Genomic DNA, 55,397 nt, shown 5'->3' on the forward strand with positions numbered 1-55,397 from the left:
TGGGCGGGGCAGCCCTGGCACCCGGGAATATCACCCCGGTGGCCGAGGCCAATATCTTCAACGACCCCGAGGCCGCCGCCCTGGTGCTGGCCGCCGACTGGGATGTGACCCTGGTGCCGTTGGACGTGACCATGGTGTCCGTCCTTGAGGAGCCGCACCGGCAGTCGCTGCTGGCGTCCTCTTCGCCCGTGGCACAGGCGCTGGGGGAGATGCTGGGCTATTACTTCCGGTTCTACGAGGACATCTACGGCCGGCCCTGCTCTGCCATGCACGATCCGCTGGCGGCGGCGCTCGCTGTTGGTGCTGTTCAGGCCGCTGTTGCGCCCGTGGTGCGTGCCGCCGTCGACACCTCCAACGGGCCCGGCCGCGGCCAGACCATCTGCGACCTCCGGGGGCTGTACGCGGGCTACCCTCCAGTGGCGGGGGCGCGCTGCCGCGTGGTGCTTTCGATCGAGGAGGACTTCGCGCCGCACCTGGTGGAAACGCTGCTTGGCTACTTCTCGGTGGTTGAGCCCGTCGAAACCACGACGGCGGCACTCGCCCCAGCGGGGTCGGTCGCCTGACGCAGTGACCGGTTGTTGACCCTGACACAAACGCCCGGCGGGACTTTCCCGCCGGGCGTTTGCTGCAACCGTTGAGGCGTGGGCCGCAGTGCCGCTAGCGGCGCTGTGCGACCAGCACGAAGGCGCACGATGCCAGCACGCCCGTGAGGGCGAAGATGAGCATCCCGGTGAACGATCCTCCGCCGGACTGGATCAGGGCGCCGCTGACAATCGGGCCGATGGAGAAGCCGGTGCCGATCATCAGGTTGGTGGTGTTCATGAGGTGTCCACCGCTGGAAAGGGAGGACAGCGTGGACAGCAGGTACGGCAGGATAAAGGTCCAGGCGAACTTGAAGATCACGGCGGCGATGGCGAAGCGGATCAATGCCGGTGCGCCGAAGAGCAGCGCGATGCTGAGAGCCATGCCTGCGTAGCCGGCCACCAGGTAGAGCTTTCGGCGGGGCGTCTCACCGAGGGCAGTTGCAACGAGGGCGGACAGGATCCCGGCAACAGTTGCCACGGAAAGGACAAGGCTGGTGGCGGAAAGATCGATCCCGGAACCGGCCGGAATCTGGGCGATGAATGACCAGACTCCACTGAGCGCGACGTAGAAGAGCAGTACAGCGGCCAGGCCTGCGGCAGCTTTGAGGACCGGAACGCGTTCAGGTGCCCCTGCCCGGGCGGAAACGGGGGTTGCGGTCCGCAGGGCTTCCCCGTCGATGCGGTTGACCACCAGGAGGCACAGCACGGCGAGTCCGGCAAGGGTCCAGTAGATCGCTGCAACTCCGGCTGACGCGAACAGTGCGGGGAAGACCGCCAAGATCAGGGCACCCATGGCCAACTGGAAAACGACGAATATTCCGAACGCGCGGCTGGGGTTGGAGGTCTTGCCGCTCAGCGTCAGGATGATAACGGTGATGGAACCGGCCGCCAGGCTGGTCACCACCCGGGCGATCATCAGGAGGCCGAAGTCGTCCAGGAATCCCGAGACCACGTTGCCGGCAATGACCACGGCCGTGAAGATGTAGCTCGCAGTTCTCAGGTTCATGCGGCGGAGCCACAGGTAGGCCGGAACCGTTGCCAGGCTGAAGGCCCCCAGCTCCAACGAAAAGAGCGTTCCCACCTGGACGGGGGTCAGGGCGAATTGCTCAATGAGTTTGCCCGCGATGACGGGAGCAATCAGCAGGACGGTATAGAGGACGGCACTAAAGACAGCGATGTACGTGTAGGTGCCCTTGTCCGAGGCGACGCTTGCCGGGGCGGTTTGTGCTGTGGTTGTCATGTCATGTCTTTCGGGCAGGACGAAGCGGCGTAGGCCGCCGTCGGCGGAAAAATGGTGATGGTGGGTGCGGGCCTTGTGGGTCCCGCGCGAATCGGCGCCTGTCAGGCGTGCAGCGTTGCGCTTCCCCTCGGACCGCTGGCGGCGTCTGCCGAAGCCTCGGCGTCGAAGACCTTGCGTCCCGCGAACCAGGTCTGGCGGGTTGTGATGTGCGGGATTTTCTCCCGGTCGATCTCATGCGGGTTGTCGCTCAGGACGATGAAATCTGCGGATTTTCCCGGTGCCAGAGAGCCGGTGACGTCGTCCAGGCCCATGGCCTGGGCAGAGCTGGTGGTGTAGATGCTGATGGCTTCTGCCAGGGTGATGGCCTGTTCGGGCCAGAGGGTGCCGGGGAACTGTCCCGTCGGGTCCTTCCGGGTGACGAGGCCGTAGATTCCTTCCCAGGCGTTGGGTGAAACGCTGACCGGCCAGTCCGAACCTCCTGCGATGCGGGCGCCCGCGTCCAGCAGGGAGCGGTTGGGCTGCATTTTCGACGCCCTTTCCGCTGGGAGGACTGTGGCGATTGCGTCCGGGATGACGCCGGGGAACCACAGCGCGGGTGAGATGTCGGCGGTGACGTCCAGTTGGGTGAACCGGGGAATGTCCTGTTCATGGACGAACTGGCCGTGGGCGATGTGGTACTTCGGCTCTTTGTAGCCCGCTGCACGGACCTTGGCGACAGTGTCGAGGACGAGCCGGACCGAAAAATCACCGGTGCAATGGATTTTCGCGGAAATTCCACGTTCAGCCGTGCTCATGAGCCAGTGCTCAAGTTCCGCAGCAGGCATGGTGGTGCCCCCGCAGTGGCACTCCGGGAAGCCGACGCCGGACAGGTACGGTTCGATGAACGCTGCCGTTCCGGCGGGCGGCACGCCGTCGAGGAAGATTTTGATGAAGTCCGGCCGGTGGTGTTCGGACCGTGACTCGTCGCGGTGGGCGATGATGCCCTCACCCAGTGGAGTGGTGCCGAAGATAAAGTCATTCGCCTGCATGGAGGTGACCACCCATGCGAGCAGTCCGCCGGAGTCGTCGAGCGCTTTCAGTGCCTGCAGCAGCTGGAGGGATGCCGCGGCGTCCTGGAATCCGGTGATGCCGTAGGAGTGCAGGATTTCGATTCCCCGCGCTGCGGCCCGGCCCAGGTCCTGCGTGGAAAGGGGCTGAAGCCGCGCCACGGTCTGCTCCACCAGGACGCCTCCGGCCTCGATGAGGACACCGGTGGCGCGCCCCGAGGCGTCCCTCATGATCTGGCCGCCCTCAGGATCGGGCGTGCCGTCGTCGATGCCGGCCAGTTCCAGGGCGCGGGAGTTTGCCCACCTGTTGTGTTTGCTGTCGTCTTTGAGGAGGGCAGGCCGCCCGCCGGTTGCCGCATCAAACCGGGCCAGGGCCTCCGAGGAATTAAGCTCGGACAATAGACCCGAACCCCAGCTGCCCCCGACAATCCACTGCTCCGGGGCCAGCTGTTCTGCATACTCACTGACGGCGCTGAGGAGCTCATCCAGCGACTTGGTGGGGGCTTCGTTCAGCTCAAACAGGTCCATTTGCCCGGCGAGCATGTGGTGGTTGTGGACATCCAGCAGTCCTGGCATGACATAGGCGCCGTCGAGGTCGATGGTGGTAGTTCCCGGGCCGGCTGCAGCTTCGGCACGCGGACCGAATGAGTGCACCTTCCCGGCTCTGACGGCGAGCGACGTGACGCGCGGATGTTCCTGGTGCAGTGTGTCGATGACACCGTTGATCAGAAGCAGGTCAACTTGGTTGTTCATATCCTCGGCCCCTCAAGGTGTGGTGGATCACAACACTAGGGCGGAGGGCATCTTGCTGTATTGATTTTCCGTGCACTGCTCTTGGAAATCCCGGCAGGGCAGGGGACGCCGGCTTCGGCGCAAGTACCCGGCCTCCTGTCCGACGTGAGCCCTGCCGAAGCCCGGCCCGCCTCAAGCTGCGGCAGGTTCTTCTGCCCGTTCCCAATGCCGCCGGAGCTCCTCAGCTAGGCGCTCAGGCTCCACCCGGTGCGGCGGATCAAGGTGGTGGCGCCGTGGGAACACCTCCAGGTGGAAATCGGGAAAGAAGACCCTGGCCAGCCGGGCCGCAATATCTCCGTAGGCATCCGGGTGGCTCAGGCCGCCTAGGGCGAAGAACACTGGCCGGCTGAAGGCGGCCAACCGCGGCCTGTCCAGGTCATAGGTACGGAAGGCCTCCAAGAACGCGCGGATCCCCGCCGGCCGTTTGGCCATCCACGAGGGCTGGGGTCCCGGTGGTGGAGGAGGAAGGACGACGCCCGGCCTCACCTGCAGCTGCATGAAGGCCGGCATGAGCTGCTCGGCAGGAAGCGCACGCAGCTGCTCGTATTCTTTTTGGTGTTGCCGGTATCCCGGGCTCCAGTCCCAGGTGCCGGCCCACGCCGGCTCCAGCAGGGCCAGGCTCTGCAGCCGCTCCGGATATTTGGCGGTGAACGCGAGTGCAGCGGCGCCGCCACCGGAATAGCCAACCAGGTGGAACGTGTCCCAGTGGCGGGAGTCTGCCTCGCGCAGGACACCGTCCACTTCCGTGTCCAGGTTCCAGCCTGGAGGTGGACTGTCCTCGGCGTACAGCTCCAGGTCTTTGGCGACGGCGTCCACGCTGGACCCTAGAACCTCCAGCAGCTTGCCGTATGCGGCGTCAGCAGGCAGGACACCGCCCGGAAGCAGGATGACTCGATATGGCGCCATAAAGATACGTTTCCTTGTTGTAGCCCAGAGCGCAGTGAGTGAATACTAGCGATCGTGTATTGCTCCGTCTACCAGTTTGCGTTGCTGTGCGAACTACAGCGTCTCGGGAATCGGCCGCCCCGGGAAGAGCGTGGAATACTGTTTGCGGTACATCCTGCGCCCGATGAGCCGGTAGGCAAGGCGGACCGGCGCCGGGATCTCCTTGAACAGTTCCTTCCTGTCCGCTGGCGGGTTCGTGGCCAGCACCATCCCGAGGTAGCCGACGAGGAACTTGTTGCTGACCTGGCTGCTCCCGTGTTCCGCGGCTGCCTTCAGTTCCTCCTGGGTCATCACCCGGTCCACGGCGGGCATCACCTCGGTGACCTCCCGCCGCAGATGTTCGTTGAGGACGGAGGACAGGTCCTCGTACCGCCGAGCAAGGTCCTCTCCGGTCTCCGCGTCCGCCGTTTCCATCCAGCGCAGGCGGATGGGCTCGATGTCCTCCAGCCGTTGGGTGACCTGGCGGTGCTGCTCAAGCATCTGCGCCACGTGCAGGGCGCACGCCGGTGCCCTTTGGGCCAGTTGCGGGTACATGAGCTCGTCCTCGCCCTCATGGTGGATGTGGAGCAGCTTGTCGAAGTTCCCCAGCACTTCGCCCACATAGGCGGCGCGGGCGGAGTCGCCGGCAGCGGCCGAACGGACCAGGCCGGGCGCCTCGCTGTATGCCCACAGGAAGACGCGGTGGATACGCCTCATGGACGCCGAGCCGGTGCACAAGACGGGCCCTGGCGGCACGGGGGCGGCGGCCTCGCCGGGCCGCATGGTGAAGAAGTCGGTCATTTCAATGGCCCCTTTACGCTCGTCATCGCTGACCAGGACCTCTCCCCGCCAGCATCGTAACGACTGCCCTTGTGCCGCACAATGCCATGCCCCTCCCTCCGGTGGGATTAGGTAGGGGAGTTTGCCGGATACCCCTATCCAGCCGGCGCAGGTTGGGAGCAATATGACCCCCATGAAAAAGATCGTTATGGCTGGCTTCGCAGCGGCAATGTTGGTATTCGGGGCAATCAACTCGGCCGTTGTGGGTAACGCCGCGCCTGATCCGTCCCACGTCCAAGGGCAGATCATGGTTAAGTTTCGGGACAAGGCTGGCGCAACCGGTGCACTGCGCCAGCATGGCCTCAATGAGGGGCCTGCTATCGGGGACACCGGCGCGCACCTCATTAAAGTGCCCGAAGGCAAGGAGCTTCAGCTCGTCCAGGCGTTGAGCCGCAACCCCGTGGTCGAGTACGCCGAGCTGGACCTGGTGGTCACTGCCGCTACCGCTGACCAGTACTTTGGCAGCCAGTACGCCCTGCAAAATACCGGGCAGGGATTCACCAACACCAAGGGCGACATCAAAATAACCGCTGGGACAGTGGACGCCGATGTAGATGCCGTAGAAGCGTGGACCTCCACCAAGGGCAGTGGCATCAAAGTTGCTGTCCTCGACTCCGGTGTGGCAACCGACAACCCTGACATCAACCCGAAAGTTGTTGACAGGGCCAATTTCAGCGGTTCCGCCACACGGGGCAAGGACCAGGTCGCAGAGGACTATTACGGCCACGGCACGCACGTGGCAGGTATTGTTGCCGCTACCGCTGATAACGGTATTGGCGTTGCCGGTGTATGCCCGGGGTGCACGATTTTGGCTGGCAAAGTGCTCAGCGACACTGGGATAGGGTCCACTTCAGCACTTGCAAACGGAATCAACTGGGCGGCCAGCAGGGGCGCGAAGGTGATCAACATAAGCCTTGTAGTAGGGCCCTCAGTAACCCTCGAAACCGCCGTAAACAATGCCTGGAACGCCGGTGTGGTGCTTGTTGCAGCCGCAGGAAACGGCGGCAACGAAAACATCTTCTACCCCGCTGCCTATCCCAACGTCATCGCCGTCGGCGCCACAGACAACAACGACGTTAAAGCACTGTTCTCAACTTACGGAGCCAGCTGGGTGGACGTGGCAGCACCCGGGGTCAACGTTTACTCGACGTTCCCGAACCACAGGTTTGCCCTTGCGAGCACTTACAACCGCTCTCAGGGGTACGACGTTGGCAACGGCACGTCAATGTCTGCACCCATCGTTGCTGCCACCGCCGCACTCGTCTGGAGCATCGATCCTGCTGCAAGCCCGCAGTTGGTGCGAGAAAAGGTCGAATTAACCTCCGAGAAGAAGCCCGGCCAAGAGACCGACTGGAAATATGGCAGGGTCAATGCCTGCGACGCGGTTGGTTGTCCACGACCCTAGGACTGCAGCGACTGCATCACCGATAGGTGGCCGGCCCTGGCGGCGATCAGGCACTTGGCCAGATAGAAGGGCTGGTTGCTGTACCTGACGTACTGGGTGAGCACCAGCACGGGATCGGACGGGCGCAGGTCCAGCAGCTTCGCGCGGCTGGGCCCCACCTGGCTGAGGCTGATCTGGCACTCGCCCGGCCCGGGCAGCCGGCCCAGCTGATTGTTGAGCGCGGCAAGCAAGGTGGCGCCGCCGTCGTCCTTTATGGCCAGGGGCCCGGCGGCATCCTTGCCGAGGCTGACGGGCTGGGCGGAGATGTTTTCCTGCAGGTGGGCGATGGCCTCGCCGTCGCGGATCAGGACCGATTCCCAGAGCCAGCAGTCGGTGCCCGGCTCGACGCCGACGCCGGGGGCGGCGAACTCGGACGCGGGCTGGCGCACCACCTGGATGCGCTTGACTTCGAGCTGCTGGCCGGGGCTGCCGAGGACTTCCTCGAAGGGGCGGATGCGTTCGATGCCGATGCGGGGGAGTGTGTCCGAGACGAAACGTCCGACGCCGCGCCTCGCCCTGATGAGCCCGTCCTCCTCGAGCAGCATGAGGGCTTCGCGGACCACGGTGCGGCTGACTTTCATGTCGGCGCCAAGTTCGGTTTCGGTGGGGATCATGGAGCCGGGCGTGAGGAGGCCGTTGCGGATGGCCTCGGCGATCCGGGAGTACACCGCGACGCGGAGGGGTGAGCCGGGCTGGGCGGCCACCGGCTGGGACAGGAACCGGGCGGCGTCCTGGTGCACGTTATGCCTCGCTTTGTGGGTCTTGGGATTTCCAGCCTACCGGTGTGACGGGTTTGTTGGACAACAGTCAGGCTGCTGCGTCCGGGCGGCGCCTATGTTTGACGTACCAGAGGATCCAGATGACGAGGAAGGCGATAACCAGAGCGTAGCCGCCGCCTTCTGTGATGATCCCCGTGCCTGCCTCAAGGACGTGTGCCCACCCTGAAGCGCCAGCAACGCCAGACGTCAGCTGAAAGGATCCGACGGCGAAGGCGGCACCCACCGCAATTGCCGTTACCACCGTGTTGTAGCTGTTCCTTCTGGCCGGCGGCCACGACGCCGAACTGTAGGCGGCGCTCATGAAGCAGCCGTTGAGGGAATCGAGCAGGACCATGCCGGCAGCGAAAAGAACCGGCAGCAGCACGGCGGCGTAGGGGTTCGCCATCAGCAGGCCTCCCGCCGCAATCACCAGGAAGGCGACCTCAAGGGTGGTGTCCAGGCCCAAGCCAAAGAGCGTGCCCACAACAAACATTCCGCGGGGCCTCTCCACAAGCCGCGATGTTCTCGCCAGCACGAGGCTAATGGGTGTTCTGATTGCTGGTGCTGCTGCTCCGTCCTGGCCGGCACCGCCCTGCGTCAGGCCGCGCTTCCTGAAGGCAGCAATCAGCACATTCAGGTTGGCGAAGCCGATGGCGTAGAGGAGAAGCCCTGCCACAAGGGCGCCGGTCGGCCCAAACACCTGAAGGGCCACCGATTCCCCGCCTGGTGCCGCGACGAAGCTGTGTAATCCCAGCATCATCAGCGCGGACAACACAAAAACCAATGAGCAGTGGCCGAGCGAGAACCAGAAACCGGCGGATGCCGAGGGGCGGCCCTGTGCAACGAGTTTTCGCGTCACCCCGTCGATCGCCGCGATGTGGTCCACGTCGAAGGCGTGGCGCAGTCCGAGCAGGTAGGCCGTGAGTCCGAGCCCTGCCAAGGTGAGTCCTTCACCTGGCACACCGGGCAGTGGGGAGGGAGCGAACAGGATGATGCCGCCCCATCCAACCACGTGCAGAGACATAATGACGGCCGCCTTTCCGGGGAAGGAAAGCTGGCCTGGCACTGCAATTTGTAAAGGCAGCCCACGCCTCGCCTGAAGCCGATGATTCAGCGCCGCCTGCACCAGCATCGCCCGGCTCCTCTACCGGGGCGGGGTGAGGTTGTAGCGGGAAATGATGCCGGGCAGCCAGGGGGCCTCGGCGAACTGGAGGCCGAAGTCAGCGGCCAGCTTTTCGATGAGTTCGGGATCTGGGGGACCGGCTTCGAGGTGGTCGGCGAGGCCCCAGAAAAAGTGTTCAAAACCGGCAGGGCTGATGATCTCGATCATGCGGGCCGGTACTTTGCCGGCATTCCACATGGTGTGCAGCTCATTACGGGGTTTGGTGATGTAGCCGCCTGCGCCCAAAACGGCCTGCCGCTCACCGGACCGGAATCCAATTTCGCCTTCGAGGACTATGGAGTACTCATCCTCGCGTGTGTGGATGTGGGGAGGCACCAAAGCCCCCACGGGGAAGGGGTGCTCCACAATGGAAAGCTGTTCGTGCGTGTCTGCACCGAAGAGTTTAAATACAACGCCGATGGTTCCCAGCGGTGCTTCGCGTCCCTGCCCGGGCTCCACGACAGTCAGCCGTGGAGCCTCAACTTGTTCCATGACGGTTCCTTCCATAGTTGACGGTTCCAGTTTCGATATACACTGGTGTATATCGAATTATCCGCAGGGCAAAGGACAGAGTCAATACTTTGAGTGAACACGAGCGTTCAGCCAAAGGTCGGCAGTATCAGATGCGGAAGCGCGCGGACCAGATGGACGGCACGCGCCAGCGCATTGTCGAGGCGACCTCGCACCTCCATGCCACCGTCGGCCCCGCACGAACCACCATTGCCGGCATCGCCGAGAAGGCGGGAGTGACCCGGCTAACCGTTTACAAGCACTTCCCGGATGAAGTTGACCTCTACAACGCCTGCTCGGCCCATTGGCGGTCCAACCAACAGCTTCCGGACCCGGCGGCATGGTCGAAGGTCAGCGATCCCTACGAACGCCTACGCCTCGGCCTGTCGGATACCTATCGTTTCTATCGGGACGGCGCAGACATGCTCGAGCGGCTCTACCGGGACAAGGACGTCCTGCCGGAAGGCCTGCAGCAGAGTCTCCAGGAACGCGACGGCTACTTCAGGGGCGTGCTTCTAGAGCCGTTTTCCGACCGCCGGGACGACCAGACCCTGCGGGCCCTTATCGGCCACGCTGTCTCTTTCTGGACCTGGCACTCTCTATGCAGCCAAAACGGCCTTGCGGAGGATGCGGCAGTGGAAGCGATGGTAGCGCTCGCAGCGGCGGCTCCCGTGGGATAGCGGCAACCGCTGTTGTACGCGGCAAGGTGGCGCCGCCGTCGTACGGATCTTAGGTACCCCCCAATATCTGCGCAGGGTGTAGACCGCTGCCCGGCCATGGCGTACGTTACCGACATCCCCGCGGCCAGGTGGGTCCGAGGGACAGATGGACTGTTCACGCTCGAGGAGTGCCCGGAATGATCACTTTTGATGGTTCCATCTACATTCATAGGCCGGTGCGCACCGTTTTCGATGTGGTGGGCACGCGCCTTTTTGAGACGCAGCCCATTTGGGAAGACGGCATTATGGCCATCCATCCGCTGACGGAAGGTCCAATCCGAGTGGGCACCAAGGCTGTGATGGAACGGCTGGACTTGGGCGTGTGGCGACGCAGGACAAACTATCAGTGCGTCGCATTCGAACAAGACCGGCTCCTTGTCTTTCATAACGACAGTCCCGGCATCCATGTCGAGTTCCGGCTGTCCGTGGCACCTGCCGGGGAGCAGGGCACGCTGCTTCGGTTCGTGGTGCTGGCCACGTTCTCGGGTGTCATGAGGCTCCTTGAGCCCCTGGCCGCAGTGATGCTCGGACCGGAGCGCCGGAAGACCTTGCGGGATATCAAGGCCTATGTGGAGTCAAACTCAACAGCGGACACGAGGTCCCGGCCCGGCGTAGGCAGTCAGAAGGTCCTTCACCTGGACCCGGAAAGGACAAGGATGAAGGTTTTGGCTTCAGTCTCGCTGGTACAGCTGATTGTTCAGCTCCTGGCGGCTCGCAAGGCCATCCGGGACCGGATCCCTTATGACATCCCCTTTGCCCACGGAGAGCCCCAGAATGTCGAACGCGATATGTGGACCAAAGGCAGCGGGCTGGCGGCTCCCTGGCCTATGTTGGCCGCACATGCGGCGGTGACCACCCTGCTCTTTGCAAGGCCGCGGCCGTGGCTGCGGCGAACGGCCCGAGTCGTGGGCGCCGCATACATCCTTGGCATTCTGTGGGAGCGCGTCGGCCGGGAGTCGTTGCGTCGCCCGGATACCGATGCTACGCCGCTGGTGGCCGCTGGCCTTGCCTTGTCTGTAGCGATGGCCCGGCTCGGTCTGGCTGGACTATCTCAGCGGCGATAAACAGGTGGCAGCCCCTTGGGACTGCACTAATAGGCTCATTGAACTTTCATTGCTTTATTGGAACCTAATAAAGCGTCCTAAACTTTGTAATTTTGCTTGCGCGCTTTGACCGCTTCATGCTTCGAGCGGTACCGGACCTGGATGCTCCTCATGCTCAGAAGCGACGTTCGAGGGCCAAGACCTAAGAGACCCAGAAAAGCAGCCGATCCAGCGCCCAGTCCCAACGGATCAGCTCCTGTTCAAGGCGAACGTTGATCCCATACGCATTGCTGCCCAGCGCTTCATAGAGCTTGTGCTCCTCGGGAGTCAGCCGCGCCAGTCGGCCCTTGGACGGCGACGATTCCTGACCCCAGGCATCCCGGTGCTCCAGCAGCGTCTCCTCATCCATCAAGACGCTCACCACGTGCGGGTGGACAGCCCGAAGCTGATCTAGGATGCGAAAACCGTGAGTGTCCAGATCGCCCCAGTACAGGACATCGCGGTCGTGAAGCCAAGTGGCGTCCCGCAGCGAGGAGAACCCGTACCCGCCGCCGTAGACAGCCACCGCTCCCGGCCGTTCCGGCAACGCCAGGAAGTTCACCAGGTTCTCGGTTATCAGTACAGCCTCCACCGGAAGATTCAGTGTACAAAAGGCCTCCGCGGTGACCGTCAGATCACGCGCGTCGCCCAGCAGCGGCACGTCAGGGTCGAGCATCCTAAACCTCACGAGCTCCGGTGGATGCACGAAGCCATGCCTCGCGGCGAAGCGGGCGGCAGGTGTCCGGGTCATCGGCTGCCCGAGCAAGGAACCTGGTTCCGCCGGGGTCTCTGCAACGCTGTCATCAGCGGACTCATCGACGGCGAGCTCCGCTGGCCGCAATGCCTCCAGCAGCTCATCCACCACCTTCCGATGATTCTCGATGAACTTGGTGTGCACTCCCGGCAGACTCAACTGCCGGACGTAAACACCGGGTTGGGGATTGTCGCGGAGCCACAGCCCTACGCGAGCGGCCTTTAACGCATTGGTCCCAAGCTCCCGCAGCTTGAGCGGCCGCCGCAGCGCCCAGGCAGTGAAGGCAGGGTCCAAGGCGGCCAGACCGGAGGCAAGTTCAACCCATTTTGCGGCGTCCTTGGCTTTCCCAACAAAACCAATTTCGTCATCGGCGGATGCGAACACGGCGGCAGACGGCAACTGGTTGGAACCGACTGTGGTGCGGCCCACCTCCGTTGTCTCCAAGGTGAAGGGGCCGACGGCGGTATTCAGCTCCGCCGCCCATGCACGCGCCGCCGCGTAATCACGGAGAAGGCCCGCCGCCGTCGGGCGCCTTAGAGTACGACGGCGGGGGTACAGTCCGCTGGGTTCCAGCAGCTCACGCAGCAGTGCGCCGCTGCTCCAAGCCTTCAGCGACTGCGCCCGCAGGTCTGCCAGCGTGGTCCAGCCTTGGGCTTTGCCCGCTGAGCCCTCAACCGGCACGGCGGTCCCGCTCGTCCCGGTACTCCTGGATGGTCATGTTCCGCAGCTGGGAATCGTTGCCGTTGGTGTTGGCCACGAAGCCCACGTGTGCCACAAACGGTTCGATCACGTGGATCTTCTGCAGCGGCGTGACGATCAGGAGCTGGAGCTTCATCCGCTGGAACAGCTCCAGGCCGTACCGCGCCGACTCGTCGGAGCCACGGCCGAACGCCTCGTCGATCACCACAAACCGGAAGCTGCGGCCCTTGCCGGATGCCTTTCCCAGGCTGGCGCCTGTGCCCTGCCCCGCTCCCAGCCCGAACTGGAACGCCAGCGCCGCCGCCAGGATGGTGTACGCCAGCTTCTCCTTCTGCCCGCCGGACTTGCCGCCGGAATCCGTGAAGTGCTCGAACTCCTCGCCTGTCTCCGTCCACTTCTCAGACGCGGAGAACGTGAACCAGTTCCGCACGTCTGTGACCTTGGCCGTCCACCGCTCGTCCAAATTGGTGAAACCGTCCCGCCCGCGGAACCGCTCGATCAGCCGCTCCACCTGCAGGTACTTCTGCTCCGAGTATTGGTCCTCGTCGCCGATGGTGCCTTCCGAACAGGCCCGCAGGTCCGTCCCGAACTGCCGCACATCAAGGTCCGAGCTGTTCTGGTGCTCCAGCTGGATGTGCCGGCCGCGGTTGTATTCGATGGTGGCAAGGGACCGGTTGATCTCGGCGATCCGGTTGATGATGTCCTGCCGGCGGCTGTCCAGGAACGCGTTGAAGGCCACCACCTCGTGGATGGTGTTCTGGTTCAGGGACTCCTTAAAATGGGCCTCGAACTTGGGCAGGTCGTTCTTCTCCAGCTGGTCCAGCAACCGTTCGTAGTCGGCGGCGGCGTCCAGGGACGCGTCGATGTCCGTGGTCTCGGTGGGGTACTTGTTCCGGAAATCGGCCATCAGCCGGACCGTGCCCGCCTCGGCCGTGGCCAGCCGTTTTGACAGCGCGTCGATGGTGGCGGTGAGACCGGACCGGACCGTGCTTTCGACCGCCGCCGTGTTCTTATAGGTGAGCACCTTCTCCTCCGACGTTGCGGCGGTGAGCCCAGCGACGGACGCCAGCAGCCCGACGTCGTCCGTCAATGGCTGATCCTGCAGCAGGTCACGGCATTCAGCGATGGCCTCCGCGATGTCCCTAGCGTCCTTCTCGTTCGCGCCCAGCCGCTGCTGCAGCTTTCCGGACCGCTCTTCGAGGCGCTGCAGGTCTTTTTTCAGCGCAGCTTCCTTGGCCGCCAGGTCCTGCAGGACGTTGCTGGTGGATTCCAGGGCACGGCGCTCGTCTTTGAGCTCCTCGATCCGCCGGACGGTGTCCTGCCAGTTGAGTTCAGCGAATCCGGACACGGACCGCACGGTCCCGAGTTGGATGCGCTTCCTCCCGATGTCATCCAGCTGCCCGTCGACCTTGCCCAGCTGCGTCTCCGCCACCCGAAGCTGGCCCTTGACCTCGTCCAGCTCGGCCAGGAAGCCGTTGATCTTGTCCTGGTTGTCCCAGCCCAGGACGTAGTTCCGCCGGTCCCGGAGGTCCTTGCGGTCGTCCTTCTCGTGCCGGCCGCGGCCGCCCTTCAGCTGTCCGTTGGCGGTCAGCGCCTTGGGATGGCGGCGGAAATCCGCCAGAGTTTCGCAGCAGACGTAGTCGAACCTGCTGGCGAGCTCGTCCATCAGGAAATCGCGGAACGGGGTGCCCTGCTTGATGGCGATCTTGGCGGCCAGCGTCCCCGGGTCTGCGGGCCTGGGGGAGTGCGAGTCGCCGATCCGAAGGTAGACCAGCCTGCCGTTGAGATTGTTGGAATCCACCCAGCTGCTGACGGCGGCGTAGTGCTCCGACGGCACCAGCAGGGACAACGCGAAGCCATGCAGCGTGCGCTCGGCGGCGCCTTCCCAGGCGGCTTCGCCGTCGCGGACCTTCAGCAGCTCGCCGGCGAACGGCAGTTCCTTCTCCGGGACCCCGGTTCCCTCGCACAGCCGACGGCGGATCTCCAGCTGATGCAGCGGCAGCAGGTTCCGCCGGGACTGAAGGCTGGTGAGTTCGGTTTTGAGGTCGGTGGAGCGTCCGGTGAGGACGGTGCGCGTCATGGTCAGTTCGGTGCGGTCCTCCTGGAGCCCGCTGTACTGCTCGGCCAGCCCCGATTCGACGGCGGCCATCCGGTCCCGGTTCGCGTCGAACAGCACCCTGTCCTCCGGCGGGCGCAGGCCCAGCTCCGCGGCGGCTGCTGCATAGGTCTGGTAGCGGGCACGTTGCGCGCCGGCCTCGGTGGTCAGTCTGGCCACCTCGGCCTCGATGGCGGCAAGCCGCCCGCCGCCGTTGCTGCGGATGTCGTCCACCACGGCGCTGATCTGGTGCCGGAGATCCTCGGTGCGGGCAGTGAGGGAAGCCGCTTCTTCGTTCAGCCGTTTGCCGGTGCTCTCCAGCTCGGCCGCGTGTTCCAGGCTCAGGACCAGGCGCTGGTTGGTGAACCAGGGATGCAGCTGGTCGCGCTGGGCCCGGGCCAGCTCGTCCTCGGCCGTTAGCGTGGCATGCCTGGCGGCGCCCTCGCGGATGGGCGCCAGCAGGCTGATCTGGTCCTTCGCGCGCAGCACGGCGCCGTGGGCCTTCTTGAGGTCGTCGAAGTGGCTGATCAGCTTGCTGATGCGGGCTTCGACGTCGTCCTCGTCCAGCATGTTGGTGCGCACAAAGGAGGTGATGTTCTCCACCTGCTTCATGGACACGGTGCGGTGGAACAGCTCCATTGCCTGGTTTCCGCTGATGCCGAACTGCCGCTTGAAGGCGGCCGCGTAGGGTTCGAAGGTGTCGTGCACCGCCGCTCCGCCCGCCTTCAGCTTTTTCTTCAGCTTGTAGGGGTCCTGGCCGAAGTTGGAGAAGTCCTCCGCGATGGACTGGTCCGTCTCCGCCAGGGAGTAGAAGCGGTTGGGCTGGCCGGCCTCCTGCACTGCCCAGAGCGTGATGGCCAGCGTGACGGACTTGTTGAGGACGGCGTTGTGGAACACGCCCAGGACCACGGTTAACGCGCCCGTCCCGCGGAGCGATACCGGCTTGGAGTTCTCCCCGCCGGTGCTGCGCGTGCTCTTGTGGTACCCCCGCACGTAAGACATGAGGGAGCGCTCTTTCTTCTGCGCGCCCGCTGCCTTGTTGTACTCGATCTTGTTGGCCGGCAGCAGGAGCGTGGTGATGGCATCCACCACCGTGGACTTGCCCGAGCCGATGTCGCCCGTGAGGAGGCTGTTGGCACCGTCGAGCCGGAACGTGCGCACCCCCTGGTGGAAGGTGCCCCAGTTGAGCAGCTCCAAACGGTGCAGCCGGTACCCCGGGGGAGTGCCGGCGTCGTCCGCTGTTTCCTGCGCCTGCCCAGGCGCTTCTTCCAGGCTGAACAGGCTGTCCTGCAGGTCTGCGGTCACGGGAGGTCCCCTTCGCTGGTGCGGGCGGCGGCATCCGGCTGCGGCGTTCCGGCGAGGGACGCGCGGTAGTCAGCCAGCCGCGCGTCGAACTCCTCCAGCCACTGCGCGTCCACGTACGCCTTCAGGATCCGCGCCACTTCATACGTGTCCGCCTGGCCGCGCAGTTTGCGGAGGAACCCCAGCTCCACCACCTTCTTGATGTTCCCGGCCAGACGGTCCAGGATCCGCGCCTGGTTGCTGGACTCCGGGAGGAACACAGCCACCATGTCGGTGATCTCCTGCTCCGTCATGATGAGGCGGAGTTCGCTGCTGTTGGTATCGAATTCGAGCATGCGCTTTCGCAGCAGGGCCAGCAGGAGGCTGACATCGAAGGTCAGCCTTCGCCGTTGAACGAGGCGGGGGAGGTTGCCCTCCGGGTCCTCCCGCGACCGCAGGAACGCGTACCCCTCCGACTCGTCCAGGATCAGGTCCAGGCCCAGCACGGCAACGTAGTCGCGGGTTTGCGATTCCAGGCCCAGGAGGGACTGCCACACCTTCTCGTCCGACTCGGCGTATACCACGCCGCGGAACAGCCGGGTGACGACGCCGGGGAGTTCCTCGGGCGTCCGGCTTGCCGTTTCTTCCATGGTGTCCGTCATGCTGGCCTCACAAAGATGATCTGGTCGATGGTTGCTTCACGGATGCTGCCGTCGGGGAGCTGCCATTGCAGCTGCTGGGGGAGTTTGTCATCGATGCTGGCCCACTCCGATTCGCTGGCCAGCTGGTAGTACGCCACGATCTCGGCAAGGCCCTGCTGCAGCGGGTGGGCCTGCGTGATCTCCGCGAGGGTTGCCTGTTCTGCCTCCGCGAGCACGCTGTCCACATTGGCTTTCAGGCGTTCCTTGTCCACGTGGAACTGGCTGAACAGGGCATCTGCGTCCACGTCCGCATCATCGGCGGCGACAACGTCGTCGTCCACCGTCACCTTCTGGCTGGGTTCATACAGCGGCCGCTCGAAGGGCAGCGCCACGTCCACGGACTGTGCGGCAATGTCCATAAAATCGCCCGACGGCGGCGCCTCCCGGGTGCCCAGCGCGCCGGATTCGATGCTGCGGATCAGCCGCATAATGCGCTTGTTTTCGAGGAAGACTTTGTCGTCGAGGAGCCTTCGCATCTGCTCGGAGAGCTGCCGGACAGTTGCCTGGGTCTGATCGACGGCGGGCAGCCAGTCCTGGTGCAGCGTCGTCACGGCCTGCAGGTCCTCGACACCTGAGAGCGCTTCGATCTGGGTGGCCCGCTGGAGGAGGTCCTGCAGTTCCAGGCGCAGCTGCGGAGACATCAGGTAGTCCCAGAACCCTTGGAACGTCCGGCCCTGAAGGGAGCTGCTGATGCCCTGCTGGTTGGCGAAGATGGTCTCCAGGAGTTCGCCCTGGCTGCCTTCCCACGTGGCGATCTGTTCGCGGACCTGCCGGTCCAGCCTCCGGAAGTTCTGCTCGACCTCGCGGAAGTCCGCCAGGAGGTCCTTGGCCAGCGTGGTCAGCTGCTGGAAGTGATCCAGTGCTTCGGGGGCGGTCATGACCTTGATGTTGCCGTCGCGGATGCGCTGCATCTCGGCGTCGATCCCGTCCCGCTGGCGCTGGAGCTCGGCCAGCCGGACCTCGGGATCGGTCTCGGACTGCTGCACCAGTGCTTTGAGGACCGCGAAGATGCTGGTCAGGCGCGACTGCGTTGCTACAAAATCCCGGCCGCGAAGGGTCTCCACCCAGCGCACCACGTCCTCAGCCGCCGGCGTGAGGTCGTAGTGCGGCTCGTCGTGGCCCGGGACGTAGTACTTTCGGAGCCACGCCCGTTCCGGTGCGGCCCAGTCGTCAAGGTACTCACCCGCCGGCCGGGGGAATTTGTCCTCGCCGTAAACGTCGCGCAGGCCGAACAGGACGTCGTCCAGGTGATCGACGAGTTCCTGCCGGCCGATGTCCCGTTGATTGGGGGCGGTGAAAGCCTTGATGAAGAAGGAGATGGCCAGCGGGGCGTTCTGTGCGCGGAGCAGGGACCAGCCTGGGTGGTTCTCACGCAGTTGGTTGATGGCGTAGAAATCCATGGAAGTCCTCGGGGCGGCGAACTGATAGCCCTAAGCTACACGGGGCTGCCGACAATGCGAGTCTGCGCCTTCTCCTGCACCAGCAGTTTCAGCACAAAGGACGTGTCGACATGAACGATCAACGGTCGTCGCGGAGGTCGTTAAGGATTTCAGCGGTACTGACCGCTGATGCAACCCGCGGCAACGTCCGGAAGTCAACAGGGCCCGGTACTGCGGGATGCACCTGGCCGGCCTGGAGCAGACGTTCGAACGGCGAAGCCGAGGGCGGAATCAAAGTAGCCGCGATTTCCCCGTTGTTGGTGACGTGGATGGTTTCCCCGTTTTTTACGCGCTCAAGAACCTTGCTGCTCTGGTTGCGCAGTTTGCGATGCGGGATTGTCGTCACGGTAGCCTCCGTAGCAAGTTTAGCGAGCAGGCCGGAGCAGGAAGTAGCGTGCGCCCTGAAAGCCAACGGCAGCCGTACCTCATTCCCCGTCAGGCAGGAGGTTGGCAGCGAGTGTCCTGGCGATGAACCGGCCGAAACGTTCGTCGCTCCAGCCGCGCTTGAGCACGAGGTTCTCAAACAACTCGGCGGAGGTGCAGGTGAACATTACGTCGGCCACCTCCTCTTCTGTTATGTCTGTCCGCAGGAAGCCCCTGCCGAGCACCTGCCGCGCATTGTGCAGCATCCGGCGGTACCGCACGTCATCCACGTCGCGCAGGAGTGCTGCCATGTCCTGGTCCCCGCTCGCGGCGGCGTCCCGGATCAACAGGAAAACCGGGGCCGCCAACGGGCTGACCTCGGCTGCGAGCCGGCCCAGCTGGTCCATGAGTTCCCCCGCGTACATGACCGACACCTGCGCATGATCGGACCGTTCCTCAGCGGCGGGGCCGCCTGAACCAAGCAGGCCCTGTTCGTAGATCGCTCGCACCAGCCCAGGCTTTCCGCCGAAGCCCTTGTAGATGGACTCCGGGGAGACGCCGGCGGCCCGGGCAATCGAGGCAATGGTGGTCCGGCCATATCCGCCCGACAGGAAGAGCCGGCGGGACTGCGCGAGCACCTCTTTCCTCGACGCCTCGGCGGCGTCGCGGCGGCGCCGGGCATCGTAGGGGCGGCGGCGCGGAGCCCGGCGGTGCAATTCATTGACCTCAGGTTCCACCGGGCATAAGCTCCTTACATCAGTTCATTCCAGTGAACTGTATCGAATTTAGCGTACCAGCCTCTCCGCCTTCCACGACGGATAAAACAAGGAGCAGATCATGGACGCAGCAGGAGCAGGAATCCTTCCCGAGGGCCCGGTGAGGCGCGTTGTAGCCGCCGCAAACCGTCACGACCTGGACGGTGTCGTCGCGCAGTTCGCGGCGGACTACGAGAACACCACCCCCGTTCACCCCGCCCGGAGCTTCAAGGGCTCGGCCCAAGTGCGCAAGAACTGGGCAGCACTCTTCGCCGGGTTGCCTGACCTCCGCCTCACGGTCCACGACGCAACGATAGGCGCCGACGGCAAACTGTGGATGGAGTGGAGCAACCGCGGGACTCGGCCCGATGGAACGGTGTCAGCCTCTGCGGGGGTCGCCATCTTTACCGTCCGCAACGACGTCATCACCGCGGCGCACTTCTACCTGGAGCCGGTCGAGCATGAGTCTGGGGACGTCAATGCCGCGGTCCGAATGGCCGTCCATGGGGCAGCAGCGGGGGAGACGGAGGGGTCATGATTCTTGTTGTCGGCGGCACCGGCCGCCTCGGCCGCGCCCTGGTACCCATGCTGGCAGGCGCCGGCCACCGCGTCCGCATCATGGCACGCGGCGTTTCCTCGTCGTTCCCGCAGGTAGCGGGCGACGGCGTCGAGCATCTGCGCGGGGACCTCGCCTCTGAGGCGGACTGCGGGAAAGCAGTGGCGGGCTGCACCGCGGCCGTGTTTGCGGCGTCGGGATTCGGCCTCAAGGACTCCGACCCCCGCGCGGTGGACCGCGACGGCGCCATCAGGCTTATCCACGCGGCGGCCGCTGCCGGAGTCCAGCACATGGTCATGATGTCCATGCACGGTGCCGCCCCCGATGGGCCCATCGAATTTCTGCGCTGCAAGGCTGCGGCGGAGGACTCCCTGCGCAGCTCCGGTGTGGAGTGGACCGTCATCCGGATTGGCCTGCTACTGGAACAGCGCCTTGCAAACGTCACTGCCCCGCTGGAATCCAAAGGCAAGGTGCTGGTGTTCGGATCCGGCTCTGCGCCGGCTACCTTTACAACTGTCCAGGACGCCGCGGCCCTCGCCGTCCGTGCCCTGTCCGACCCGGCGCTGCGGAACCGGATCATCGAATGGGGCTCGGAGACGACTACGGGCATGGAGTTGGCTGAGGCCATCGTAGAACGGGCCGGTCACGGATCTGTCCAGCGAATTCCGCTCGCGGCCGAGCGATTCCTGTCCGTCGCGGCCAGGCCGTTCTCACCCTTCCTTGCGCGCGTTGCCGGGGCCGGCGTCTGGGAGGAATCCGGAGCCGCGGCCTTCGACCCGGAGCCGATGCGTGCAGAGTTCCCGGACATTCCGGTCACCGGCCTGCGGCATGCCCTGTTGGCGATGCCGGTCGTGGGGGAGCGATAGCAGCGGTCCCAGGCCAACTTCGGATCAAGGCAGCGGCTGCCGTTCCCCGACGCTGACTGAAGCCTCCTGCATTATGTAGTCCCGGCGTCGTCGTTCCAGCCGTGCCTGCCGGCCCGGCGTCGAGCAGGCTGTTTCCACGGGCCGGATCACGGACGGCCCCCAGCGGGGGATGGAAGTGCTTCTGGTGATGTCTTCCAGCGGACGCCGTCCTGATACATTCGGTTCAACCACCCGTACGTTCCCGGATGAAGGCCATGAAGTGCGGGGCCACCGACACCCAAGGGGAGCTCTGCACGTGACAACAACGCCGAGGCTTCCGGGCCCGAAACAAGCCAGGTGCAGGCGTGCCGGACGATAGCCTGCAGGGCACTGGCCCGGTGGAGACTGCCCTCCGCGACGCCACCGCGCTCGCCTTCGCGGTGCGCACGGGTGAAACCTCCGCCGAGAGCGTTCTGGCGGAGGCGCGGTCGCGGGCCGGTGCAGCACCCGCTCTTTGTGCCTTTATCCAGGAGGACTGGGACGGGGCTGCCCTTGCCGCGAGGGAGGTGGACCGCCGACGGGCCCGCGGGGAGGATCCGGGGCCGTTGGCCGGTGTTCCACTGAGCGTCAAGGATGTCATCGCTGTGGCAGGTCTGCAGCTGACCGGCGGCAGTGCCGCATACGCCGGAAACATCGCCTCATTCACTGCCACTGCTGTGCGGCGCCTGCAGGAGGCGGGAGCCGTGGTGATTGGCAAAACCAATTGCCCCGAGTTTGCGTTCGGTGCCATCACCGAGAGTGCCGTCGGTGGCCGGACGCTCAACCCCAGGTTTCCCGGTGCGACGGCGGGTGGCTCGAGCGGTGGAGAGGCTGCCGCCGTCGCTGCCGGCATTTCGGCACTCGGCCTGGGCACCGACTACGGCGGATCACTGCGGTGGCCCGCGCAATGCGTGGGGATCACCGCCCTGCGGCCCACCCCGCGTTCAGTTCCTGACCTGGGAATAGTTCCGGGAGCGGGCGGCTGGTATGGGGGCTCCAACCCGTCCCCGCCGGGTGCCCGCCTTCAAGCCGCCACTCAGGTCATTGGCCCGCTCGCACGATCAGTCCGGGACCTGCGGACGGCGCTCGCAGTGCTGACGGATCTACGCCCCGGGGTTCGGACTTCACTCGCCGGGGCCGTCCCCGGCAATATTGCGGTTGCATGGAGTGATGGTTCTGTCTTGGGGCCGGTACGCCGCGAAGTGTCGGAGAAGATCGCCTTATTGGCGGAGCGGATCGCGCCGGAGGTCCGGACACTCACGCACGTACCGGATCTTTTCGCGGGGTCGCTGGCAGCTTATAACCGGCTCCGCCCTGTTGATCCGATGATTGATCATGCCGCGGCTGTCGCCGGCCACGAGCACCTGATTCTCCCTGCGAACCTCGACGTCATCCAGCGCTCCTTGCAAACAGACGCAGGGGAACTCGAAGCGGCTGTTGCCGAATCCGGGCAGGCAAGAAGACGTGATTTGGCGGTCTTCGATACCGCTGACATCGTCCTCCTGCCGGTGGCCGGTGGACCTGCCTGCGACGTGTCCGGAAAGCTGGACATTGACGGGCAGTCCATTTTTGGCTGGGACATCATGGGGCAATGCAGGGCTGTGACCATGGTTGGCGCCCCTGTTGTTTCGCTGCCCGTCGCGTTCTCGTCCGAGGGCCTGCCGCTGTCCGTCCAGGTTGTTGCACGGCCGGGGGCAGATGCGCTGGCGGTGGACTTTGCCGAATGGCTTGAGGGCTTCGCACGGTTTGATCTGCCGGCTTCACGTCAGTAGGTGGTCTGGGGCACCGACGGAGGACGACGGCGGGAGGCAAGTCCCGCCGTCGTCGTTCCTGCTGCCCCGGTGGACCTACCTAATGTCCATCAGGGGTGCCGTTGCCCTGTCTGGGCTCAGCAGACGGTGCCAGACTTTAAAGTCCAGGCGTGGGCAAAGAAGGTCGGCGATGACGACGGACAAACACCGGGTGCGCGGGTGGGCGGCCCGGCACGAAATCGTGCTTTACCTCGTCCTGGCCTACGCGGTCTCTTGGTGTATCTGGCCGTTGGTCCTGCTGAACCCGGGCAGTAGTCCACTGGTGCCGTTCGGGCCCGGGCTGGCCGCGGTCCTGGTGGCATTCTTGGCAGGTGGCCGCCGGGAGTTGATCAATTTCCTCCGCCAGCTTTGGCGATGGCGGGTCAACTTTGGCTGGTACGCAGTGGCATTGGGTGTGCCGTTCGCCGTTCCGGGTCTTGCCCGTCTTGCAGCGGTGATGGCCGGAGCTCCGGCCCTGAGCTGGGAGCCATCTGACGCGTTGCAGGTTGCCAGTTCGATTGCGGTCACGATCGTCATCGTGGGCATCTTTGAGGAGCTGGGCTGGAGGGGTTTTCTTCTTCCACGGCTGCAGGTCACGCGGAACGCACTGGCGTCCGCATTGATGGTGGCGTTGGTGTGGTTGCCCTGGCACCTTCCGGAACTGGTGTCCGATCCGGGCCAGCGCCCCTTGGTGCCGTTCGCAGTCTACATCGGGGCGCTGTCTGTAATCCTTGCCTGGCTCTATAACTGCACGCGGGGCAGCCTGCCGGTGGTGATCTTGTTCCATGCCGCCTTCAACAGCTTCACGCAGTTCTTTCTCGCCGAACTGCAGGGCGGGGACCAGTATCTGGTGGCGTGGTGGACCCTTGCCGGCTTGGGCGCCCTCCTGGCCGTGGCCATCACGGTCTATCCCGGTCACCACAGCCTGGTCACGGTGGATGAGCGGGGCGGCGTGACCGGCTCCACAGCCGGCCCGCCGCCGTCGTAATACGTTTACAAACCGCGCAGGAATGCCAGGCCGCTGGCAGCCAGCTCATCCTGGCTGGGGGCCAGCGGCCGCCAGATGGACGCCGCAACGGCAATCGCCGCATTGTCCACGGTGAAACTTTCAATGTTCAGCGGTCCGCTGTAGCCCACTTCTTCCAGGGCCTGCAGGAAGCCTTCCCAGTCGGTCTGGTCCCCGCCGGGTGCGCCGCGGTCGTTCCCGCACACCTGCACATGGACCACGAGTTCGCCGGCCGCCCGGACCGCGGCGGCCAGCGAGCGCTCCTCGATGTGCAGGTGGTAGCTGTCCAGGGCAATGCCGACGCCGTTGCCCAGCAACGGCCCCAGCGCCTCGAGCGCCTGGTCCACGGTGTTGATCAGCGACGTTTCATACCGGTTCAGCGGTTCAATGCCCAGCACCACGCCCGCTTCCCGGGCCCGGGCGGCTACCGGCTCCAGGTTCCGGCGCAGCTCGGTGTAGGCCTCCCGCCGCTGCTCCGGCGACATCCGCCAGACCCGGCCGGTCTGGGCGTAGAACGGGCCGCACACAGTGGGCGAACCGATACTTGCGGCCATGCTGATGCAGTCCAAAAGGTAGGCCTGCGTCCCTTCCACGGACGCCGGGGCCGCGGACACGAGGTCCCGCCCCGGCGCCATGGCACCGACTAGGAACGGAGTCAGCCCCGTGGACTCCAGGGCTTCGCGCGCCGCGAGGGCGGTGAAGTCGCCGGCGTTTTCCAGCGGGAGTTCGACGGCGTCAAACCCCAACGCGGCGATCCTCGCCAGGTGTCCGCCCAGGTTGGCATCGGTCAGGGGAGACTCCCAGACCCATGTGCTGATCCCGATGGGACGCTTCACGCCGCTCCCTCCAACGCCGCCCTAAGCGCAGGGTTAGGGGATCTGCCGCTGCTGCCAGACCTGCGGGTAGCCGGGAAGGTCTTCTCCGCCGAACTTGGCGTAGTGGCCGCCGGGCATCCCCTGGTTGCGCTCCAGCCAGGAATCCAGCTCGTCCGCGAGGATGGGCTTCTGCGGGAGAATCCATTCGGCCGGGACTTGCTCACCCTTGAAGATCTTTTCCACGGCCAGCAGCGGGGTCCGCCACTGGAAGTTGGAGTAGACAGGGGCCATGGCATCGATGCCGGTTTCCTTCCACTTGGTCAGGAAGCTCATCTCATCCTCGCCGGTCATTACCGGAAGGTCCTTGCCGGCATCCTCGAAGGCTTCGAGGGCAGCCACCGCACCGTCGCCGGCGTCCATCCACACACCCTTGACGTCGCCCGTGGCCAGTTCATCGGAGATGATTTTCTTGATCTCGGTGGGGTCTGCCCCGGTGAAGTAGTCCTTGGCCTCGATGCCCTTCTCCTCGAAGATCTTCTTCGCCGCCGCCCAGCGGTGTTCCAGCACGTCCACGCCCGGAAGGATGCGGAGGGCCACCACCTTGTCGCCGGACTGCAGCTTGTCGGTCAGGAACGTGGCGGTGTCGATGCCCCAGGCGAAGCCGCCGATCGGGTGGATGAACGTGGTGGCGCAGTCGGTTTCCACGCCGCGGTCAAAGACCACCACCGGCTTGCCGGTCTCGCAGGCGCGTTCCACGGCCTGCGTCAGGGCCGCCGTCGAGTTGGGCGAGATGACGAACGCATCGCAGTTTCCCTCGTCGATGAAGTAGTCAATGTCCGCGATCTGAGTGTTGTCGTTGTCCTTGGCATCCCGGGTTTCCATCTCCGAAATGGCCCCCGAGTCCTGCAGGACCTTGAGCTGCTGGTTCATGGTGATCCAGCCGGTCTGGCGCCACGGGTTCGAGATGGAGGCATTGGCGAAGCAGACCTTCTTCGCCCCGGAGGAGGCGAACTTCGCCGTGTCCGTCATGTCACCGGCAATGTACTGCAGGTAAGGCTGCTCCGCGTTCCCTTCAAAGGACGCCGAGCGTTGCTCAAACTGGTCATCGTACAGCTTCTGGTCAAACCAGTCCTGGCTGGCCGGAGTGGTTGCCGCCGGTGAGCCGGTGCCCGGTGCGGTCGTTTCGGTAACCGACGGATCCGTGGTGGTACAGGCAGTCAGCACCACCAGCGGCAACGCCGCCCCAAGCGCGACAGCGCGGATAGAGTGTTTGCGCATCAGACTCGATCTCCTCCTTGTTCGGTGCCCTCGCGGGGCATGGGTGCTGCGCTTAGCTGGTGCCGTTCGTCATGGGCAGCGGATGTGGCTCCCTTGCGTTTTCGCTGCCATGACTTGGACGCTGCTGCCACAGCGATAATGATGATGACCCCCTGGACGGTGTCCCGCCACGTGGCCTGGACCCCCATGAAGTTCAGGAGGGTGAACAGCGCCTCGAGGGCGAACGCGCCGGCCGCCGCGGACAGCACCCAGCCGCGTCCGCCTCCCAGCACCACGCCACCGAGCACGACGGCGGTAATCGCCGTGAACTCGTAGCCCCGCCCCACGGACGGGTGGACTCCGGCATAGCCCACGAGCAGGATGCCGGCCACGGTGGCCGACAGTGACGAGATGACGAACGCCCGCGTCCGCACCCACCAGACGCGGGAACCGGACAGTTCAGCAGCCCTCGGGTTGTCCCCGACGGCGATGAGCATGCGGCCAAAGGGGCGGCGCATCAGGACCACCGCCAGGATGGCCACCGCCGCCAGGATGATGACGGGGTACGGAATGATGTCCAGGACCGGGACGTCCTGGATCCCGCCGCGCCCGATCTGGCGGAAGCTGTCCGCCGGGTTTCCCTGGGCCGCGCCGCCGGTCCAGTAGAGGACCAGCCCGAGCAGGGCCAGCATCATGCCCAGCGTCACAATGAAGCTGGGTACCTTCAGGAGTGTTGTGATCAGCCCGTTCACCAGTCCGATGAAGGCCCCGAGCACAAACATGAGGATCAGGACCGGGATCACCCTCGAGTCGTCCTGCCGGATGAGGTTGCCGGCAACGATGACCTGCATGGTCACCACTGATCCCATGGACAAGTCGAACTCGCCGCCGACAATAACGAAGTACTGGCCGATGGCGGCGATGGCAATCGGCGCTGTCCTGCCGATGAACCGGATGAAGGAGCCCGGCTCCCCGAAGGAGGGGTTCAGCGCGATGATGGCCGCCAGGAGCCCGATCAACAGGATGAAAACGGCACCCCCGGGCGTACGCAAAGCCCGCAGGAGCCGCTGGGATCTGCTGGCGCGGTTTTGCCGGAGGACCGCACTGCGGTCCGAGGGCAGTACGGTGCTCATGGTCCCTCCGCCGGTGAAGCCGATGCAGGCTGTGCGGCAGGCGCTTCCGCCGGGCCCTTCGAACTGAACCGCTCAGGTCTGTTGACGATCCTGCGGCGGGCGTACACGGCGACGGCGACGACGATCACCACGCCCCTGACCACGTCCTTGAGGAAGGGGTTGATCTGCATGACGGACATGATGTTGTCCAGCATGGCGAAGATGAGGACGCCGCCCAGGGTACCGGTGATGGTCCCTTTGCCGCCGGCCAGCAGGGTGCCGCCGAGGACCACAGCGGCGATGGAAAGCAGGTCGTAACCGCCCTGGGAACCCACCGTCGGGCTGCCCACACCCAGCCGGCTGGCGAGGAGCAGGCCCGCCATTCCTGCCAGCAGCGAACAGATCACATGGGCCGTGATCACCGGCAGGTCGATGCGGATTCCAGAGGTCCGGGCCACGGAAATGTCACCGCCGACGGCGTAGAGGTGGTGGCCCATCCGGGTGCGGTGGAGCAGCAGCATGGCCAGGCCCGCGCAGGCCAGCATAATGATGGTCGAGATGGGAACTGGTCCCAGGCCGGTCGCCCCGATCAGCCGGAACGAGAGCGGGGTCTGTCCGAAGCTGCCCTTGAAATTGGTCGCAAGGTAGCCGCTGATGATCAGGCCCATGCCCAGCGTGGCGATGAACCCGTGCACGTTGAGGCGGGCCACGATCAGCCCGTTGGCCAGGCCGATGATGGCCGCGGCGCCCAGCGTGAGCAGGACCCCGGGCAGGACGTTGCCCGGGTTGTTGGCCATCACCCCGGCGGCAATAAGGCTGGCCAGGCTGGCAACATAGGGGACCGAGAGGTCCAGGCTGCCGGCCAGGATGACCAGCGTCTGTCCGATCGCGATGAAACCGAGGACGCTGGTTCCGGTCAGGATGCTGGAGATGTTGCCCTGGCTGAAGAAATTCCGACCCACCGTGCTGACGAGAACGGCGCCCACGATCAGGGTCAGCAGCGCCACCAGGTAGACGATCTGTGTGGAGGACAGGCGGTCGAAGAAGCTGCCCCGTTGTTTCATGTTCCTCCTCCAGATGCTGTCCTGGCGCCCGTTCCCAGCTGCAGGACGGCTTCCTCGGACGTTCCGGCCGGAAGCTCGCCCGCGAGGCGCCCGTCGCGCATCACCAGGATCCGGTCCGACATCCCGATGACCTCAGGCAACTCGCTGGATACCATCAGGATGGCTTTGCCCTCGGCTGCCAGCTTGCGCATCAGCCGGTACACCGCCACTTTGGCTCCCACGTCAATGCCGCGGGTCGGTTCGTCCAGCAGGACCAGGCGGGGGCGGATGGCCAGCCACTTGGCAAGGACCACTTTCTGCTGGTTCCCGCCGGAGAGGTACTGCACCTCCTGGTCCAGGTCGCGGGCCACAACTTCCAGGGAGGAAAACACGCCGGGGATCTCGGTTCGGGCCGCCCCGGTGCGGCGCGGGAAAACCGATCTGATGACGGTCAGCGCGTTGTTCAGGATGGACTGGTTCAGGCTCAGGCCCTCAGCCTTGCGGTCTTCCGTGATGAGGGCCATCCGTGCACGGACCCCCTCCCGCGGCGATTTGGGTGCCACTTCACGGCCTTCCACCTTCATGGTGCCGCGGGTAAGGGGCGCGGCACCGAAAATGGCGTGCAGCAGCTCAGTCCGGCCGGAGCCCTGCAGTCCGGCCACCCCCACAATCTCACCCGGCTGGACGCTGAAGCTGATCCCGTCCAGCTGGCCGTTTCCGGCATCGTGCAGTTCGAGGATCGGCTGTGCGGGGACGTCGGCGCCGCTGTCCTCAGGGGGCAGTTTGTCCGGGAAGAAGGCTGAAATGGGCCGGCCCACCATCAGCCGGACCAGCCTTGTATCGTCGAGTTCGGAGGCGGGACCGGTGCTGACCACGCGGCCGTCCTTCAGGACGGTGATGACGTCACACAGGTCAAAGAGCTCCCGAAGCCGGTGGGAGACATAGAGGATGGCCGTTCCACGTTCCCGGAGGCGGGACACGATCTGGTAGAGGAGCTCAACTTCGGCGCCGGCCAGTGCGGCGGTGGGCTCGTCCATGGAAACGATCCGGGCGTCGTAGCTGACAGCCTTCGCAATCTCCACTACCTGCTGCTCAGCAACGGTCAGGGTCCGCACCTGCGCGGTGGGCCGGATGGCGGTGATCCCGAGCGACTCCAGCAGTTCCGCCGTTTTCGCGTTCATCAGCGCCTTGTTCACCAGGACTCCGCGGCGGGGCTCCCGGCCCAGGTAGATGTTCTCGGCCACCGTCCGGTCGGGAAGCAGGTTGAACTCCTGGAATACCGACGAGAGGCCGGCTTCGTGGGCCTTTGTAGGGTGGCTGAAACTGACTTCCCGGCCGTCCAGAAGCACCGTTCCCGCGTCCGGCTGGTAGACGCCCGCGAGCACTTTCATCAGCGTGGATTTCCCGGCGCCGTTTTCACCCACGAGCCCGTGGACCTGGCCCCGGTGAAGGGTAAGGTGGGCGTCTTCCAGAACGGGAATCCCGAAGAAACTCTTGGTCAGTCCACGGACTTCCAGGAGTGGCGGGGGATCAGCTGAACCTTGAGGGCGCCCGCCGGGGATTGACGCCTCGCCCGTCCGTCCGGGGTTCTCCATCGATCCGCCCACGCCTAACTGTTACAGGGCGGGTTCAGTTCCGTCAAGGGATAAGCGATGGCTTACTACCAGACCTCCTTGGCTGCGTTTTGCGGGTATCTCGCCACGTCAGACGCGGGTAGGGCGGCCAGCGAGGATCGCTGACCGCCCCACAGCCTTCCGGTCGCGCCGCTACTGCAGTCCGGGCACCCCGTCCTGGATCCTGAACGAGGCCTTCGTGGAAACCGGAGCGCCCGGCGTCGTGACGTACTCCAGCGTCCGGAAGTCAGCCGTCATCGAGTCCTTGGTGATCTTCGTGTTCACGTAACCGCGGTTGTCGTTGTAGAACTTCAGGTGCGGGTTCCACGCCATCACCGGGTCCGTCGTGGAACCGGTGCCGTTGCCCGTGGAGGTGATGGAGGTGCACACCAGCTCCGAGCCGACCACCGGGGAGGCGGGATCCTTGTAGTCCACCTTGAGGTCGTTGGCCCAGTTGCGGTGCACGTCGCCGGTGAGGACGACGGCGTTGCGCACCTTCGCGTCCAGCCAGCCCTGGGTGATGCGGCGGCGGGAGGCGGCGTAGCCGTCCCAGCCGTCCATCGAGACGTCGTCGATCTCGAGGGCCTGGGCGCGGTCACGCTCGGCGAAAAACACCTGCTGGCCCAGGATGTCCCAGCGCTGCGTGGAGCTCCTGAACCCGTCCAGCAGCCACTTCTCCTGTTCGGCGCCGGTGATGGTGCGGTCCTCGGCCAGGCGTTCGGCCACGTTCTTCTTCCAGCCGTCCCCGGCGAGCTGGTCGTCGCGGTACTGCCGGGTATCCATCATATGGAAGTTGGCCAGCTGGCCCCACTGGATGGTGCGGTAGATCTTCATGTCGAACCCGGCAGGCACGGAGGAGGCGCGCAGCGGCATGTTCTCGTAGTACGCCTGGAACGCGGCGGAGCGGCGCTGCCGGAACCGCTCGGTGGTGTCGTTCAGCTGCCCGGCGTCGGTGTTCTCGGGGACCTCGTCCGCCCAGTTGTTGTCCACTTCGTGGTCATCCCAGACCACCAGCCATGGTGCGATCGCGTGCGCGGCCTGCAGGTCGGCGTCGGACTTGTACTGCGCGTGCCGCTGCCGGTAGCCCTGCAGGGTGCTGGTCTCCGGGCCCTGGTGGTCGCGCGGGTTGCCGCCGCCGATCACGTAGCTGTCTTTCTTGTATTCGTACAGGTAGTCGCCCAGGTGCAGCACCAGGTCCGGGTGGTCCTCGGCCAGGCGGGTGTAGGCGGTGAAGTAGCCGTGCTCGTACTGCGAGCAGCTGGCGAACGCCATGGCCAGCGCGGCGGGCGTCTCGTGCAGTGCCGGGCTGGTGAGGGTGCGGCCCACGGCGCTGATGTGCCGGCCGGTGCGGAACCGGTAGAAGTACTCGCGGCCGGGCTTGAGGCCGCGGAGCTCCACGTGGACGGAGTGGGCGGTTTCGATCCGGGCGTGTTCGACGCCGCGGGCTACTACGGTGCGCATGCCGGCGTCCTCCGCCACTTCCCATGCCACCGCGACGTTGCGGGAGGGCATGCCGCCCAGGCCGTCCTCGGCCAGCGGGTCCAAAGCGAGCCGTGTCCAGATCACAAAGCCGTCCGACCACGGCTCACCGGAGGCGATGCCGAGCAGGAAGGGATCGGTGCGGAGTCCGGCGTCGTCCGCTGTTGAAACAGCGACGGCGGCACTTGGCAGGGCGGCGACCAGGCCGGCCCCGAGGCCGGCGGAGATGAGGGATCTGCGTGAGATGTTGTCCATGGCTTCGACCGTAGGAGGGCCGGTTGGACAGGTCCTGAGGAGGATATGAATGAACGGTTAACGGCGTGACAAGGGCTGTTGATGTGCGCTTCTGGGGGCTTAGCCACCGCAGGAGGCCAGGAACGCCAGGTACCGCGGATCGCCACGTCCCACCAGTTGTCCGAGCGCCTCAACAGCGGCAAAATCACTCGCGCCCATATCCGTGGACAGCCAGCGGGCCAGGAGCCCGGCGTCACCGCTGGACCGCACGGCCGAGCCCACCGCGAGATCCAGCTGGTCGCGGAGCAGCTGCACCGACAGAACACCGGAGCGGCTGAGCAGGGGAGCGCGGTAGGCCTGCAGCGCGTCGGAGACCCGCCCTTTATGCAGCAGCCGAAGCACCCGCCCCGAGTCCGAGCTGCCCGCCAGGCCGGCAGCCAGCCGGTAGGGGTTCGACTCCACGGCCTCACCCAGCAGGGAGCGGACCCGGAACATCTCCGTGCGGATGGCCACCGGCGTGCCCGCATCGCCGTGGAGCTCGTAGGCAAGTTCCTCCGCGCTCCAGCCCTGGTGCCGGGAATCCAGCAACGCCAGGATCTCCGCGCGGCGCAGCGTCAGCGGCACCCGGCTGCCGTCCCGGAACAGGGCGGCAGGCCGGTCGCCCAGCAGCTCCAGCGACTCGACGGCGGCCGCTGGCCGCGGGGACTGCCGGCGCGGGGACTGCCGGGACGCGCGGACCGGAGAAGGGGCACCTGCCGGCTTCCCGCCGTCGGGCGCCACCAGCAGCGACTCGGCAACCCGGACCGCGCACCGCACCATCCGCAGTGTGTCCGCGGTGAGGGTGTCCAGGGGGCCGGAGACGTCAAGCACGCCGAGCAGGCGGCCGGTGGCCGGGTCCGTAATGGGCGCCGCCGTGCACGCCCACTCATGGTGGGTCCGGACCAGGTGCTCGGCGGAGAACAACTGCACGGGCCGCCCGGTCACCAGGGCCTCGCTGATCGCGTTGGTGCCGATGCCCGCTTCCGACCAGTCCGCCCCCTCGAAGAACTCCAGCCGGTCCGCCCGCCGCAACACTTCAGGGCTGCCAACACGCCACAGGATCTCGCCACTGGCATCCGTAAGCACCAGCAGGTGCCTGCCGGAGCTTGAGGAATCCGCCAGCAGCTCGTCGAGGGCCGGCATGACCTGCTGCAGCCGGTGCTCCCGGCGGAGCTCCAGCACCTCGGCTGCGTCATGCAGGTGCCGCGGACTGTGCTGGTCCGGGCTGATGCCCAAGGCCATGGAACGGCGCCACGAATCGGCCAGGACATCCGGGATTTCCGGGCGCGGGACGCCGGAGATCACCAGCTCGTGGGCACGGCGCAGCGCACGTGCATACTTTGCCGGATCCGAAAACCTCAGGCCGTAGTCCACAGCTTCCTCCTGCCAGCGCCGTTGCCTGCAGTGTGTAACGCGGTTGAAACCCCCGCGGAGTTCCAATGGTGATGCAGCTCACGCCCGGTCCAGCATATCGCAGGGGATTCCACGGGCGGAGCTACACGGACCAACACAAAGGAGTGGACATGACCGAAACACCCACGGCAGCCGCGCAGGCCTGGCTGGCGGGTTTGGACGCCGCGCTGCAGCGTTGCGACGTGGACGCCGCGCTGGAGCTCTTCGACGACGAATGCTTCTGGCGGGACTTCGTGGCATTCACCTGGAACCTCAAAACGCTGGAAGGCAAGGGCGATATCCGGCGGATGCTCGAGGCCACGCTGGACCACGTGCAGCCTTCTGGTTGGGCCCTGTCTGAGGACGCAACCGGCAGCGAGGGCGCTAACGGCACTGTGGAAGCCTGGATCACGTTCGAAACCGGCGCCGCCCGGGGCTACGGCCACCTCCGGCTCCGGAACGGAAAATGCTGGACCCTGCTCACCACGATGCAGGAGCTAAAGGGCTTCGAAGAGAAAAAGGGGCCGCGCCGCGACCAGGGTGTGGCGCACGAAATCATCAAAGGCCGCCGTTCCTGGCTGGAGCTCAAGGAGGAACGGGAGGCCCGGCTCGGCTACGACGAACAGCCGTACTGCGTGATTGTGGGCGGCGGGCAGGGCGGCATCGGCCTCGCCGCGAGGCTGCGGCGCCTCGGCGTCCCCACCCTGGTCATCGAGAAAAACGAGAAGCCGGGCGACTCCTGGCGCAACCGCTACAAGTCCCTGCACCTGCACGACCCCGTCTGGTACGACCACCTGCCCTATATGAAGTTCCCGGACGACTGGCCCGTCTTCGCGGCCAAGGACAAGATCGGCGACTGGCTGGAGCACTACACCCGGATCATGGAGCTGAACTACTGGGGCGGCACCGAGTGTGTGGGCGCAGAGTACGACGACGGCACGCAGGAATGGGTGGTCAACGTCCTCCGCAACGGGGAGCCCGTGACGCTGCGGCCCAAGCAGCTGGTGTTCGCCCTGGGTGTGTCCGGCTACCCGAATATCCCAACGTTCGACGGCGCGCAGTCCTTCCTGGGGGAGCAGCGGCATTCCTCGCAGCACCCGGGCGGCGGGGACTGGACCGGCAAGAAGGCCGTGGTGATCGGGTCCAACAATTCCGCACACGATATCTGTGCCGACCTGTGGGAGCACGGCGCCGACGTCACCATGGTGCAGCGGTCCTCCACCCACATCGCCCGGAGCGAGTCACTGATGGACCTGGCACTCGGCGACCTGTATTCGGAGAAGGCGCTGGCTGCCGGAGTGACCACAGAGAAGGCAGACCTGCTGTTTGCGTCCCTGCCCATGCGGATCCTGCCCGAGGCGCAGGTGCCCGTGTACCAGGCGATGGCCGAACGGGATGCCGAGTTCTACTCGCAGCTGGAGGCCGCCGGGTTCGACCTGGACTTCGGGGTGGACGGGTCCGGATTGTTCGTGAAGTACCTGCGGCGCGGCTCCGGCTACTACATCGACGTCGGCGCTTCCCAGCTGATCATCGATGGCCGGGTGAAGCTGAAGTCCGGGCAGGTTTCCAAGATCACCGGCAACGCCGTGGTCATGGACGACGGCACCGAGCTGGAGGCGGACCTGATTGTCTACGCCACCGGCTATGGCTCCATGAACGGCTGGCTGGCGGACCTTGTCTCTCCCGAGGTGGCGGACCGGGTGGGCAAGTGCTGGGGGTACGGCTCGGACACTCCCAAGGACCCGGGCCCCTGGGAGGGCGAGCTGCGCAACATGTGGAAGCCCACCAACGTGCCCAACCTCTGGATCCACGGGGGCAACCTGCACCAGAGCCGCCATTACTCCTCCTACCTGGCCCTGCAGCTCAAGGCGCGGATGGAAGGACTGGAAACCCCGGTCTACGAACTGCAACCCAGCCACGACACCCGCTGAAAGGAAGAGCGCATCATGAAGGCAGCCCGTTTCCACGGCCGTGAGGACGTCCGGATCGAGGACATCCCGGAACCGGAACTCCGCGCCGGGGCGGTGAAGATCGACGTCGCGTGGTGCGGCATCTGCGGCAGCGACCTGCACGAGTACCTGGAAGGGCCCATCTTCGTCCCCGCCCCGGGACACCCGCACCCGCTCTCGCACGAGGACGCGCCGGTAACCATGGGGCACGAATTCTCGGGGACCGTGTCTGAAGTCGGCGAAGGTGTCGAGGGGCTCGCGGTGGGGGACAACGTCGTCGTCGAGCCTTATTTCGTGGATGACGAATGCGACATGTGCCAGGCGGGCAGCTACCACCTGTGCCGGAAAATGGGGTTCATCGGCCTCTCCGGCGGCGGCGGGGGCCTGAGCGAGAAGATTGTGGTGGACAAGAGGTGGGTGCATCCCATCGGCGGCATTCCCCTCGACGAGGCAGCCCTGATCGAGCCGCTGTCCGTGGCGCACCATGCGGTGGAGCGCAGCGGCGTGAAGGCGGGTGATGTTGCTTTGGTGGGCGGGTCCGGGCCGATCGGGCTGCTGACCGCGGCAGTGCTGAAGGGCATGGGCGTGACCACGATCGTCAGCGAGTTGTCCCAGGCCCGCAAGGAGAAGGCCACGTCCAGCGGGGTCGCTGACCATGTGCTGGACCCCAGTCGCGAGGACGTTCCGGCGCGGGTGCTCGAGCTGACCGGCGGCACCGGGGCCGACGTCGCGTTCGAATGCGCCGGCGTCAACGCTGTTCTGGACACCATGCTCGACGCCACGCGGCCCGGGGGAGTGGTGGTCAACGTGGCCATCTGGGGCGCGCCGGCCACCGTGGACATGCAGAAGCTGGTCCTCAAGGAGATCGACCTGCGCGGCACCATCGCCTATGTCCGGAACCACCCCGCCGTGATCAGGATGGTGCAGGAAGGCAAGGTGGACCTCAAGCCGTTCATCACGGGCCGGATTGCGCTGGAGAACCTGGTGGAGCAGGGCTTCGACACCCTCATCAACCACAAGGACACAGTGGTGAAGGTGCTGGTGCATCCGTAGCGGGCGCCAAACCGGGCCCTGCTACAGTCAGGCTCCATGACCGAACTACGCTCCGGTGCTGCCGGCACGGTTGGCTTCCTCCACACGGCGGACGTTCACGTGGCGACGTTCGAAGGCCTTGCCCGGGAACACCTGCCCAACGCCGCCACGGTCCACCGCGTGGATCCCGACGCTTTGGAGCTCGCGCGGCGGGAGGGGACGGCGGGGAGCGTCCGGGCTGTCGTCGCCGCCCATCTCGTGGAGCTTCGGGATGCTGGATGCGAGGTGGTCCTGTGCACCTGCTCCACTCTCGGCGAGGTGGCGGAGGAGCTGTCGGGCGATGGGATGCCGGTGATCCGTATCGATCGGCCGATGCTTCGCCGGGCCGTGGGTCTCGGTCCACGAGTCGGTGTCCTTGTGGCGCTGACGAGCACCGTCGAGCCCACCACCCGCGTCCTCGCCGAGGAAGCCGCAGACGCAGGATCGGATATCTCCGTTGACGTCAGTGTCGTCGAGGGTGCGTGGGACGCCTTCCTGGCCGGCGATGCGGACGCCTACCACTCGCGCATCGCCCGGGCGGCACGTGCGCTCGCAGGCCGCTGCGACGTCGTCGTTCTCGCACAGGCAAGCATGGAACCCGCGGCCGCCCTGCTCAGCGGACTCACGGTCCCTGTCCTCACAAGCCCGCGCTCCGCCGTCGAAGCGGTCGCGGCCGCTATGCCGACAGGGACTGAAACGCCGGACTTACGTTAGTCCCGGCGCGGCGGGCACGCAGCTCGGCAGGGGTTTCGACAGGCTCAACCACCGGGGCTCGGCTGGCTCAACCGCCGAGGTTTCGACAGGCTCAACCACCGGAGCTCGTCTTGGCAGCTTTGGCCTTTGGTGCCTTCGGCTCCTTAGGCGGGAGGGTGACGGCGTATTCATACGCCTTGGTGACCCATGCCTTTGCCCGGGCGTCGTCGCCGTCGCCCTCTTCATTCCACATCTCAGGCAGGCCGGAGTAACCGGCCATCGGACGCTCCGCAGGGCCGAACGGCAGGGTCCTCTCGGAGGACTCCAGCAGCACCCGGTCGTCCTCGGACAGCTTGACGCCGACCGTGGACCCGAACAGGCCGGCGAACATGTTGCCGTTGACGAACGCGCCCAGGTTGCCGAACATCGGCTTCACCAGCACGTCCGGATGGTCGGGGACAATCGAGCGGAAGCGTTCTTTGTCGGCGTCGGACGCCTTGGGCATCTCCATGGTTATTTCTCCCGTCAGCTGGGCAGTTTGGTTGCAGGATATGCCCGCACCGCCGCCGGGGTACAGAGGTTCGGGCCTCCTGCCGCAGGTCAGGCGGGTACGACGGCGTCGTAGGCCAGGACGGCCGATGCTGCGGTGCCGGCCCCGGCGGGGCTGATCGAATCAAAACGCAGGGTCCCGGCGCCGGGCAGGGCCACGGACTGGCCTTCCCGGAAGGCCTGCTTGCGTTCCTGCTCCGCGGTCCGGATCCAGACCTGGATGGCCGGGGCGCCGTCCGCCACGCCGATCTTCACGATCCCCACCAGGACATCGCCGAACCTGGGCTGCATGCCCTGTTTCACTGTGACGAGCTGTTCCACGGCCATCCTTACTTCGTGTCCACGGAGTACACGGAGTCGAAGTTTTCTTTGTACTCATCCTCGGTCAGTTCCAGCGTCCCGGACTTGTGGTCGTCGTCGCCGCTCATGTAGCCGCCGGAGGGGCCCCACGGGTTGGCCAGGACGATGACCTTCTCGCCGTCGTCGTTGGTTTTCACGTCGACCACGACGTAGGCGTGGTTGGGGACAACGTCGGTCCGGTTGACCTCATCGGACTCCCAGACCCAGTCGAAGTCTTCATCCTTGGTGTCTTCAGTCCCCACGGACACGGCCTGGCCGTTACCAAGCCTGTCCTCGATCTCATCCAGGTCCAGCTCGCCGTCCCTGTCCGCGGACCTTCCCGTCATGAGCTCCATTGCCTCGTGGCTGAAGCCGCCGTCGATGTCGTCATAGGAACCGCCCCGGTGCTCCGCTGCTGCGCGTTCGTAGATGGACAGCCAGTTCGGCTGCCCGTCCGCACCCCGGACGCCGCCCTCGGTGGATTTGGCCTCGACGGTGACCTCCACGGGCTCGCCGTCCTCGTACAGGGTCACCACCCAGTGCGTGGGCGGATCTCCGACAGGCTTCAGGTGTTCGGCGAGGAACTCATCAAGTTTGCCTTCCCGCTCCAGCATCTGGGCCACCGAGCCGATTCCTGCCAGGAGCCAGCAGTCGCCGATCTGGCCCTGCTGGATATCTTCAGGGTCGCCGGCGTCAGGGTCTTCACGGACATCGCCGGGGACATTCACATCCGGGCGGTCCGGATCCAGCGGCCCCGGATCTCCGGGCGGGTTCGAGTCCGGTGTTCCCGAGGTGCCGGATCCCGTTGCCCCGGTACTCGCTTTGTCCTGCTGGTCCGCGTTCCGGTTCAGGTCCTCCGCCTGGCTCTGGAGATCCGCGGCAACACGCTTCAACAGCGGCCTGTGCTCCGAGTCCCACGCGGCTTGGAAAGCGGTGGCATCACGGCCTTCCCACCGGGTCCGGGCCAGGAGTTGGCCCAGTTCCATGGACAACGCCGTCATCTTCTCGGAATGCTGCGACATTGTTTTGGCCAGTGCCCGCAGCTGTTCAGTATCGGCGCCGTAGAATCCAGGCATCCCGTGAGTCCCCCTTTGATGAGCTTCAAGCCACAGTCATGCTATTCGTGCAGCGGTGCATGCCGCGATGGGGAGAACTTCCCCGTCAGCCCGCGGGTATTTCCTTTGGATCGCAGGCGGGGGAGTCCACCGGGACGCTGATGCGAAGGTAGGCAGGGCTCTTGGATTCAATGGTCAGGGTGGCGCCGGCCGCGTCGGTGCTGCGGGCCACCACCCAGCCGCCGGCTACCGTGTCTGTTCCGTCGAAAGCGGGAAAGCCGTGCTGCGCCAGGACGGGGTCGCCCGCGGAGAAGATGTCGGCGAACTGGTTCGACGGCTGCACAACGTCCACATTGCTTTTCATGGTTTGCGGGTACAGCATGCACCGGCCGTCTTTCACCCGGGCCAGAGTGGCAGGTTCGTCCACGGTCCAGCTGATATCCGGCATCTTCTCTTCCAGGGCGGCCACCATCCCCGCGCGCACCGCGTCATATTTAGGGAAGCTTTCGGCCACGGGAGCGGCGGACGCGGTGACTGGCGGGGGGCTGCTTGTCTCCGTTGCGGGTCCCTCCGGCGCGGTGCAGCCAACCACAACGGTTGTCCCCAGCACCAGGAGGGTTGCCAGAAAGTGTTGCGGCAGCCGGTTCGTTCGGCGGTTCATCGTGCCCCCAATTCTGATGACGGACCTCGTGAACGGCCCACAGGGAATGCTTTCACAGCTGCAGAGGATATGGCGATGGGGACAACAATCCGGATGACCGGGAGGGCGCCCTGTGACGTAGTTGGCTCGACCCCGGCGGAATCTCCTGTAGTGTGGTTCTTGTTGTTGTGTTTATGCAGTTGGTAGTTCAGGCAGTACGCGCGGTCGAAAGTCCGCGTTCTTCTGAAGTAGCGGTTTTTGAACACCCCACGCCGGAGGGCCCGAAAGTCGGGATTTTCCCTCCACCTTCACGAAGGACAAAAATAATGGCTACTGGTACCGTCAAATGGTTTAACGCTGAAAAGGGCTTCGGCTTCATTTCCCCCGATGACTCCTCACAGGACGTTTTCGCACACTACTCTGCGATCAACTCCAACGGTTTCCGCTCCCTCGAAGAGAACCAGAAGGTTTCCTTCGACACCGAGCAGGGCCCCAAGGGTCCCCAGGCAACCAACATCCAGGCTCTCTAATTTCCTAGGGTTCCGGGACCGTTAGGTTTCTTCAAGCAGGGTCTGCCTCCGGGCAGGCCCTGCTTTTGTTAACCCGGGTGTGCCGAAAGGCAAATGGCGTCAGCGGCCCCAAACCGCACAAGCGGCGCTGGGCAGCACCGGTCATGCGGTTCAGGGCCGTTCGTGGTTTCAACAGGCTCAGCCACAGTTCAGTCGGGCTACCCCAGCCCCATGGCGTTCCGGACCTCGTCCAGGATGTGGTGCATGGCCCGTTCGGCCACCACAGTATCGCCGCGAGCCACCGCCGCAGCAACATCCTCATGCGCCTGCAGTGCTTCGTTCCGCGGCTTGAACGGCATCAGCCCCTGCTGGGTGCGGCTGGTGAGCACCTCGGCCACCATGCCCTCCAGCGCCCGGAACATCTCGTTGCCGCAGCTCCGGAGCAGCAGCTGGTGGAACTCGATGTCCGCCGCCAGGAAGGCCTGAAGATCACCGGCCTCGCCCAGCCGTCGGAGCTCTGCTCCCAGGGCCACCAGTTGTGCGCGTTCGGCGGCGCTGGCCCGCCGCGCCGCCCCCGCCGCGGCGATGGGTTCGACGGCGATGCGCAGCTCCGTCAGGCTGCTGTACTGGATCTCGCGGCGGTCCGAAGCCAGGCGCCATCGCACCAGCTTGGGATCGAAGACGTTCCATTGCTCGGGCTCCTGCACCACGATGCCCACCCGCCGGCGCGAATAGACCAGGTTCATCGATTCCAAAACCTTCATGGTGTCCCGTGCCACCGTGCGGGAAATTCCGTACTCCTGCTGCAGCCCCTCAAGGGTCAGCCTGCTTCCTGGCGGAAGGCTTCCGGACGCGACGGCGATGCCAACCGCCTCTAGAACGCGTTCATGCATCGCGGGGGAGGCCCCGCCGTCGTACGCGTTGTCCGCGTCCCCTGCTGTCGCCGTCGACATTGTTTTCGCCGCCTCTCTCCGCGCCGCAGCGCCCTTCTAGGATAGCGAAAATTAGAAAAGGTATGACTTGTGACACCGAAAGATAGTATCTTTGGTATTGAAAGGTGATACCTTATGGCGTAGCCCACTTCATTACGGGCACGCAGCGAGCTTCTTCGAAAGCCAAAGACGTCTTCTCCGGAGGTATGAACATGCAGTATCCACCCACGCATCTTGTGGTCATGGGCGTTGCCGGGTCCGGCAAATCCACCCTGGCGGCGGCCCTGTCCAAGCAGCTGGGCTGGACCTGCGCCGAGGCTGACGAGTTCCACCCCGAAGCCAACATCGCCAAGATGTCTCAAGGCATTCCGCTGCAGGACGAGGACCGCTGGCCCTGGCTCCGGGAAATCCGCGACTGGATGACCGCCCAGGCTCAGGCAGGCTGCAGCACTGTGCTCACCTGCTCCGCGCTCAAGAAGAGCTACCGCCAGCTCCTGTCCGAAGCCGAAGGCCGCGTGCTCTTCCTCCACCTCGACGGCGGCGCTGACCTGATCAGCCAGCGCATGCAGGGCCGCGAAGGCCACTTCATGCCGCCCACACTGCTGCCCAGCCAGCTGGCCACGCTCGAGGCGCTCAGCCAGGAAGAGCTCGACGCCGGCAGCCTCCGCCTGGACATCTCGCGCTCACCGGAGGAGCTGGTCGCCGCCGTCGTGGAGGCCTTGAAGCTTCCCACCGGCCAGGCGCCCTGCACCCCCTAAGTACCCCCTCAATTCCCCACCAACAGTTCTGTTTCAAAGGAGAACCATGACCATCGAAGGATGGACCCAGACGCTGGGAGCAGGCCCCCTGCTGCTCATCGCCGCAGCCGCGATCGTCGTCCTGCTGTTCCTCATCATCAAGCTGCGCGTGCACGCCCTGCTCGCCCTGATCCTGGTCAGCCTGGCCACCGCTTTCGCCACCGGCATCCCCGCCAACCAGGTGGTCCCGGTGCTGATCAACGGCTTCGGCACAACCCTTGGCACCGTGGCACTCCTGGTGGGCCTGGGCGCAATGCTCGGACGCATCGTGGAAACGAGCGGCGGCGCCAAGGTGCTGGCCGACTACCTCATCGGCGTCTTTGGTGAAAAGCGCGCCCCGTTCGCTCTGGGCCTCGCTTCGCTGATCTTCGGCTTCCCCATCTTCTTCGACGCCGGTTTGGTGGTTATGCTGCCCGTCGTCTTCGCCGTCGCCCACCGCCTGGGCGGGGGAGTGCTCCGCTACGGCCTGCCCGCCGCCGGCGCGTTCTCGGTGATGCACATCTTCCTGCCACCGCACCCCGGCCCGGTCTCCGCCTCCGCATTCTTCGAAGCCAACGTCGGCCTGGTGATGATCGCCGGCCTCCTCGTGGCCATCCCCACCTGGTACGTCACCGCCTACCTCTACGGCCTCTACACCGGCAAGAAGCTGGTCCTGCCCGTGCCCGAAATCCTGGGCCACGCCACCGCAGAAGCCGAAGCCCACCCGCCGCGTTTCCGCACCATCGTTGGCCTGCTGCTCCTGCCGCTGGTCCTGATCTTCCTCAACACCGGCCTGAACACCCTGGCCTCCTCCGGGGTCCTGGCCGAAGGCACCAAGGACCAGCAGTGGTTCCAGGTCCTGCGCACCATCGGTGAAACCCCGGTGGCCCTGCTGATCGCCGTCCTGGTGGCCATGTTCGTCCTGGGCGCCAAGCGCGGCAAGGACGCCGGAGCACTGGAGAAGCTGCTCGAGTCCTCGCTGGGCCCGGTCTGCTCCGTCATCCTGATCACCGGCGCCGGCGGCATGTTTGGCGGTGTGCTCCGCACCTCCGGCATCGGCGCGGCCCTGGCCGACGTCCTGGGCAACCTGGGCATCCCGCTCATCCTGGCCGGCTTCCTGATCTCCTCCATCCTCCGGATCGCCCAGGGTTCCGCAACCGTGGCCCTCACCACCACCGCCGGCCTGATCGCACCGGCTGTCGCTGCAGCCGGGCTGAACGGAATGCAGGTTGCCGCCATGGTCATCGCCGTTGCAGCCGGTTCCGTGGTGGTCTCCCACGTCAACGACTCCGGCTTCTGGCTGGTGGGCCGCTTCTTCGGCATGGACGTCAAGACCACGCTGAAGACGTGGACCGTGATGGAAACGCTGATCGGTGTGATGGGCTTCGCCATCGCCGCAGTGATCTTCCTGGTGGCCGGGGTGGCAGGCTAGCTTCCCTTCTCCCAACCAGGTAGCGCCAAGTGCCGTTTTGAACCCCCAAAACGGCACTTGGCGCTACTTGCGTGTGGGGCGGGGAACGCCGGCCCTCCCGCCGTCGTTGTGCCAGAGTCACCCTCTGCGGGATTGAACCAACCAAAGGACACCCCTTGACCCAACGCACCATCGTGATCACCGGCGCCAGCGACGGCATCGGCGCAGCAGCCGCGCGGACGCTGAGCGAGGCGGGGGAGCAGGTGGTCGTCGTCGGCCGTTCCGAGGAGAAGACCCGTGCCGTTGCCAAGGACATCAACGCCGACTACTTCGTGGCCGACTTCGCCGAACTGGACCAGGTCCGCACCCTCGCCGCGCAACTGACCTCCGACTACCCGCGCATCGACGTCCTCGCCAACAACGCCGGCGGCATCATGGGCAAGCGCCAGCTCACGGTGGACGGCAACGAGTCCACGTTCCAGATCAACCACCTGGCGCCGTTCCTGCTCACCACGCTGCTGATGGACACCCTCACCGCCAGCAACGCCAAGGTCATCAACACCGCCAGCGGCGCCAACGGCATCGGCAAGCTGGACCTGTTCGACCTCAACTCCGAGCACAGCTACTCCACCAACCGCGCCTACGGCACGGGCAAGCTGGCCAACATCCTCTTCACCTCCGAGGTGCACCGCCGCTTCAGCGAACAGGGGATTACGACGGCGGCATTCCACCCGGGCGTAGTCCGCACCAATTTCGCGGCGAAGTCCACGAGCCCGTTCCGACACGCGTACAAAACGCTGCTGAACCGCTTTATGCTGACCCCGGACCAGGGCGCCGACACCATGCTCTGGCTGATCAACGGCACCCCGGGCACCGACTGGATCTCGGGGGCCTATTACGCCAAGCGTGCCCTGGCCAAGGCCAATCCGCAGGCCTACGACGCCGAGCTGGCGCGCGGCCTGTGGGAGAAGAGCGAAGAGCTGGTCAAGCCTTAGGACTGCCTGGCTAACGCCTCCCCGATAATCCGTGCACCTTCGGGGTACGCGCCGGGGTTCGGGCCGGAGTAGTTGAGCCGGACGAACGGGCCGGCGGGCTCGGCCGGGAACCATTCGGTACCCGCGGCAATCATCACGCCGGCGTCCTCACAGTCCCGCGTCAGCCGCGGCAGGTCCGTCCCGTCCGGCATCCGCAGCCACAGGTTCAGCCCGCCCTTCGGCAACAGCTCGATATGCGCCTGAGGAACGTGCTCCCGCACACTGGTGACCAACAGATCCCGCCGCGACTGCAGCTGCTGCCGCAGGCTTCGCAGGTGCGTCTGCCACCCGGGCTGCGTCACCACGTCCAGCGCGGCGGCCTGTAGCAGCCCGCTCACATACATCGACTCCGCTGCCCGGTGGGCAAGGATGCGCTCGCGGGCGGGACCGCGCGCTATCACCGCCGCGACGCGGATGGCCGTGGAGACGCTCTTCGTCAGGGAACGGACGTAGATGACATGCCCGGAGTCGTCCCGTGTGGCCACCGGCACCGGGTTGGAGGTGATCCCAAAATCATGCGCCCAGTCGTCCTCCACCAGGAACGCCCCGTGCCGGCGGACCACCTCCAGGACCTCCTCGCCCCGCCCGGGCGCCCACTGGGCTCCCGTGGGATTGGCATAGTTGGGCTGCGCGTAAAAAGCCCGGGCGCCGGTTTCCTCAAAAGCGCGGTCCAAAGCCACAGGATCAGGACCATCAGGGCCGCTCGGCACCGGAACGACCCTGACCCCCGTCTGCGCTGCCGCCAGAATCGCACCCCAGTATGTGGGCGACTCCATCAGCAGCGGCTGGCCCGCGCCCACCAGAGCCCGGAAAATCGAGCTGAGCCCGCTCTGGCTTCCCGGCAGCACGATCACATCGCTCGGCGTCGGGGGAGAGACCCCGGCCGGCGTGGCGGACCCCAACTCCTGTGCAAACCACTGCTGAAGCTCCGGCATGCCGGCCGCAGGCGGCCGCGACAGGGCAGCATCACCCCGGGCCGCACGGGTCAGGGCCGCCCGGACAAGGCGCTCCGGCAACAGTTCCCGGTCCGGGTAGCCGGAATGGAACGGCATGACGCTGTTGGGAACGTCCCGCATGGTGCCGGACTGGGAGGGAAGGGCCGACGGCGGTGCGCCCAGTGCCGCAGTCTGCCAGCCGTAATCGGCCGGCCGCGCAGTCCGGACCGCCCGCACGAACGTCCCAACTCCGGGCCGGCTCTCGACCAGTCCCTGAGCCGTCAACGTCTGCAGCGCCTTCTGCACCGTCACGGGGCTCGCCTGGTACTCGGCCACCAATGACCGCGTGGACGGCAGCTTCGCCCCAGGGGCAGCTGCAGAAATCCACTTCCTTAGTGCCAGAACGATGCGGGAACTGCTATCGTTGTTCATGAGAGAACATAGTAGCGCTACTGTTGCCGAACGGCCAGTGATACTGCCAAGCACCCGGACCGGGATCTGGTCGGGGCTCCTGGGCGTGGTGGCCTTTTCATTCACGGTACCCTTCACCCGTGTGGCGGTAGCCGGCCTGTCTCCGCTGTTCATCGGGTCAGGCCGGGCCGTCATCGCAGCGACCCTCGCCGCCGCAGCCCTCCTGCTGGCCAAGCAGCGACTCCCGTCCGCCCGCACCTGGGCGAGGCTGGCACTCGTAGCCGGCGGCGGCGTCGTCGGCTTTCCGCTACTGACCTCCTACGCCCTCACCGCTGTTCCCGCCGGACATGGCGCCGTGGTCATCGCCCTCCTGCCCGCCGCAACGGCGACGGCCGCTGTGCTCCGTACCCGTGAGCGTCCGCCCGCAGCCTTCTGGGCAGTCATGGTGCTTGGCTCACTGGCCGCCATCAGCTTCGCTTTCCTGCAGTCCGGCGGGTTCGGGCATCTGCACTGGGCCGACCTGTTGCTGCTGGGTGCTGTCATTTGCGCCGCCGTCGGGTACGCCGAGGGCGGCCTGCTGGCGAGGGAAGTCGGTTCGTGGCAGACCATTGCCTGGGCGCTCGTCCTCGCCCTGCCGCTGATGCTGGTCCTCGCCGTTATCTCGGTTGCAGCCCAGCCGCCGTCAGCCACTCCGGCCGAATGGGCCGCCTTCGCCTACCTCGCCGTGGTCAGCATGTTCCTCGGCTTCTTCGCCTGGTATCGCGGACTCGCCATCGGACCCATCGCGCAGGTCAGCCAGATCCAGCTCCTCCAGCCCCTCCTTAGCATCTGCTGGGCCGCGCTCCTGCTGGGCGAGGCGCTGACCTGGACCACCATCATCGGCGGCCTGGCCGTGATCGCGTGCGCCGGCGCCGCGGTCCGTGTCCGGCTCAGCCGGCCCGCCCCCATCTCGTAACCCGAAAGGACCACACCATGTACATTCCCGCCCACTTCGCAGCAGACGCCGACGCCGTCCGCCATCTCCTCACAAGCCCCGGCGCCGCCAACCTGGTCACCATGACGGACCAGGGCCTGCTGGCCACCCTGCTCCCCTTCGTCTACGAGCCCACGGTGGGGGAGCGTGGGGCACTGCACGCCCACGCCGCACGGAACAACCCACAGTTTTCCGCCCTGCCCCACCGTGAAGCGCTCGCCATCATCGAGGGTCCGGACGCCTACATCTCGCCGTCCTGGTACCCCTCCAAAACCGAGCACGGCCGCGTGGTGCCCACCTGGAACTACTCAACTGCGCACGTCTACGGCGAATTGATCATCCATGACGACGCCGACTGGCTGGGACGGCACGTCCGCCGCCTGACGGGGCTGCACGAGGGCGGCCGGGAGCAGCCCTGGGCCGTTGACGACGCCCCCGAGCGGTTCATCGCCGGGCAACTGCGCGCCATTGTGGGCGTCGAGCTGCTGATCACACGGATCGAGGCCAAGGAAAAGCTCAGCCAGAACCGGTCCGCCGTGGACGCCTCAGGGGTGGTCCAGGGACTGAGGGCCAGCGGGCAGGAAGCCAGCGCCGCTGCCGTGGAGCGCGTTCGCGGCTGAGCTGCCGGGAGGGACGCACGACGGCGTCGCCCGCCTCCACCCGATGGGCAGGTGGCGCCGTCGTCTTCAGCATGGGTGGGACATCGGAAGTAACAGCGTGCAATATAAGCATGCCTTTATGTCTTTACTGACTGAAAATTCGGGAGGCGTGCTAATTTCAGCACTGTCGACGTGCACTTCTTCGTTTCCCGGGGGCGGAACCAAAGGACTGCGCGCGCCCCATCGCACCGACCCCCACCTTGGAGAAGCCCGTGGAACCCTCAGCACCGCTCACGCTGGATGAGCAGTCCGCCGGATCACAACCGGCAACGCAACAACAGGCAGAATCAGGGCTCCGCCGGTCCATGGGGCCGCGCCACCTGGTCATGATTGCCATGGGCGGCGTCATCGGCTCCGGGTTGTTCCTCAGCTCTGGGTACACCATCTCCCAGGCCGGCCCGCTCGGCGCCGTGATCGCCTATCTGGTCGGCGCCTTCGTGGTGTACCTGGTGATGGCGTGCCTGGGCGAACTCGCCATCGCGTACCCGGTGTCCGGCGCGTTCCACATCTACGCCGCCCGCTCCATCGGCCCCGCCACCGGCTTTGCCACCGCCTGGCTGTACTGGCTCTGCTGGGCGGTGGCCATCGGTTCCGAATTCACCGCCTCCGGCCTGCTCATGCAGCGCTGGTTCCCGGACGTGGAGGTCTGGGTCTGGTGCCTGGTCTTTGCTGCATTGCTCTTCGGCTTCAACGCCGTCTCCTCCAGGTTCTTCGGTGAGTCCGAGTTCTGGTTCGCCATCGTGAAGGTGGCCGCCATCATTGGGCTCATCGTCCTGGGCGGCGCGGCGCTGTTCGGTTTCCGCCCGCTCAGCGGCGGTGAAAGCCACCCGTTCCTGTTCGAGAACTTCGCCACCGAGGCCGGCCTGTTCCCCAACGGCTTCACCGGCGTCCTGGTCACCGTCCTCGCCGTCTTCTACGCCTTCTCCGGCTCCGAACTCATCGGCGTCGCGGCAGGCGAGACCAAGGACCCGGCCACCAGCATCCCTAAGGCCATGCGCACCACCGTGATCCGGCTGCTCATCTTCTTCGTCGGCGCTATCGCGGTCATCGCCGCCACCATCCCGTACAGCGAGGTGGGCCTGGACGAGAGCCCGTTCGTGACGGTCTTCTCCACCATCGGCCTCCCGTTCGCCGCCGACATCATGAACTTCGTCATCATCACCGCACTTCTCTCCGCCGGCAACAGCGGCCTCTTCTCCTGCGCCCGCATGCTCTACTCGCTCGCCGATGAAGGCCACGCGCCACGGGCGTTCAAAAAGCTGACCCGCCGCGGCATCCCGCTGATCGCGCTCTCGGTGAGCATGGTGGGCGGCCTCGCCTCCCTGATCAGCAGCGTGGTTGCCCCGGAAACGGTCTACCTGGTCCTGGTCTCCGTGGCCGGCTTCGCCGTGGTGGGCGTGTGGATGTCCATCACCGCATCGCACTTCTTCCACCGCCGCGCCTTCGTCCGCAACGGCGGAGACGTCTCCGCCCTGGCCTACAAAGCCCCGCTGTTCCCGCTGGTGCCCATCCTGGCGTTCTCGCTCTGCGTCGTCTCCCTGATCGGCATCGCCCTGGACCCCGCCCAGGCCGCCGCGCTCTACTTCGGCATCCCCTTTGTGGCCGCCTGCTACATCTGGTTCCACTTCCGGCACGGCCGCAAGGCGCTGCCCGCCAAGTAATTGCCCGTGAAGTAGCGGAAGCGGACGACGGCGGCTGCCGGGAAGGTGCGTTGCGCACCTTACCGGACGTCCGCCGTCGTTCTTCCCCGTGCCTTTCCGGCCTCGCCTTTGCGGGGCGGGGGGCCATGGAAGAATAGGGCGAGGTTACAGGCCGGGAGGGGCAGATAAGCGTGGATTCGTCCGCTGAGGCGTCGTCGATGGCGCAGGGGCTCCGGATTGTGCGGCTGGTGGCCGACCGGGAGAAACGGGGCCGTCAACTGCTGGGCGTTTCGCAGCTGGCCGTCGAGCTGGACATGGAGCAAAGCCGCGTCTCCCGGCTGACCCAGGAACTGTGCGATCTCGGGCTGCTGGAGCGCGTGGACCGCGGGCCCTTCCGGACCGGTCAGCGTTTTTTCAGGCTCGCCGCGTCACTGAACACCGGCTGGGTACGGGAAGCCAAGACCGAACTTGAGGCGCTGGTGGCCGCCCTGGGTCTCCGCGCACGGCTCTCCGTCCGCGACGGATACCGCGTTATCCTGGTGCGCAGTTCCAGCAACGACGCCGTTCCCGGAAGCTTCGTCAAGCCGGGCATGGTGACCCCGGCCTGGTGCACGGGTGCCGGGCGGGCGCTGCTGTGGGACTTTGACCGTCCAGCCCTCGAGTCCCTGCTGGCCGACGTGAACTACATCGGCATCGGCGGGCCGGGCGCTGCCCACTCCACCGGCGAAGTCTGGGACCTGATGGTCCGGGACCGTGCCGGCGGGTCTATTGCCGCCGTCGAAGAATTCGAGCACGACGTAGTGGAACTCGCCGTGCCCGTCCGGGACTCCGGCGGAGCCATCCTGGCCTCACTCAGCGTGCTGGGTAGCCGGGCCGACATCGGGCCCGGCGAAGCTGCCGCGGCAGCTGTTCACCAGGCTGCGGACAGGCTCGGAGCCTATCGGGCTTAATCCTGCGGCTGGTATCCGAGCCTTTGTTCCAGCCACTCACCCTGCGCCACCAGCGCGGCCGCGCATTCCTCCCGGCGCGGCTCCAGCCGGTCCTTGATGCCCACGATCTGCAGGGCCGCCACCACATCGCCCTTGAAGTCCCGGACGGGGACGGCCAGCGAGTAGAGGCCCGGTTCGGCCTCTTCATCCACGATTGAGTAACCCCGCTCGCGGGCTGCCTCGCGCCGTGCCAGGAAGTCGTCCACGTCGGCGGGCGTGTTCGGGCCGTGCCGCACGAAGGCGACATCCGCGAAGACGGTGCGCACCTCTGCCTCCGACGCCTCCCACAGGACCGCCTGCCCGGCGTCGCTGCAGTAGGCGGGGTAGGGCCTGCCCAACCAGGAGCCCACCAGGTTGCTGCTGGCCGGGACGCTTTCGCCGATGGTTACGGTGCTGTCTGCGTGGAGCACCCCGAGGAAGCAGGCCTCATCGGTTTGGCGCGCAAGCGTGTCCAGGGCCATGCCGCCGTCGGACTGTAAACGGCGCTCGGTGAGCAACTGCGCGTCGGTGAGGACGGACCAGTCCAGGCTGTACGTGCGCTGGTTGATGCGGGTGAGAAACCCTTCCTGCTCCGCGCCCCGCAGATAACGCGACACCTGGCTGCGGTCCTTGCCCAGGCCGGCGGCGATGTCGGCCACCGTTCCGCCGGCATGTCCGGCCCCATGGCGGGAACCAACAGCCAGCACAGCCATGATTCCGCGGCCCATGCTGGAGGTTTTTGACATGGAGTTGAGTCTAGTGGAGCGACTTTCCGGGTCCAGCCATCCGCTGGATCACCGGAATCGCCGGAATGCCGCCAGGTCGCCGGAACTTTCCAGCGACCTCGATCTGTTCCGGCGACTTCAGAGCGGTGACGTGGACCAGCGGCGCATAGGCGCGGCGACGCGGCTTCGGCGGAGCGGAAACGGGAAGGCCGGAAACCGGGTTTCAGCAGATGGCGAATACCCGCGCCGGAAAGCCGCTGCCGCCCTGCGGCTTGGGCCAGCTGGCGACGACGGCCGCGCCCGCTTCCGGCAGCCCGTCCAGGTTGGCCAGCAGTTCAATCTGCCAGCGGTCCTGTTCCAGGACGTAGGTTTCCAGGCTGAAGTCCTGACGGGAGGTGGCGAGGCCCGGGTCGGTGTCGGTCTGCTCGTGGCCTACCGCCGCAACGGACCGCCCGTTGATCAGGAAGGACAGCACCTCAAGGGACCAGCCGGGGGTGTGGCTCAATCCGTCCTTATCCCGGTTCGCCATGGCCTGGGCGTCCGGCCAGCGGTGGCTCCAGCCGGTGCGCAACGCCACGAAGCTGCCCTCCGGGATGGCCCCGTTCCGGCTTTCCCAGTCCCGCACGTCCTCCAATGTAGGGGTGGCATCCGGGTCGCCCGCCACCCTGGAGGTGATGTCCAGGACCACCAACGGAAGGATCATCTCCTCCACCGGGATCTCGTCGAGCGTCCTGCCGCCGCGGATGAAATGGGACGGCGGGTCCACGTGGGTTCCCCACTGGCCCACAATCGAATAGCGGTGGGCGGTGAACCCGTCGCCCCGCTCCATGTCGAAGAGGGCTTCCCGCTCCTCATCAGGGAATGCAGCGAAACGGGGCTGGCCGGGATGGAAAGCGTGCGTCAGGTCCACGAACCGCCTGCCCGCGAGGACGGACTGCAGGCCTTCCCACAGCGAGGTGGTGAGGGTGGAATCCGTCATGATGCTGCACTTCCTTCGGTGGCCGGTGCCAGTGCCGTGCTGGAGACGCTGATGGGTCCGGTCAGTTCAATCACGGGTACCTCCCACGGGTGGATATCAACGATCTGCCGCATAAAGCGCTCGACGGCGGCATCCTCCAGGGAGGCGTCGAAGTACGTGGTGAAAACGAAGGTGGGGGACAGTGTCTGCTCGCCGACGCGCCCCAGGGTGGGGTTGGCGCCCTCCGCGGTGGTGAAGCCCTCGAAGCCAAGGCCCGACTCAAACACGTGCTTGTAGTTGCCGAAATCGCCCAGCTCCCGGAACTGCGTCAGGGCCTGGAGCAGATGGGCGATGCCCGGATCATCGCGGAAGGCACTCGCTTTCCCCTTGGCCAGCTGCGCAAAGGTAGTGCCGCTGATGGGCCAGTGCACGCGCAGCTTGCGTACCGGATGCAGTTGAACGTCCACGAACCTGTCCTCTTTCCTCCCGCCGGGCTGACGGTTGCCTGCCATCGTGACAGAAAGAAATAATCATTACAAGCATATGAAAATGCGTATTATGACTACTATGCCTTCAACCGCGCCGCTGTCGTCCTTGCTGCACTCCGGGGAGCACCTTCCCGCCGACGGCGCCCTGGCCACCGAACTTGAGTCTCGCGGCTGCAATTTGGACGATCCCCTGTGGTCAGCGAAGGTCCTGCTCGAACAGCCCCACCTGATCCAGGACGTCCACCGCGACTACTTCGCGGCCGGCGCCAGGATTGCCATCACCGCCAGCTACCAGGCCACGCCCCAAGGGTTTGCCCAGCGGGGGATGGGAGAGCAGGAGTCACTGGAGCTCGTGGCGTTGTCCGTACGGCTGGCCAATGAGGCCCGTCGCGAACACCTGTCGGCCAACCCTGATGCCGGGCCCTTGCTGGTGGCCGGATCTGTTGGCCCCTACGGCGCGTACCTGGCGGACGGCTCCGAGTACCGCGGCGACTACGTCCTGACGCCGGAGGAGTTCAGAAAATTCCACCGCCCCCGGATCGCGGCGCTCGTGGAAGCCGGTGCGGACTTCCTCGCCTGTGAAACGCTCCCGTCCTATGCCGAGGCCAAGGCGCTGCTGGCACTCACGCAGGAATACGACGTCGAATCCTGGTTTTCCTTCTCGCTGCGGGGTGGCGCACACATCAGCGACGGAACGCCCCTGGCGGCCGTGGCTGAACTCTTTGACGAGCAACCGCAGGTTGCGGCGGTCGGCGTGAACTGCGTGCCGCTCCACGTGGTCACCCCCGCGCTCACAGCGCTGCGCGGGGCAACGGACAAACCCCTGGTCGCCTACCCGAACTCCGGCGAAACCTACGATGCCGGTACCAAGACCTGGAGCCCCGCCACACCGTCCGGGAGCGCGGCCGGAGAAGGGAATCCGGCGACCCTTGCCGAAGGCACCGCCACCTGGCAGGCCCTTGGCGCCCGCATCATCGGCGGCTGCTGCCGGACAACGCCCGGCGATATCGCCGCCGTCCAACGCCTTCTTTCCCCGGCCCGGTAGGCGGGTCGAAGAGCCCCTGCCACGGGCGGCGCCTCCACATCCCGGTTAGCTGTTTGGCGAAGGAGGGCAGGGGTACCTGTGCTTCTGTCACCGCTCCCGGAACAAACTGGAGGAACCATGGCCGGATCCCGTGGACAAGTGCTGCTGGCGGCTGCCGCTCGAGGTGCCATGTGTGGCCTCGCCGGTGTGGCCGTGATGACAGCGGGGGAGAAAGTTGAACAATTCCTGACCAAGCGGCCCAACTCCTACATCCCGGCACGCACGCTCATCACGCTCCTGGGGCAGCGCCAGGACGATGCGCAGAAGCCCCTGGTCTGGAACCACGTGATGCACTGGGGGACCGGCGCATTGCTCGGTTCCGTGCGGGGGATCTGGGCAGTGACCGGCATCCGCGGGCCGCTGGCGAACACCAAGCACACCGTTGTCCGGCTCGCGTTCGACCAGACGCTTGAAAATGCGACCGGCGCCGGCGCCCCGCCCTCCACCTGGCCGCGGAAGGAACAGGTGGTGGACGTGACGCACAAGGCGCTGTACTCGCTGGCGACTGGACTGGCGGCCGACCGCTGGATCCGGCCGGTCCTAAAATCACGCCGCGGCACCACCAGCCACTGACGGTCTGCAGGACGCTTTCCGCTCCTAGCCCTCGAGACGCCCGTAGGTGCTGATGACGTTGCCCTTGCTGGTGCTCCGCTGGTCCTGAAGCACCAGCCGGGTGGTCGGGTCGCCGTCCTCGAACAGGCGGCGCCCGCTGCCTGCCACCACGGGGTGGGTCATCAGGGTGAGCGAGTCCAGGAGCCCGGCGAACAGCAGTTGCCGGGTCACGGAGATGCTGCCGCACACGGCGATCTCGCCGCCGTCGCGCTCCTTCAGCTTCGCCACGAACTCCTCCAGCGGGGCGTCCATCAGGCGCGAGTTCTGCCAGTCCAGCGGCTCGGTGAGCGTCCGGGAGGCCACATACTTTTCCACGGGGTTGATGAAGGCGGCGAAGTCCTCGTCCACGGACGCGTTCGGCCAGTAGCCTGCCCACTCCTGGTAGCTCACGCGCCCCAGCACCACGGTGTCCACTGTTTCCATCATCTTGGTGAGGCCTTCGCCCAGTTCGTCGTCGAAGCTGTCGAACTGGAACTTGTAGGGATCGGACACCACGCCGTCAACGGAATGGAACAGGCCTGCGGTCACTTTGCGCATTCAAAAACCTCCAGAAATCGAGTGGACAAAACCAACCGTAACGGGGCGTCCGGACGGGCGGAAGATGCGCCGAAAAATGTACGACGGCGGCACTTCAGTTAGCTTCATCACTCGCGGTGGCGTCTTGCAGAGTTTTCGTGATAACCGGCTTCATACTGGTGTTGATGCGGCCACTTTCGGCAGCCGCCGGTGTTCGGCCATTTTGCGCCAGGCAGGAGGAAGTGCATGGAAACCCTGAAAAAGATCGTGAGCAACCAGTATTTTCCCGCCGGCGCCGTCCTGACGGCGGTGATCCTTTTTTGGGCCGTGGGAATGCTGGGCGGGCTGTCCCTCCTGCACAACAACCAGCCGCCGCTGACCACCCTCACCTGGATGTTGTTCGTTTATATGGCCGCCGTCCTCACCCCGATTGCGGGCCTGATGGCCGCCGTCGACCTTTACCGACGCTGGCGCCGCAACCGCGCCGCAGCCGAAAACGCCGCGGCCGAAACAAGTCCGGCAGCTTCAACCGCCAGCACGGAGGCCATCCTGGTCGGCAGCCAGCGGGCGGAAGCGCATGTTCCGGCCGAGGCGGCCGGGACGCGATCCCAGCAGCAGCCCGTTGTAGAGTCGCCCCTTTCTGAGCAGCCCGCGCAGCAGCAGCCCGCACAGCAGAAGCCGGCCCCGAAGAAGCCCATCCAGAAAAAGCAAGGCAAAAAGGCCGCCTGACCCGCCGCCACCCCGGCCCGCGGACCTGCGGCTACCCGGCCACCTCAACCCGGTTCCGGCCGGCCGCCTTCGCCGCATACAGGGCAGCGTCTGCCTCACCCAGCAGTGTGTCGGCGTCGGCGGGGTGCTGTGCCGAGAAAGTGGAGATTCCCGCGCTCAGCCGCAGCTGGCCGGACGGATCGCCCACATGCGGGATTCCCAGCTCCCGCACGGCTGCCAGCGTCCGTTCCATCAAAGCCTTCGCCCCGGGGAGGCCTTGTTTGGGCAGCACCAGCAGGAACTCCTCGCCCCCGTACCGGTAAACGCCGTCGCTCTTCCGTGCGTGGCGTGCCAGCGCCGCCGCCACGGCCCGCAACGCAAGGTCCCCCGCCTGGTGGCCGTAAATGTCGTTGTAGGCCTTGAAGTTGTCCACATCGCACATGGCAAGGCTGTACTCCTCGCCGTAGCGGGCGCTGCGGGCGTGCAGCTGCTCCAGGTCCTCGGCGAGTTTCAGCCGGTTGTGCAGCCCCGTCAGGGGATCAGTCCGCGCCTGCTGCGAGAGTACCTTCCGGTAGTGGGCCAGATCCGCGTGCAGGGTGGTGATCCGCAGGGCCACCAAGAGCCGGGCCCGCAGCACGAACGGGTCAAGCGGCTTGGTCACGTAGTCGTCCGCGCCGGCCTCCAGGCCCGCCAGCACATCGTCCCGGGACCCCTGCGAGGTCAGCAGCACAATGTAGGTGTAAAGGTCCGTCTCCCGCGCCCGGATGGACCGGCACAGCGCCAACCCGTCCATGCCGGGCATCATCCAGTCGGTGACCACCACGTCCGGCTGGTGTTCGCGGAACAGTGCCCACGCCTCGTCACCGTCCGCGGCCGCCAGGCAGTCGTGCCCGGAGCGTTCGACGGCGGCCCTGGCCACCAGCAGCGAGCCCGGATCGTCGTCGGCCACCAGCACTTTCACTTCGGCACCTCCAGCATGGTCTCCAGTTCGGTGTCCACCTGCATCAATTCCGATTCCAAGCGGGCGAGAAGATCCGCGGCGCCGCCGCTTGTTCCGCTGCAGCCCACGCCTTCCAGCTCCGCACAGGTAGCGGCGACGGCGCTGGCGCCGATGTTGGCTGCGGATCCTTTCAGGGCGTGGGCGGCCTGCACCAGTGCCGGCCCGCCGCCGCCGTCAATCGCTGTGCGGATCGCCGCGATGCGTCCCGGGGCGTCCTTGCGGAAAGCCTCCGCCGCCGCACGCAGCAGCCCATCACCGGTGCCAAGCTCCCGCAGCATGGCGAGCCGGTCCTGGTCCAGCGCCGGGCGGCTGCTCCCCGCGGTTGCCGGGCGCCCGCCGTTACGGCCAGCGGCT

At 65.8% G+C, this 55,397-nt stretch carries 55 protein-coding genes (2 of these 55 cut by a window edge); 22 read left to right on the forward strand and 33 right to left on the reverse strand.

Going from position 1 to position 55,397, the window contains the following annotated elements:
• Positions 1–563, forward strand: the 3' portion of a protein-coding gene (locus AC5RWA_RS16560) for a nucleoside hydrolase (RefSeq protein ID WP_494058367.1). Its footprint begins 457 nt before the window's first position; 563 of the gene's 1,020 nt are visible here — the last part of the coding sequence; its start codon lies off the left edge, out of view; its stop codon occupies positions 561–563.
• Between the two features lie 94 nt (positions 564–657).
• On the opposite strand, the gene AC5RWA_RS16565 is transcribed toward AC5RWA_RS16560, so the two are convergent.
• The 4 genes from AC5RWA_RS16565 to AC5RWA_RS16580 form a co-directional block, all read right to left on the reverse strand.
• Positions 658–1,824, reverse strand: coding sequence for an MFS transporter (locus AC5RWA_RS16565; protein WP_494058368.1), 1,167 nt, complete (start codon positions 1,822–1,824; stop codon positions 658–660).
• 101 nt (positions 1,825–1,925) lie between these two features.
• The gene (locus tag AC5RWA_RS16570) at positions 1,926–3,623 is read right to left on the reverse strand and encodes an amidohydrolase (RefSeq protein WP_494058369.1); all 1,698 of its coding nucleotides are present in this window, start codon (positions 3,621–3,623) and stop codon (positions 1,926–1,928) included.
• 171 nt (positions 3,624–3,794) lie between these two features.
• Entirely contained in the window at positions 3,795–4,568 is a 774-nt protein-coding gene (locus AC5RWA_RS16575) for an alpha/beta fold hydrolase (protein WP_494058370.1), read from the reverse strand.
• Between the two features lie 93 nt (positions 4,569–4,661).
• On the reverse strand, positions 4,662–5,387 hold the full coding sequence (locus AC5RWA_RS16580) for a hemerythrin domain-containing protein (protein WP_494058371.1): 726 nt from the start codon (positions 5,385–5,387) through the stop codon (positions 4,662–4,664).
• A gap of 172 nt (positions 5,388–5,559) precedes the next feature.
• Here AC5RWA_RS16580 and AC5RWA_RS16585 point away from each other — a divergent pair, with 172 nt between their 5' ends.
• A complete protein-coding gene (locus tag AC5RWA_RS16585; RefSeq protein ID WP_494058372.1) occupies positions 5,560–6,831 on the forward strand; it encodes a S8 family peptidase in 1,272 nt (423 codons plus the stop codon).
• On the opposite strand, the gene AC5RWA_RS16590 is transcribed toward AC5RWA_RS16585, so the two are convergent.
• The 3 genes from AC5RWA_RS16590 to AC5RWA_RS16600 all read right to left on the reverse strand — a co-directional run bounded on the left by AC5RWA_RS16590 (position 6,828) and on the right by AC5RWA_RS16600 (position 9,282).
• A complete protein-coding gene (locus AC5RWA_RS16590; protein ID WP_494058373.1) occupies positions 6,828–7,610 on the reverse strand; it encodes a GntR family transcriptional regulator in 783 nt (260 codons plus the stop codon). The genes AC5RWA_RS16585 and AC5RWA_RS16590 overlap by 4 nt on opposite strands.
• A 67-nt stretch (positions 7,611–7,677) precedes the next feature.
• The gene (locus tag AC5RWA_RS16595) at positions 7,678–8,652 is read right to left on the reverse strand and encodes a HoxN/HupN/NixA family nickel/cobalt transporter (RefSeq protein ID WP_494058374.1); all 975 of its coding nucleotides are present in this window, start codon (positions 8,650–8,652) and stop codon (positions 7,678–7,680) included.
• 120 nt (positions 8,653–8,772) lie between these two features.
• Complete coding sequence (locus tag AC5RWA_RS16600) at positions 8,773–9,282, reverse strand: cupin domain-containing protein (RefSeq protein WP_494058375.1); 510 nt, start codon at positions 9,280–9,282, stop codon at positions 8,773–8,775.
• A gap of 89 nt (positions 9,283–9,371) precedes the next feature.
• Here AC5RWA_RS16600 and AC5RWA_RS16605 point away from each other — a divergent pair, with 89 nt between their 5' ends.
• Both AC5RWA_RS16605 and AC5RWA_RS16610 read left to right on the forward strand, forming a co-directional pair.
• Positions 9,372–9,980 (forward strand): TetR/AcrR family transcriptional regulator, encoded by a 609-nt coding sequence (locus AC5RWA_RS16605; RefSeq protein WP_494058376.1) that lies wholly within the window; start codon positions 9,372–9,374, stop codon positions 9,978–9,980.
• Between the two features lie 176 nt (positions 9,981–10,156).
• On the forward strand, positions 10,157–11,083 hold the full coding sequence (locus AC5RWA_RS16610; protein WP_494058437.1) for an SRPBCC family protein: 927 nt from the start codon (positions 10,157–10,159) through the stop codon (positions 11,081–11,083).
• Between the two features lie 181 nt (positions 11,084–11,264).
• Here AC5RWA_RS16610 and AC5RWA_RS16615 read toward each other — a convergent pair whose 3' ends face one another.
• From AC5RWA_RS16615 to AC5RWA_RS16640, 6 genes are all read right to left on the reverse strand, one after another.
• Complete coding sequence (locus AC5RWA_RS16615) at positions 11,265–12,536, reverse strand: Wadjet anti-phage system protein JetD domain-containing protein (protein ID WP_494058377.1); 1,272 nt, start codon at positions 12,534–12,536, stop codon at positions 11,265–11,267.
• On the reverse strand, positions 12,526–15,954 hold the full coding sequence (locus AC5RWA_RS16620; protein ID WP_494058378.1) for an ATP-binding protein: 3,429 nt from the start codon (positions 15,952–15,954) through the stop codon (positions 12,526–12,528). The genes AC5RWA_RS16615 and AC5RWA_RS16620 overlap by 11 nt, the downstream gene beginning before the upstream one ends.
• Positions 15,951–16,580: a DUF4194 domain-containing protein gene (locus AC5RWA_RS16625; protein ID WP_494058379.1), complete on the reverse strand. Its 630-nt coding sequence runs from the start codon at positions 16,578–16,580 to the stop codon at positions 15,951–15,953. Before AC5RWA_RS16625 ends, AC5RWA_RS16620 begins: the two co-directional genes overlap by 4 nt.
• Before the next feature lie 8 nt (positions 16,581–16,588).
• The gene (locus tag AC5RWA_RS16630) at positions 16,589–18,031 is read right to left on the reverse strand and encodes a DUF3375 domain-containing protein (protein ID WP_494058380.1); all 1,443 of its coding nucleotides are present in this window, start codon (positions 18,029–18,031) and stop codon (positions 16,589–16,591) included.
• Between the two features lie 118 nt (positions 18,032–18,149).
• Positions 18,150–18,416: a type II toxin-antitoxin system Phd/YefM family antitoxin gene (locus AC5RWA_RS16635; protein WP_494058381.1), complete on the reverse strand. Its 267-nt coding sequence runs from the start codon at positions 18,414–18,416 to the stop codon at positions 18,150–18,152.
• A 79-nt stretch (positions 18,417–18,495) separates the two neighbouring features.
• Positions 18,496–19,170 (reverse strand): TetR/AcrR family transcriptional regulator, encoded by a 675-nt coding sequence (locus AC5RWA_RS16640; protein WP_494058382.1) that lies wholly within the window; start codon positions 19,168–19,170, stop codon positions 18,496–18,498.
• A gap of 100 nt (positions 19,171–19,270) precedes the next feature.
• Between AC5RWA_RS16640 and AC5RWA_RS16645 the strand changes: the two genes are divergently transcribed.
• The 4 genes from AC5RWA_RS16645 to AC5RWA_RS16660 all read left to right on the forward strand — a co-directional run bounded on the left by AC5RWA_RS16645 (position 19,271) and on the right by AC5RWA_RS16660 (position 23,406).
• Positions 19,271–19,726: a nuclear transport factor 2 family protein gene (locus AC5RWA_RS16645; RefSeq protein ID WP_494058383.1), complete on the forward strand. Its 456-nt coding sequence runs from the start codon at positions 19,271–19,273 to the stop codon at positions 19,724–19,726.
• On the forward strand, positions 19,723–20,610 hold the full coding sequence (locus AC5RWA_RS16650; RefSeq protein ID WP_494058384.1) for an SDR family oxidoreductase: 888 nt from the start codon (positions 19,723–19,725) through the stop codon (positions 20,608–20,610). Before AC5RWA_RS16645 ends, AC5RWA_RS16650 begins: the two co-directional genes overlap by 4 nt.
• Before the next feature lie 344 nt (positions 20,611–20,954).
• The gene (locus AC5RWA_RS16655) at positions 20,955–22,400 is read left to right on the forward strand and encodes an amidase (RefSeq protein ID WP_494058385.1); all 1,446 of its coding nucleotides are present in this window, start codon (positions 20,955–20,957) and stop codon (positions 22,398–22,400) included.
• A 169-nt stretch (positions 22,401–22,569) separates the two neighbouring features.
• Positions 22,570–23,406, forward strand: a complete 837-nt coding sequence (locus AC5RWA_RS16660; protein WP_494058386.1) for a CPBP family intramembrane glutamic endopeptidase — start codon at positions 22,570–22,572, stop codon at positions 23,404–23,406.
• A gap of 5 nt (positions 23,407–23,411) precedes the next feature.
• Here the strand turns inward: AC5RWA_RS16660 and AC5RWA_RS16665 are convergent, their stop codons facing one another.
• The 7 genes from AC5RWA_RS16665 to AC5RWA_RS16695 form a co-directional block, all read right to left on the reverse strand.
• Positions 23,412–24,260: a sugar phosphate isomerase/epimerase family protein gene (locus AC5RWA_RS16665; protein WP_494058387.1), complete on the reverse strand. Its 849-nt coding sequence runs from the start codon at positions 24,258–24,260 to the stop codon at positions 23,412–23,414.
• A gap of 33 nt (positions 24,261–24,293) precedes the next feature.
• Positions 24,294–25,517, reverse strand: coding sequence for a substrate-binding domain-containing protein (locus AC5RWA_RS16670; RefSeq protein WP_275729924.1), 1,224 nt, complete (start codon positions 25,515–25,517; stop codon positions 24,294–24,296).
• Positions 25,517–26,629 carry an ABC transporter permease gene (locus AC5RWA_RS16675; protein ID WP_494058388.1) on the reverse strand — a complete coding sequence of 371 codons (1,113 nt, stop codon included), beginning with the start codon at positions 26,627–26,629 and terminating at the stop codon, positions 25,517–25,519. The genes AC5RWA_RS16670 and AC5RWA_RS16675 overlap by 1 nt, the downstream gene beginning before the upstream one ends.
• A complete protein-coding gene (locus AC5RWA_RS16680) occupies positions 26,626–27,672 on the reverse strand; it encodes an ABC transporter permease (RefSeq protein ID WP_275729929.1) in 1,047 nt (348 codons plus the stop codon). Before AC5RWA_RS16680 ends, AC5RWA_RS16675 begins: the two co-directional genes overlap by 4 nt.
• Positions 27,669–29,246, reverse strand: coding sequence for a sugar ABC transporter ATP-binding protein (locus AC5RWA_RS16685; protein WP_275729931.1), 1,578 nt, complete (start codon positions 29,244–29,246; stop codon positions 27,669–27,671). The genes AC5RWA_RS16680 and AC5RWA_RS16685 overlap by 4 nt, the downstream gene beginning before the upstream one ends.
• A 171-nt stretch (positions 29,247–29,417) precedes the next feature.
• Positions 29,418–30,998 carry an alkaline phosphatase D family protein gene (locus AC5RWA_RS16690; RefSeq protein WP_494058389.1) on the reverse strand — a complete coding sequence of 527 codons (1,581 nt, stop codon included), beginning with the start codon at positions 30,996–30,998 and terminating at the stop codon, positions 29,418–29,420.
• 99 nt (positions 30,999–31,097) lie between these two features.
• Positions 31,098–32,390, reverse strand: coding sequence for a GAF domain-containing protein (locus AC5RWA_RS16695; RefSeq protein ID WP_494058390.1), 1,293 nt, complete (start codon positions 32,388–32,390; stop codon positions 31,098–31,100).
• 149 nt (positions 32,391–32,539) lie between these two features.
• Here AC5RWA_RS16695 and AC5RWA_RS16700 point away from each other — a divergent pair, with 149 nt between their 5' ends.
• The 3 genes from AC5RWA_RS16700 to AC5RWA_RS16710 are packed head-to-tail and all read left to right on the forward strand — an operon-like array spanning position 32,540 to position 36,142.
• Positions 32,540–34,339, forward strand: coding sequence for an NAD(P)-binding domain-containing protein (locus tag AC5RWA_RS16700; protein ID WP_494058391.1), 1,800 nt, complete (start codon positions 32,540–32,542; stop codon positions 34,337–34,339).
• 15 nt (positions 34,340–34,354) lie between these two features.
• Positions 34,355–35,410: a 2,3-butanediol dehydrogenase gene (locus AC5RWA_RS16705; RefSeq protein ID WP_275729938.1), complete on the forward strand. Its 1,056-nt coding sequence runs from the start codon at positions 34,355–34,357 to the stop codon at positions 35,408–35,410.
• Positions 35,411–35,446: 36 nt separating this feature from the next.
• A complete protein-coding gene (locus AC5RWA_RS16710) occupies positions 35,447–36,142 on the forward strand; it encodes an aspartate/glutamate racemase family protein (protein WP_494058392.1) in 696 nt (231 codons plus the stop codon).
• Between the two features lie 91 nt (positions 36,143–36,233).
• Here the strand turns inward: AC5RWA_RS16710 and AC5RWA_RS16715 are convergent, their stop codons facing one another.
• The 4 genes from AC5RWA_RS16715 to AC5RWA_RS16730 form a co-directional block, all read right to left on the reverse strand.
• Positions 36,234–36,632 carry a TfoX/Sxy family protein gene (locus AC5RWA_RS16715; protein ID WP_494058393.1) on the reverse strand — a complete coding sequence of 133 codons (399 nt, stop codon included), beginning with the start codon at positions 36,630–36,632 and terminating at the stop codon, positions 36,234–36,236.
• 89 nt (positions 36,633–36,721) lie between these two features.
• Positions 36,722–36,991 (reverse strand): hypothetical protein, encoded by a 270-nt coding sequence (locus AC5RWA_RS16720; RefSeq protein ID WP_494058394.1) that lies wholly within the window; start codon positions 36,989–36,991, stop codon positions 36,722–36,724.
• A gap of 8 nt (positions 36,992–36,999) precedes the next feature.
• Entirely contained in the window at positions 37,000–38,085 is a 1,086-nt protein-coding gene (locus AC5RWA_RS16725) for a C2 family cysteine protease (RefSeq protein WP_494058395.1), read from the reverse strand.
• 85 nt (positions 38,086–38,170) lie between these two features.
• A complete protein-coding gene (locus AC5RWA_RS16730) occupies positions 38,171–38,725 on the reverse strand; it encodes a hypothetical protein (RefSeq protein WP_494058396.1) in 555 nt (184 codons plus the stop codon).
• 305 nt (positions 38,726–39,030) lie between these two features.
• On the opposite strand from AC5RWA_RS16730, the gene AC5RWA_RS16735 reads away from it, so the two are divergent.
• Complete coding sequence (locus tag AC5RWA_RS16735; RefSeq protein ID WP_009372930.1) at positions 39,031–39,234, forward strand: cold-shock protein; 204 nt, start codon at positions 39,031–39,033, stop codon at positions 39,232–39,234.
• 197 nt (positions 39,235–39,431) lie between these two features.
• Here AC5RWA_RS16735 and AC5RWA_RS16740 read toward each other — a convergent pair whose 3' ends face one another.
• Complete coding sequence (locus AC5RWA_RS16740) at positions 39,432–40,166, reverse strand: FadR/GntR family transcriptional regulator (RefSeq protein ID WP_494058397.1); 735 nt, start codon at positions 40,164–40,166, stop codon at positions 39,432–39,434.
• A gap of 191 nt (positions 40,167–40,357) precedes the next feature.
• On the opposite strand from AC5RWA_RS16740, the gene AC5RWA_RS16745 reads away from it, so the two are divergent.
• From AC5RWA_RS16745 to AC5RWA_RS16755, 3 genes are all read left to right on the forward strand, one after another.
• Complete coding sequence (locus tag AC5RWA_RS16745) at positions 40,358–40,903, forward strand: gluconokinase (RefSeq protein ID WP_494058398.1); 546 nt, start codon at positions 40,358–40,360, stop codon at positions 40,901–40,903.
• A 46-nt stretch (positions 40,904–40,949) separates the two neighbouring features.
• Positions 40,950–42,353, forward strand: a complete 1,404-nt coding sequence (locus AC5RWA_RS16750; protein WP_115524448.1) for a GntP family permease — start codon at positions 40,950–40,952, stop codon at positions 42,351–42,353.
• A 155-nt stretch (positions 42,354–42,508) separates the two neighbouring features.
• Positions 42,509–43,327: an SDR family NAD(P)-dependent oxidoreductase gene (locus AC5RWA_RS16755; RefSeq protein WP_494058399.1), complete on the forward strand. Its 819-nt coding sequence runs from the start codon at positions 42,509–42,511 to the stop codon at positions 43,325–43,327.
• Here the strand turns inward: AC5RWA_RS16755 and AC5RWA_RS16760 are convergent.
• Positions 43,324–44,733: an aminotransferase-like domain-containing protein gene (locus AC5RWA_RS16760; RefSeq protein WP_494058400.1), complete on the reverse strand. Its 1,410-nt coding sequence runs from the start codon at positions 44,731–44,733 to the stop codon at positions 43,324–43,326. The two genes, AC5RWA_RS16755 and AC5RWA_RS16760, sit on opposite strands and share 4 nt — an antisense overlap.
• On the opposite strand from AC5RWA_RS16760, the gene AC5RWA_RS16765 reads away from it, so the two are divergent.
• The 4 genes from AC5RWA_RS16765 (at position 44,732) to AC5RWA_RS16780 (ending at position 48,934) form a co-directional block, all read left to right on the forward strand.
• The gene (locus AC5RWA_RS16765; RefSeq protein ID WP_494058401.1) at positions 44,732–45,667 is read left to right on the forward strand and encodes a DMT family transporter; all 936 of its coding nucleotides are present in this window, start codon (positions 44,732–44,734) and stop codon (positions 45,665–45,667) included. The genes AC5RWA_RS16760 and AC5RWA_RS16765 overlap by 2 nt on opposite strands.
• A gap of 17 nt (positions 45,668–45,684) precedes the next feature.
• The gene (locus AC5RWA_RS16770; protein WP_494058402.1) at positions 45,685–46,305 is read left to right on the forward strand and encodes an FMN-binding negative transcriptional regulator; all 621 of its coding nucleotides are present in this window, start codon (positions 45,685–45,687) and stop codon (positions 46,303–46,305) included.
• 251 nt (positions 46,306–46,556) lie between these two features.
• Positions 46,557–48,005 carry an amino acid permease gene (locus AC5RWA_RS16775; protein WP_494058403.1) on the forward strand — a complete coding sequence of 483 codons (1,449 nt, stop codon included), beginning with the start codon at positions 46,557–46,559 and terminating at the stop codon, positions 48,003–48,005.
• 170 nt (positions 48,006–48,175) lie between these two features.
• Positions 48,176–48,934 carry an IclR family transcriptional regulator gene (locus AC5RWA_RS16780; protein ID WP_494058404.1) on the forward strand — a complete coding sequence of 253 codons (759 nt, stop codon included), beginning with the start codon at positions 48,176–48,178 and terminating at the stop codon, positions 48,932–48,934.
• Here the strand turns inward: AC5RWA_RS16780 and AC5RWA_RS16785 are convergent.
• The 3 genes from AC5RWA_RS16785 to AC5RWA_RS16795 all read right to left on the reverse strand — a co-directional run bounded on the left by AC5RWA_RS16785 (position 48,931) and on the right by AC5RWA_RS16795 (position 51,147).
• Positions 48,931–49,698 carry an IclR family transcriptional regulator gene (locus AC5RWA_RS16785; protein ID WP_494058405.1) on the reverse strand — a complete coding sequence of 256 codons (768 nt, stop codon included), beginning with the start codon at positions 49,696–49,698 and terminating at the stop codon, positions 48,931–48,933. The two genes, AC5RWA_RS16780 and AC5RWA_RS16785, sit on opposite strands and share 4 nt — an antisense overlap.
• 202 nt (positions 49,699–49,900) lie before the next feature.
• Positions 49,901–50,656 (reverse strand): cyclase family protein, encoded by a 756-nt coding sequence (locus tag AC5RWA_RS16790; RefSeq protein WP_494058406.1) that lies wholly within the window; start codon positions 50,654–50,656, stop codon positions 49,901–49,903.
• The gene (locus AC5RWA_RS16795) at positions 50,653–51,147 is read right to left on the reverse strand and encodes a hypothetical protein (protein WP_494058407.1); all 495 of its coding nucleotides are present in this window, start codon (positions 51,145–51,147) and stop codon (positions 50,653–50,655) included. Before AC5RWA_RS16795 ends, AC5RWA_RS16790 begins: the two co-directional genes overlap by 4 nt.
• Before the next feature lie 55 nt (positions 51,148–51,202).
• Between AC5RWA_RS16795 and mmuM the strand changes: the two genes are divergently transcribed.
• Together mmuM and AC5RWA_RS16805 are read left to right on the forward strand one after the other, a co-directional pair.
• Positions 51,203–52,168: a homocysteine S-methyltransferase gene (mmuM, locus tag AC5RWA_RS16800; protein ID WP_494058438.1), complete on the forward strand. Its 966-nt coding sequence runs from the start codon at positions 51,203–51,205 to the stop codon at positions 52,166–52,168.
• 117 nt (positions 52,169–52,285) lie between these two features.
• The gene (locus tag AC5RWA_RS16805) at positions 52,286–52,780 is read left to right on the forward strand and encodes a hypothetical protein (protein WP_494058408.1); all 495 of its coding nucleotides are present in this window, start codon (positions 52,286–52,288) and stop codon (positions 52,778–52,780) included.
• A gap of 24 nt (positions 52,781–52,804) precedes the next feature.
• Here AC5RWA_RS16805 and AC5RWA_RS16810 read toward each other — a convergent pair whose 3' ends face one another.
• Positions 52,805–53,356: a dihydrofolate reductase family protein gene (locus AC5RWA_RS16810; protein WP_494058409.1), complete on the reverse strand. Its 552-nt coding sequence runs from the start codon at positions 53,354–53,356 to the stop codon at positions 52,805–52,807.
• Between the two features lie 225 nt (positions 53,357–53,581).
• Between AC5RWA_RS16810 and AC5RWA_RS16815 the strand changes: the two genes are divergently transcribed.
• On the forward strand, positions 53,582–54,064 hold the full coding sequence (locus AC5RWA_RS16815) for a hypothetical protein (protein WP_494058410.1): 483 nt from the start codon (positions 53,582–53,584) through the stop codon (positions 54,062–54,064).
• Between the two features lie 31 nt (positions 54,065–54,095).
• On the opposite strand, the gene AC5RWA_RS16820 is transcribed toward AC5RWA_RS16815, so the two are convergent.
• The 3 genes in view from AC5RWA_RS16820 to AC5RWA_RS16830 are tightly spaced (each overlapping or abutting the next) and all read right to left on the reverse strand, a layout consistent with a single transcriptional unit that may run on beyond the window.
• A complete protein-coding gene (locus tag AC5RWA_RS16820) occupies positions 54,096–55,004 on the reverse strand; it encodes a GGDEF domain-containing response regulator (protein ID WP_494058411.1) in 909 nt (302 codons plus the stop codon).
• Positions 55,001–55,291: an Hpt domain-containing protein gene (locus AC5RWA_RS16825; RefSeq protein WP_494058439.1), complete on the reverse strand. Its 291-nt coding sequence runs from the start codon at positions 55,289–55,291 to the stop codon at positions 55,001–55,003. Before AC5RWA_RS16825 ends, AC5RWA_RS16820 begins: the two co-directional genes overlap by 4 nt.
• A protein-coding gene (locus tag AC5RWA_RS16830) for a response regulator (protein ID WP_494058412.1) crosses the window boundary here: on the reverse strand, positions 55,174–55,397 show its 3' portion. The gene runs 517 nt beyond the window's last position; only the last 224 of its 741 coding nucleotides appear in the window; its start codon lies beyond the right edge, outside the window; the stop codon is at positions 55,174–55,176. The genes AC5RWA_RS16825 and AC5RWA_RS16830 overlap by 118 nt, the downstream gene beginning before the upstream one ends.

The sequence above is a fragment of the Arthrobacter sp. 210 2 genome, assembly GCF_059093025.1.

Bases quoted from the DNA above. Each gene is read 5' to 3' on its own strand.
- AC5RWA_RS16725 (WP_494058395.1), bottom strand. From the start codon at position 38,085: ATGCCTGGATTCTACGGCGCCGATACTGAACAGCTGCGGGCACTGGCC.
- AC5RWA_RS16750 (WP_115524448.1), top strand. From the start codon at position 40,950: ATGACCATCGAAGGATGGACCCAGACGCTGGGAGCAGGCCCCCTGCTG.
- AC5RWA_RS16580 (WP_494058371.1), bottom strand. From the start codon at position 5,387: ATGACCGACTTCTTCACCATGCGGCCCGGCGAGGCCGCCGCCCCCGTG.
- AC5RWA_RS16675 (WP_494058388.1), bottom strand. From the start codon at position 26,629: ATGAGCACCGTACTGCCCTCGGACCGCAGTGCGGTCCTCCGGCAAAAC.
- AC5RWA_RS16740 (WP_494058397.1), bottom strand. From the start codon at position 40,166: ATGTCGACGGCGACAGCAGGGGACGCGGACAACGCGTACGACGGCGGG.
- AC5RWA_RS16660 (WP_494058386.1), top strand. From the start codon at position 22,570: ATGACGACGGACAAACACCGGGTGCGCGGGTGGGCGGCCCGGCACGAA.
- AC5RWA_RS16715 (WP_494058393.1), bottom strand. From the start codon at position 36,632: ATGGAGATGCCCAAGGCGTCCGACGCCGACAAAGAACGCTTCCGCTCG.
- AC5RWA_RS16565 (WP_494058368.1), bottom strand. From the start codon at position 1,824: ATGACAACCACAGCACAAACCGCCCCGGCAAGCGTCGCCTCGGACAAG.
- AC5RWA_RS16595 (WP_494058374.1), bottom strand. From the start codon at position 8,652: ATGTCTCTGCACGTGGTTGGATGGGGCGGCATCATCCTGTTCGCTCCC.
- AC5RWA_RS16700 (WP_494058391.1), top strand. From the start codon at position 32,540: ATGACCGAAACACCCACGGCAGCCGCGCAGGCCTGGCTGGCGGGTTTG.
- AC5RWA_RS16730 (WP_494058396.1), bottom strand. From the start codon at position 38,725: ATGAACCGCCGAACGAACCGGCTGCCGCAACACTTTCTGGCAACCCTC.
- AC5RWA_RS16680 (WP_275729929.1), bottom strand. From the start codon at position 27,672: ATGAAACAACGGGGCAGCTTCTTCGACCGCCTGTCCTCCACACAGATC.
- AC5RWA_RS16745 (WP_494058398.1), top strand. From the start codon at position 40,358: ATGCAGTATCCACCCACGCATCTTGTGGTCATGGGCGTTGCCGGGTCC.
- AC5RWA_RS16790 (WP_494058406.1), bottom strand. From the start codon at position 50,656: ATGACGGATTCCACCCTCACCACCTCGCTGTGGGAAGGCCTGCAGTCC.
- AC5RWA_RS16625 (WP_494058379.1), bottom strand. From the start codon at position 16,580: ATGGAAGAAACGGCAAGCCGGACGCCCGAGGAACTCCCCGGCGTCGTC.
- AC5RWA_RS16610 (WP_494058437.1), top strand. From the start codon at position 10,157: ATGATCACTTTTGATGGTTCCATCTACATTCATAGGCCGGTGCGCACC.
- AC5RWA_RS16705 (WP_275729938.1), top strand. From the start codon at position 34,355: ATGAAGGCAGCCCGTTTCCACGGCCGTGAGGACGTCCGGATCGAGGAC.
- AC5RWA_RS16760 (WP_494058400.1), bottom strand. From the start codon at position 44,733: ATGAACAACGATAGCAGTTCCCGCATCGTTCTGGCACTAAGGAAGTGG.
- AC5RWA_RS16765 (WP_494058401.1), top strand. From the start codon at position 44,732: ATGAGAGAACATAGTAGCGCTACTGTTGCCGAACGGCCAGTGATACTG.
- AC5RWA_RS16710 (WP_494058392.1), top strand. From the start codon at position 35,447: ATGACCGAACTACGCTCCGGTGCTGCCGGCACGGTTGGCTTCCTCCAC.
- AC5RWA_RS16585 (WP_494058372.1), top strand. From the start codon at position 5,560: ATGAAAAAGATCGTTATGGCTGGCTTCGCAGCGGCAATGTTGGTATTC.
- AC5RWA_RS16785 (WP_494058405.1), bottom strand. From the start codon at position 49,698: ATGTCAAAAACCTCCAGCATGGGCCGCGGAATCATGGCTGTGCTGGCT.
- AC5RWA_RS16685 (WP_275729931.1), bottom strand. From the start codon at position 29,246: ATGGAGAACCCCGGACGGACGGGCGAGGCGTCAATCCCCGGCGGGCGC.
- AC5RWA_RS16670 (WP_275729924.1), bottom strand. From the start codon at position 25,517: ATGCGCAAACACTCTATCCGCGCTGTCGCGCTTGGGGCGGCGTTGCCG.
- AC5RWA_RS16570 (WP_494058369.1), bottom strand. From the start codon at position 3,623: ATGAACAACCAAGTTGACCTGCTTCTGATCAACGGTGTCATCGACACA.
- AC5RWA_RS16575 (WP_494058370.1), bottom strand. From the start codon at position 4,568: ATGGCGCCATATCGAGTCATCCTGCTTCCGGGCGGTGTCCTGCCTGCT.
- AC5RWA_RS16810 (WP_494058409.1), bottom strand. From the start codon at position 53,356: ATGCGCAAAGTGACCGCAGGCCTGTTCCATTCCGTTGACGGCGTGGTG.
- AC5RWA_RS16600 (WP_494058375.1), bottom strand. From the start codon at position 9,282: ATGGAACAAGTTGAGGCTCCACGGCTGACTGTCGTGGAGCCCGGGCAG.
- AC5RWA_RS16795 (WP_494058407.1), bottom strand. From the start codon at position 51,147: ATGGCAGGCAACCGTCAGCCCGGCGGGAGGAAAGAGGACAGGTTCGTG.
- AC5RWA_RS16805 (WP_494058408.1), top strand. From the start codon at position 52,286: ATGGCCGGATCCCGTGGACAAGTGCTGCTGGCGGCTGCCGCTCGAGGT.
- AC5RWA_RS16650 (WP_494058384.1), top strand. From the start codon at position 19,723: ATGATTCTTGTTGTCGGCGGCACCGGCCGCCTCGGCCGCGCCCTGGTA.
- AC5RWA_RS16645 (WP_494058383.1), top strand. From the start codon at position 19,271: ATGGACGCAGCAGGAGCAGGAATCCTTCCCGAGGGCCCGGTGAGGCGC.
- mmuM (WP_494058438.1), top strand. From the start codon at position 51,203: ATGCCTTCAACCGCGCCGCTGTCGTCCTTGCTGCACTCCGGGGAGCAC.
- AC5RWA_RS16690 (WP_494058389.1), bottom strand. From the start codon at position 30,998: ATGGACAACATCTCACGCAGATCCCTCATCTCCGCCGGCCTCGGGGCC.
- AC5RWA_RS16735 (WP_009372930.1), top strand. From the start codon at position 39,031: ATGGCTACTGGTACCGTCAAATGGTTTAACGCTGAAAAGGGCTTCGGC.
- AC5RWA_RS16630 (WP_494058380.1), bottom strand. From the start codon at position 18,031: ATGGATTTCTACGCCATCAACCAACTGCGTGAGAACCACCCAGGCTGG.
- AC5RWA_RS16815 (WP_494058410.1), top strand. From the start codon at position 53,582: ATGGAAACCCTGAAAAAGATCGTGAGCAACCAGTATTTTCCCGCCGGC.
- AC5RWA_RS16770 (WP_494058402.1), top strand. From the start codon at position 45,685: ATGTACATTCCCGCCCACTTCGCAGCAGACGCCGACGCCGTCCGCCAT.